This is a genomic window from Modestobacter versicolor (assembly GCF_041028285.1).
GTDB classification, from domain to species: domain Bacteria; phylum Actinomycetota; class Actinomycetes; order Mycobacteriales; family Geodermatophilaceae; genus Modestobacter; species Modestobacter versicolor_A.
The window spans coordinates 115,344-172,295 of record NZ_JABGDB010000006.1; the positions used below are offsets into that span (position 1 = coordinate 115,344).

Below are 56,952 nucleotides of genomic sequence, written 5' to 3' on the forward strand. Positions count from 1 at the left end.
CACCGTCTGGTCCAACGTGTTCATGCTCGCCGGCCTGCGCGCCGGCGAGGTCTTCCTGGTGCACGGCGGGGGCAGCGGGATCGGCACCATGGCCATCCAGCTGGCCGCCCGGGCCGGCGCCCGGGTGGCCACCACCGCCGGCAGCGCCGCGAAGCTGGCGTTCTGCCGCGAGCTGGGCGCGGAGATCCTGGTCAACCACCGGGACGAGGACTTCGTCGAGGTGGTCCGGGACGCGACCGACGGGCACGGCGCCGACGTCGTCCTGGACATCATCGGGGCCAGGTACCTGGACCGGAACGTCGAGGTGCTGGCCACCGGTGGCCGGCTCGTCGGCATCGGCATGCAGGGCGGTACGAAGGCCGAGCTGGACCTCGGGAAGCTGATGCGCAAGCGCGCCTCGGTGGCGGCCACGACGCTGCGCTCCCGGCCGGCCACCGGCCCCGGCGGCAAGGCCGCGATCGTCGCCGCGGTGCGGCACGACGTGTGGCCCGACGTCGAGCGCGGGACGGTCCGCCCGATCGTCGACCGGCGGCTGCCGATGTCCCGCGCCGCCGAGGCGCACACCCTCATCGAGGCCAGCGACCACATCGGCAAGGTCCTGCTGCTCCCCGGGTGACGGCCTGGCTGCAGGGGCGCGCGACGAGCCTGCGAGTCGTGGGGGGCAGTCGGATCCTCCCTCAGCGCAGGGCGGAGACGTGGTCGATGAGGTGACCGACCTCCTCGGGCGTGTTGTAGTGCATCAGCCCGAGCCGCACCGCGCCGCCTGCCTCGTTGGCGCCGATCGCGTCGAACAGCTCCCGGGAGTAGAAGTCGCCGTCCCAGGCGCACACGCCCCGGCGGGCGAGCTCGCGGGCCACCTGCCGCGGCCGCATCCGCGACACGGTGATCGACATGGTCGGCGTCCGGTACTGCGGGGAGCCGAGCACCTGCACGTGCGCCATCGACCGCAGCGCGTCGTCCAGCCAGTCGAACAGCCGCGCCTCGTACCGGGCGACCGCCTCCATCGACACGGCCAACCGGTTGCGCCGGGTCCCGGGGACGTCGGCGCACAGCGCGGCCAGGTGGTCGACCGACGCGGCCACCCCGGCGTAGAGCTCGAACGGCGGGGTGCCCTGCTCGAACCGGTCGGGCACCCGGTCGGGGGCCGGCACCAGCTTGTCCGGGCGGAGCTCCTCCAGCAGACCCGGGTGCGCGATCACCGCGCCGACGTGCGGACCACCCCACTTGTAGGCGCTCAGCGCCAGGAAGTCGGCCTCCAGGTCGATCACGTCCAGCGGCATGTGGGCGGCCGCGTGGGCCGCGTCCACGTAGACCAGCGCGCCGACCCGGTGCGCCCGCTGGGCGATGGCGGCGACGTCCGGGCAGGTGCCGATGGCGCTGCTGGCCGCGGTCACCGCCACCAGCCGGGTCCGGTCGGTGAGCAGGTCGTCGTACTGCCAGTCCGGCAGCTCACCGGTCTCGATGTCCACCTCGGCCCACTTGACGACCATCCCCAGCTCGGCGGCGATCTGCAGCCAGGGCCGCACGTTCGCGTCGTGGTCCAGCCGGCTGACCACGATCTCGTCACCGGCCCGCCAGTGCTTCCCCAGGGCGCGGGCGAAGGTGTAGGTCAGCGTGGTCAGGTTCGGCCCGAGCACCACCCCGGCCGGCGAGGCGCCCACCAGGTCCGCGATGGCCGACCGCGCGCCGGAGACCAGCTGCTCGGCCCGGGCGGAGGAGGCGAACACCCCGCCGCGGTTCGCGATGGGCACCCGCATCGCCTGGGACACCGCACGGACGACGCTCTCCGGCATCAGCGCCCCACCGGGCCCGTCGGCGTGCAGCAGCCCGTCGGACAGCCCGGGGAACAGGCCGCGGACGCGGGCGACGTCCAGCAGACGCGCCCCCGACGACATGCGGGGAGCGTAGTTCGTCGTCCAGCCCGACCCCGGTGCGCGGGCTCCCCACCGGCACACCCCGGCGGCAGGTGGCGCGCGCGGGGCAGGATGGGGGGCATGACTGCACCAGGCCCCGGTGAGCCGCACGCCCAGCAGGTCCTCGTCGTCGGCCCCGACGGCCAGCCGGTCGGGGCGATGGCCATGCCCCATGACGGCGACGACGGCGCGGGCATGGGCGGTGTCGGCGACCTCGTCGAGCAGCCCGCGAAGGTGATGCGGATCGGCACGATGATCAAGCAGCTGCTGGAGGAGGTCCGGGCGGCGCCGCTGGACGACGCCAGCCGCAACCGGCTGCGCGACATCCACGCCTCGTCGATCCGGGAGCTCGAGCAGGGCCTCGCCCCGGAGCTGCGGGAGGAGCTCGAGCGGATCACGCTGCCGTTCAACGAGGACGAGACGCCGTCGGACGCCGAACTGCGGATCGCGCAGGCCCAGCTGGTCGGCTGGCTGGAGGGCGTCTTCCACGGCATCCAGACCGCGCTGTTCGCCCAGCAGATGGCCGCCCGCGCCCAGCTCGAGGAGATGCGGCGCAAGGCCCTGCCCCCCGGCGCCCCGGCGCAGGACCACCGCCCCGGCGGCGGCCAGTACCTCTGACACCGCCGTCCGCTGTCCGCTTTGCGCTTTCGATCAGGTCCCCTGATCGACGGCCGTCCTCCCGCACCGGCGTTGGTGCGGGAGGACGGCGTTTGATCAGGGGACCTGATCCAAGACCAGGGCGGCGGCGGGCCTCAGACGGTGAAGCGGCTGACGGCGTGCTGCAGCTCGTCGCTCATCCGGGCGAGCTCGGCGGCGGACCGCTGGGCGTCGTCGACCCGCTCGTTGGTCTCCGCGGTGCCGGCCGCCAGCCCGGTGATCGCGGTGGCGATGCTGCGGGAGCTGCCGGCCGCCTCGGCGACGTTGCGGTTCATCTCGTTGGTGGTCGCGGTCTGCTCCTCGACCGCCGCGGCGATCGTCGCCTGGTAGTCGTTGATCTGGCCGATCACCGAGCTGATCTCCCCGATCGCGTCCACCGCACCGGCGGTGTCGGCCTGGATCGCCTCCACCCGCCGCGAGATGTCCTCGGTCGCCCGCGCCGTCTCCTGCGCCAGCTCCTTGACCTCGCTGGCCACCACGGCGAAGCCCTTGCCCGCCTCGCCGGCCCGCGCCGCCTCGATCGTGGCGTTGAGCGCCAGCAGGTTGGTCTGCTCGGCGATGCCGTTGATCAGCTTCACCACCGTCGCGATCTCCTGCGAGGAGTCGCCGAGCTTGCCGACGGTCCGCGTCGTGTTCTCCGCGACCGCCACCGCCTGCCCGGCCACCCGCGAGGCCTCGCTGGCGTTCTGCGAGATCTCCCGGATCGCCGCCTCCATCTGCTGCGAGCCGGTCGCCACGGTGTCCACGCTCGACGCGACCTCACCGGCCGAGGCGACGACGACGTCGGACTGGCCGGCCGCCGTCCGCGCGTTCGCCGACATCGACTGCGCACCCGCGCTGAGCTGCGAGGAGGCGGCGGCCAGCCGGCCGGCCGAGTCGTTGACCAGGGTCAGCACGCCGCTGAGCGCGTCGAGGGTCTCGTCGAGGGAGACGGCCACCTGCTCCAGCTCGGCGCCGCCGGTCCGGCCGGCACGCGCCCGCAGGTCACCGGCGGTCACCTGGGCCAGCACCTCGCGGATCCGCTGCACCGGCCGGGTGACGCTGCGAGCGACCACCACGGCGAGGACGACGGAGACCGCCAGCCCGAGCAGCACCACCAGGACGGTGAGCGTGCGGGCGGAGGTGTACGCGGCCGCGGCCTCGTCGGCGGTGGCGCTGGCGACGGCGGACTGCGCGTCGCTGGCGGTGTTGAGCGCCTCGATGGCGTCGATCTCGGCCTGCTGCAGGTCCGGCAGCAGCCGCACCAGGGCCGAGGCGTCACCGGCGGCGATCTCCGCGCCGAGCCGGGCGGAGGTGTCGTCGAAGCGCTGCACGGCGTCCTGGAAGGCGACGAACGCCGCGGTCACCTCGGGCTGCAGCTGCTCGCCCTCCAGCGACTCGGCGTACTCGGCCATCCGGGTGCGGGCGGCGGCGGCCTGCTCCACGACGGTGCTGACGGCCTCGGGGGTCAGGCCGGCCGAGCGCCCGCGCGCGTCGTTCGCCTGGTACTCCCACCAGGACGAGCGCAGCATCAGCAGCTCGCGGAGCGGGACGGTGCCCTCCTGGTAGACCTCCTCGGCCTGCTGGCTGAGCACCGACATCCGCTGGACGCCGAACGCGCCGACCACCAGGGTGGCCAGGGCGACGGTCAGGAAGGCGGCCAGCAGGCGGCTGCGCAGTCCGAACCGGGATCCCAGCGGACGGTCGGTCGGGGTGGCCTCGTCGTCGGCCCGGACGTCGGTCATGGCGTGCCTCTCTGCCGGGCGCTGCTCTGCGCCGTCTCGAGAGCTGTGATCGGCAGGCCCGGTACCGATTCCAGGCGAGTGCGGGAAACGGTACGAGGTCGCCCGGTTCCGCCGGTCAGTGCGGCAGGCTGGCCAGGAAGGCCGCGACCCCGTCGGCGTCGTTGAGCTCGGTGACGTCGGTGGCCGCGGCCAGCACGTCCGCGTGGGCGTTCGCCATCGCCACCGCGCGCCCGCCGCCCTCCCGCACCCAGTCGAAGGCGGCCAGGTCGTTGGGCATGTCGCCGAAGTAGACGACGTCACCGGCGTCCAGCCCGCGCTCAGCGGCGAGCCGGGCCAGGCCGCTGGCCTTGGTGACGCCCCGGGCGGAGATCTCGGCGAGGGCGTCGGTGGAGGAGTTGGTGACGGTGGCCGTCGCCCCGACCACGTCGCTGACCAGGTCGACGAACTCGTCCCGGGGCAGGTCCTCGTGCCGCGCGAGCAGCTTGGCCACCGGCTGGGACACCATCTCGGCCAGCGTCGCGACCGCCACGCCGGGGGCGTTCACGTCCCACCGCGGCTGGTACACCGGCTCGTGGCGGAACTGGTCGCCGTACTCGACGGCGAACCAGGTGCCCGGCTGCCGGCGGCGCAGCTCGCCGGTGATCGCGGACAGCACGTCGGGGGTCAGCGGGTCCTCGTCGAGCACGGTGAACGGGGCCAGGTCCAGCAGCACGGCGCCGTTGCAGCAGATGGCGATGCCGCCGCCCAACCGCTCGCGGACGCCGAGCATCCACCGCGGCGGCCGGCCGGTGGCGATGACCAGCGGGACGCCGGCGTCCGACCAGCGCCGCAGCTCGGCCAGGGTGGCGTCGCTGATCGTCTCGTCGCTGCGCAGCAGCGTGCCGTCGAGGTCGCTGACGATGAGCTTGGGTCGCCAGTCAGACACCGGCGCTCCCCAGGGCCAGCACGGCCTCGACGTACCGGGCGACCCCGTCGGCGTCCGAGCCGCTGGTCCGGTCGGCCGCGGCCGCCAGCACCTCGGGGTGCGCGTTGGCCATCGCCACCGAGCGCCCGCCGGCCGCGGTGACGGCCCGGATCATCGGCAGGTCGTTGGGCATGTCGCCGAACACCAGGACGTCGCCGAAGCCGAGCCCGTGGTGGTCGAGGGCCACCGCCAGCCCGGTGGCCTTGGTGACGCCCGGGGGCAGCACCTCGATGAAGCCGAGGCCGGCGTGGGTCAGCTCGGCGACGGCCGGGTCGACCACCCCGCGGGCGAGCCGGAGCAGCTCGTCCTCCCCGAGCCGGGGGGAACGCAGGAAGACCTTGAGCACCGCGCCCACCGGCAGCACCTCGTGCCGGGGCAGCAGGTGCGCCGGCTCCGGGTAGGGCCAGTCGAAGCCGTGCTGCACGCGCAGCGGGCGCAGGGCCTCGGACTGCTCGGCGGCGTCCTCGACGGCCACGACCAGCTCACCGGCCGCGGCCTCGATCGCACCGATCACCGCGGTGGCGTCCTCGTTGGACATCCCCACGGTGCGCAGCACCTCGGTCCGTCCCCCGTCGCCGAAGTCGACGACGTACCCGCCCTGTGCGAGCACCGCGATGCCGGTGCCGCCCATCGCGGCCCGGACGCTGTCCAGCAGCCGCGGGCCCCGGCCGGTGACCCCGACGAACGGGATCCCGACGGCGCGGCAGGCGTCGATCGCGGCGCGGGTGCGGGGGCTGACCTCACCGGCGGAGCTCAGCAGCGTGCCGTCCAGGTCGCTGGCGACCAGCCGCGGCCGCCAGCCGTCCAGGGCCGCGGCCAGGTCGCCGAGCTCGACGACGGTGCCGGCCCCCGACTCCGGCACGAACGCCGGCCGGACCGGGTGGGACGCCGTCATGCCGGGGGCCCGGCCACCGCGGCCAGCGACATGCCGGGGGTCAGCTCGGCGTGGCCCCCCAGCCACGGGCGCAGGGCCACCGGCACGTGCACCGAGCCGTCGGCCCGCTGGTGCACCTCGAGCAGGCAGGCGATGGTCCGGGCGATCGCGCACAGCGTGCCGTTGAGCGTGGCGGCCGGCTGCGGCTTGCCGTCGGCGTCCCGGGTGCGGATCTGCAGCCGGCGGGCCTGGAAGGTGGTGCAGTCCGAGGTGCTGGTCAGCTCGCGGTAGGTGCCCTGGCTCGGGAACCACGCCTCGATGTCGAACTTGCGGGCGGCGCTGGTGCCCAGGTCGCCGGCGGCGATGTCGACCACCCGGTAGGGGAGCTCCAGGGCCTGCAGGAACTCCTCCTCCCACTGCAGCAGGCGGAGGTGCTCGGCGGCGGCCTCCTCGGGGGCGCAGAAGCTGAACATCTCGACCTTGTCGAACCAGTGCACCCGGATGATGCCGCGGGTGTCCTTGCCGTAGGAGCCGGCCTCGCGGCGGAAGCAGGAGGACCAGCCGGCGTAACGCCGCGGTCCGGCGGACAGGTCGAGCACCTCGCGGGCGTGCATCCCGGCGAGCGCGACCTCCGACGTCCCCACGAGGTAGAGGTCGTCCCGCTCGATCCGGTACACCTCCTCGTCGTGCTCGCCGAGGAAGCCGGTGCCCTCCATCGCCTCGGGCTTGACCAGCGCCGGCGCGACCACCGGGGTGAAGCCGGCCGCCACCGCGCGGGTGATCGCCAGCTGGGCGAGGGCGAACTCCAGCATCGCGCCGGGCCCGGTGAGGAAGTAGAAGCGGGCACCGGAGACCTTGGCGCCGCGCTCCATGTCGATGGCGCCGAGCGCCTCGCCGATCTGCAGGTGGTCCCTGACCTCGAAGTCGTAGGCGGGCACCTCGCCCACGGTGCGCAGGGTGACCGCGTCGTCCTCGCCGCCCGGGGGCACGTCGGGGTGGACGACGTTGGGGATGCGCAGGTGGACGGCGTGCAGCGCGGCGTCCGCGGTGCGCTCGGCCTCCTCGGCCTCCTTCACCTGCGCGGCCAGCGCCTTGGCCTTCTCCAGCAGGGCGGGGCGTTCCTCGGCCGACGCGCCGCGGACCGCCTGGGAGGCCGCCTTCTGCTCCGCCCGCAGGTCGTCGGCGGCCTTGACCCCGGCGCGCCGGTCGGCGTCCGCGGCGAGCAGGGCGTCGACCAGGGACTCGTCGGCGCCCCGGGCACGCTGGCTGGCGCGGACGAGGTCGGGGTTCTCGCGGACGAGGCGCAGGTCGATCACGCCCTGATCGTAGGTGTCCCCGGGAGGACGCCCCGTGGTCCCACCGGAGTCCGGGTGTGGCACACGGTGACCCCGGACCCGGCCTACGCGACAATGGGGGCATGCGGTTCCTCGGTGACGCCCGTCCGGCCCACGACCTGACCTACGCCGACGTCTTCATGGTGCCGGCGCACTCCACGGTCGGCTCCCGGCTGGAGGTGGACCTGACCACCCCCGACCGGGTCGGGACGACGATCCCGGTCGTGGTCGCCAACATGACCGCGATCTCCGGACGGCGGATGGCCGAGACCATCGCCCGCCGCGGTGGGCTGGCCGTGCTGCCGCAGGACATCCCGATCGACGTCGTCGGCGAGGTCGTGTCCTGGGTCAAGGCCCGGCACACCGTCTACGACACCCCGATCACCCTGGGCCCCACCTCGACCGTCGCCGAGGCGCTGTCGCTGATGGGCAAGCGGGCGCACGGCGTCGTCGTGGTCGTCCAGGGCGGCCGGCCGGTCGGCATCGTCACCGACGGGTCCTGCGCCGGCGTCGACCGGTTCACCCAGCTGTCCGAGGTCATGACCCCCGACCCGCTGACCATCCCGGCCGGCACCGACCTGCCCAAGGTCTTCGACGTGCTGTCCGACGAGCGGGTCAACGCCGCGCCGGTCGTGGAGGGCGACCAGCTGGTCGGGCTGATCACCCGCAAGGGCGCGCTGCGCTCGGCGATCTACGCCCCCGCGCTCGACGCCGGCGGCCGGCTGCTCACCTCCGCCGCGGTCGGCATCAACGGCGACGTCGCGGGCAAGGCGGCGGCGCTGATGGCGCACGGGGTCGACGTCCTGGTCGTGGACACCGCGCACGGGCACCAGGAGAAGGCGCTCGAGGCGGTCGCGGCCGTGCGCTCGGTGGCCGGCAGCACCCCGGTCGTGGCCGGCAACGTGGTCACCGCGCAGGGCACCCGCGACCTGGTCGAGGCCGGGGCGGACGTCGTCAAGGTCGGCGTCGGCCCGGGCGCCATGTGCACCACCCGGATGATGACCGGGGTCGGTCGCCCGCAGTTCTCCGCGGTCGAGGAGTGCGCCGCCGCGGCCCGCGAGCTGGGGAAGCACGTCTGGGCCGACGGCGGGGTGCGGCACCCCCGCGACGTCGCGCTGGCGCTGGCCGCCGGTGCCGCCAACGTGATGGTCGGCTCCTGGTTCGCCGGCACCTACGAGAGCGCCGGCGACCTGTACGACGACGGCGCCGGCCGCCGGTACAAGGAGAGCTTCGGGATGGCCTCGGCCCGCGCGGTCAGAGCGCGCACGTCGGGGGCCTCGGGCTTCGAGCGGGCCCGCGCCGGGATGTTCGAGGAGGGCATCAGCTCCTCGCGGATGTACCTGGACCCGGCCCGCCCGGGCGTCGAGGACCTGGTCGACGGGATCGTCGCCGGCGTCCGGTCGTCGTGCACCTACGCCGGCGCCCGCACCGTCGACGAGCTGCACGAGCGCGCGGTGCTGGGGGTGCAGAGCGCGGCCGGCTACGAGGAGGGCCGCCCCATGCCGACCAGCTGGTGAACGCCGTCCCGCTGGCCCGGTTCGAGGAGCTGGTGGCCGACGCGCTCGACGAGGTGCCGGCGGAGCTGCTCGGCCTGCTGGACAACGTCGTCGTCCTGGTGGAGGACCGGCACCCCGACGAGCCGGACCTGCTCGGGCTCTACGACGGGTACGCGCTCACCGAGCGGGGCGCCGACTACGGCGGCGCGCTGCCGGACCGGATCATGATCTACCGCGAGGCGATCTGCGACATCTGCGAGGACGAGGAGCAGGTGGCCGAGGAGGTCACCGTCACCGTCGTACACGAGATCGCGCACCACTTCGGCATCGACGACGAGAAGCTGCACGCCCTCGGCTGGGGCTGACCGCACTCCCCCACGCCGCGCTTTCGCGCGCCTTCCCACGCGCGGTTTCGCGCGCCTTCCCACGCGCGCCTTCCCACGCGCGGTTTCGCGCGCCTTCCCACGCGCGGTTTCGCGCGCCTTCCCACGGGGGGCTTGCGCGGGACCGCGCGTGTGCGGGCCGGGTAGCGTTGCCGGACGTGCCCGAGGACGTCGACCGGACCGCCGGCTCGCTGCCGATCAAGATGCTGCACGACCGCCTGCTGGTCTCCCTCCGCAAGGAGGACGGAGACCGCCGGTCCAGCGGCGGCATCCTGATCCCTGCCACCGCGCAGGTCGCCAAGCGGCTGGTGTGGGGCGAGGCCCGGGGCGTCGGGCCGAACGTGCGGCAGGTCAAGGTGGGCGACCGGGTGCTGTTCTCCCCCGAGGACCAGCACGAGGTCGAGGTGCACGGCGAGGACCTGGTGATCCTGCGCGAGCGCGACGTGCACGCCGTCGCCGCCGAGCGGATCGAGGAGTCGACCGGGCTCTACCTGTAGGTCACGACCCCCGCGACGTGCGCCAGTCGGCGTCCTCCGGCGGCTGGTCCTCGCAGTCCAGCCCCGCGGCCACCAGCTCCCGGTACACCGCGATCTTGTCCCGGACGACCTCGCGGTCGACCGCCAGCTGGCGGACCTGCTCCTCGATCAGCCGCTCCTGCCGCTCCAGCAGGGCGAGCCGCTCGGTGTGGTGGCGCAGCTGCCCGCCGCCGAGCTGGACGAAGGCCCGCACGTCGGCGACCGGCATGCCGGTGCGCCGCAGCGCCTGCACGAGGGCGATGAACCGGACGACGGAGGGCGGGTAGCGGCGCTGCCCGGTCGCCGTCCGCTCGACCAGCGGGATCAGCCCCTGGCGCTCGTACCAGCGGAGCGTGTCGATGCTCAGGCCGGTCCGCTCGGCCACCTGGCCGATCGCCAGGCTCTCCGCCACTCCGGTCGTGCCCGCCACGTCAGGCCGTCACTGCCAGCACGAAGCGCCAGCGGACGTCGTTGCGGGCCAGCCGCTGCAGCGCCGTGTTCACCTCGGCCAGCGGCAGCACCTCGACGTCTGCGGTGAGCCCGTGCTCGCCGCAGAAGTCGAGCATCTCCTGGGTCTCCGCGGTGCCGGCGGAGCCGGAGACGGTCAGGGTGCGACCGAGCAGCGCCATTGGTGGCACCACGTACTGCGCCGGGAGGCCGAGCACGCAGAGCGTCCCGTCCAGCCGCAGGGCGCCGAGGTAGGGGGCGAGGTCGTGCGCGCTGGAGGCGGTGTCGAGCACGAAGTCCAGCGTGCCGGCGACCGCGGCCACCGCCGCGGCGTCGGTGGACACGACGACGTCGTGCGCGCCGAGAGCCCGGGCGTCGTCGGCCTTGGCCGCGGAGGTGGTGAAGACGGTGACCCGCGCACCGAGGGCGACGGCGAACCTGACCGCGAGGTGGCCCAGCCCGCCCAGTCCGACGACGCCGACCTGCGCCCCGGGCCCGACGCCGGCTCGGCGCAGCGGCGACCAGGTGGTGGCGCCGGCGCACATCAGCGGCGCGACGGCGGCCGGGTCGAGGCCGGCGGGCAGGGCGTAGGCGAAGGCGTCGCGGACGACGTACTCCGTCGCGTACGCCCCCTGCGTGGGGGTGCCGTCGCGCAGGTCGCGGCCGCCGTACGTGGTCGCGGGGAACTCCGTGCAGTAGGGCTCCCGGTGCGCGAGGCAGTTCACGCAGACGCCGCACGAGTCGACGATGTTGCCCACGGCCACCGCGTCGCCGACCCGGAAGCGGGTGACGTCCCGGCCGACCGCGGTCACCTCGCCGGTGAACTCGTGGCCGGGCACGAGCGGCGGGTCACCGGCGGCCCGGCTCTCGACGGCGTGCAGGTCGCTGTGGCAGACGCCGACGTGGGTCACCCGCACCGCGACGTCGTCGTCCCGGAGGTCGCGGCGGGCGAACTCGATCGGGCGGAGGTCCTCGTGCGGCTCGTACGCCGCGTACCCGGCCACTGGTCTCATGCCGCAGACGCTAGGAGCTGGAGTGCACTCCAGCGCAACCGCGGCGGACGGGCCGCCCGACGCGGGTGTGACGGACCGGTCCTCGGCGGGGCTTTGCGCCCAGTGCTCGAGGCAGCACACTGGGTCACCGTGACGGGCAGATCGAGGGGGGCGACGGTGTCAGACCGCTGCGCCCCCGCGCACCCGTCCCAGCCACGCCTGCGCCGCGGCGAAGGCCTCGTCGCCCACCCGCTCCTCCACCGGCTTGCCCGCACCGGCGTCCGCCCGGGGGTAGGAGCCCAGGAACCGGACGTCGGCGCACAGCCGGTGCAGCGCGGCCAGCGCGTCGCCGACCCGCGCGTCGAGGACGTGGCCCTCGCAGTCGAGGGAGAAGGAGTAGACGCCCAGCCGCTCCCGGGTGGGCCGGGACTCGATCCGGGTCAGGCTGATGCCGCGCACGGCGAACTCGGCCAGCAGGTCCAGCAGCGCACCGGTCCGGTCGCGGACGACGGCGGTGATCGTGGTCTTGTCCGCGCCCGTGGGGCCGGGCAGCGGCCCGGGCCGCTGGACCAGCACGAACCGGGTGACCGCGCCGGGGTGGTCGGCCAGGTCGGTGGCGACGGCGGTCAGCCCGTAGCGCTCCGCGGCGATCGCGGCGCAGACGGCGGCGTCGTACTCGCCGTCGGCGACCCGGCGGGCGGCGTCCGCGGTGGAGGCGGTCGGCACCACGTCGGCGTCGGGCAGCAGCCCGGCGACCCGGCCGCGGCACTGGGCCAGCGCGTGCGGGTGGCTGGCCACGCTGCGCACGTCGGCCGTCGTGGTGCCGGGCCGGACGGCGAGCACGAAGCCCACCTCCAGGAAGACCTCCCGGGTGATCACCAGCGGGTCGCCGTCGACGAGCCCGTCCATGGTGGCCGGCACGGAGCCCTCGACCGAGTTCTCCAGCGGCACCAGCGCCGCCGCGCAGTCCCCGGCCCGGACGGCGGCCAGCGCGGCGGGGATGCTGGCCTCCGGGCGGGCGTAGACCTCGGCCGCGGGGCCCATCGACCGGACGAGGCTGACGAGCGCAGCCTCGGCGAAGGTACCCTCGGGCCCCAGATAGGCGAACCTCGTCGGCGCTGCGCTGTGTCCTGCACTCGGCATCCGGTGAGGGTAGTGCGGCCGTCCCGGGGACCCGCTCCAGTCGGGTGCCCGGTGCGGGGGGAGCTGCCTCGTCACCAGCCGGGAACGCGCACCGCGCGGACCCCGACAGTTGACAGGAGGGACGCGTGACCCCGGGGCCCGCAACGGTCGAGGAGGACCTCCTCGACGCCGTCCGCTGGCGGCTGCTGGCCGCCAGCGACGCCGACGCCCGGGTGTTCGCCGCCGAGCTGGCCCTGGCCGCGGACGCGCTGGCCGCCACCGGCGACGCCTGCTGGGACGCCTGGGCCGCCGCCTTCGCCGCCCGGGCCGCGCTGCTGGACGGCGACGTGGACCGCTCGGCGGCCCAGGTCGCGGTCGCCCGGGCCGCCCTGGAGCAGTGCCGGGTCTCGGCCGAGCGCGCGCTGACCCTGGCGTACCTGGCGAACGTCGAGATCGCCGCCGACCGGTTCGACGCCGCCCTGCACCTGGCCGTGGACGCCAGCCTGCTGGCCGACCAGGTGGCCACCGAGCCGCCGAGCCGGTCGCTGCACCAGGCCCACCACTGGCTGTCCCTGGCGCTGACCCGGCTCGACCTCGAGGAGCTGGCCGTCGCCCAGGCGATGCGCGGCGTGCAGGTGGCGGCGGCGCTGCCCGACCTCGGCGACCACTGGCAGCTGCTCCGGCTGTGCGCCCAGCAGCACGCGGAGCTGGCCCAGACCGTGCACCGCCGCGGCGACCAGGACCGGTGCGCCGAGCTCGCCGCGGTGGCGGTCCGCAGCGCCACCGCGGCGCGCGAGCTGCCGTGGGAGCCCACCGACGCCGACAGCGACCTGCTCGACGTCGTCCAGGCGTGGGCGATGACGCTGCGCGGCGAGCTGGACGACGCGCTGCCGCCGCTGCGCCGGGTGCGCCGGCACCTCGCCGCCGGGGCCGCCGACGGCGCCGCCCTGTGGCTGGCCGGGTACGCCGACCTCGTGCTGGCCCGGCTGCTGGGCCGGCTGAGCGCCCGCGACGGCGGCAGCCGCCTGGGCGGGGAGGCCGTCGAGCTGCTGGTCACCGCCTCGGGCGCGTTCGCCGCGGCCGGTGACCGCCGGCGGTACCGCCAGTGCCTGCTGGAGCTGGGGCAGGCGGCGGCCGCGGTCGGCCTGACCACCGAGGCGCTGCACTGGCTGGAGGCCTACCGCGCGGAGACCTCGTCGGACCACCTGCGGCACCGCGAGCTGTGGGCGGAGATGTTCGTCCGCCGGAGCCGGCTGCGCGAGGCCGAACGGCAGACCGCGGTGCTCCGCCGGCACGCCCTGGAGGACACCCTGACCGGCCTGGGCAACCGGCGGTCCGCCGAGCGGCGGATGGCCGACCTGCGGGCCGACCGCGAGCCGGTGTCCCTCGGCATCGTCGACGTCGACGGCTTCAAGTCGGTCAACGACGCCAACTCCCACCTGCACGGGGACGCGGTGCTCCGCCGGGTCGCCGAGCTGCTGCGCCAGCACAGCCGCGTCGGCGACGAGGTGTTCCGCTGGGCCGGCGACGAGTTCGTCGTGGTGCTCCCCAACACCGGCGAGGCGCAGGCCCTCGTCGTGATGGAGCGGCTGCGCAGCGCCGTGGCCGACGCCGACTGGGCCGCCCTCGACGTCCCGGTGCCGGTCACCGTGAGCATCGGGCTGGCCACCACCGGCCCCGCGGGGACGCCGGGGCCGCGCAGCTGGCGCGAGCTGTTCGACGACGCCGACCTGCAGCTGTTCGGCGCCAAGCGCAGCGGCCGCAACCGGGTCCGCGCCGCCGGCAGCCAGCTGCCCCTGCCGCCGAACCGGACGGCGGTGCTGCCGGCGGCCTCGGTCGACGAGCTGGTCGCCGAGGTGCTGGGCGGCGCGCCCCGCCGTCCGGGCTGGGCGTTCGACGAGGGCGGGATGGCCTCGTGAGCCGGCGGTCCCGACCGCGCAGGACCAGCTCGTGAACGCCCGGCGGGCCCGCCGGGCGGGCGAGCCGCCGGCGCTGCTGCGCCGTGCCCACCCCCCGGTGCGTGACACGCCCGGCCCCACCGGGCAGAGTGCCCTCGTGCCGCCCGGGGTCCTGCACCAGCAGGTGAGCACCGCGCTGACGAACTGGCAGCTGGACGCCGCCGAGGCGCTGCTGCGCCAGGTCGACGACGACGCGGCCGCCGACCGCGGCCCGGCACCCCTGACCTCGCTGGCCCGCGCCTGGGCCGACACGCTGCGGGCCGAGCTGCTGGTCCGCCGGCTGCGGCTGGCCGGCTACTCGCTGCTCGGCGACCCGCTGGTCGAGGGCGGCCCCGAGCAGGACGGCCCGCTCGACCTCAACCCGGCCCCCAGGGCCACCGGCGACGCCACCGGCCCCGGGGCCCCCGGCGACCGGGGCTCGCGGACCGAGTCCGCGACCCACGCCGCGCACGCCATCGCGCTGGTCCGCTCGGCCCGGGCGGCCTTCGACGCCCAGGACGACGACCTGCAGCGCGCCGCGGGGCTGGCCCGGCACGCCCGGATCGAGCTGCTGTCCCGCCGGGTCGACGCGGCGATGGACGAGGCGGTCGAGGCCGCCAGCCTGCTCGACCCGGGGCTGCCGGCCGGCCCGCTGCTGGTGCACACGCTCGGCGCGCTGGCCACGGTGCTCGCCGACCTGGAGCTGATGCCGCTGGCGCTGGACTACCAGCACCGGGCCGCCGACGCCGCCGAGCAGCTGGCCGCGGTCCCCGGCGAGCGGGCCACCGACGTCGACCGGCAGTCCGCCCGCCGGCTCGCCGCCGAGGCCGGCACCCGGCTGGCCGCGCTCTGCGCCGAGCTGGGCGAGGGGCTGCTGGACGACGGCAGCGCGGAGGCCGCCGCCCCGCACTTCGCCCAGGCGCGGGAGCTGGCCGAGCGGGCGCTGGCGCAGTTCCCCGCCGAGGACCGCGGCGTGCTCGACGCCCAGGCGGTGCGCGGGTGGGCGCTGGTCGGCACCGGTGAGCACCGGCTGGCCGCCGACCTGCTGCGCCGCGTCGTCCCGGCGGCCACCGCTGCCGAGGACCGCGCGCTGACCGCCTCCGCGGAGCTGGCCCTGGGCCGGGCGCTGCGCCGCTCCGGTGACCCCCGGGCCGCCGACGACCACCTGGCCGCCGGGCTGGCGCTGGCCACCGAGCACGGGCTGGCGCGGCTGCGCCGGGCCGCGCTGCGCGAGCTGTGCACGCTGCACGCCGAGCTGGACGACGCCGCCCGCGCCCTGCCGTACCTGCAGGCCTACCTCGCCGACGAGCTGGACCGGGTCGACGAGCGGCGGACCCGCTGGGTGGAGCTGTTCGGCCGGCGCAAGAGCCTGCTGGAGACCGAGCGGGCCGCCGGGCAGCTGCGCCGGCAGGCCTACGAGGACCCGCTCACCCACCTGCCCAACCGCCGGTACGCCGAGGCACGGCTGGACGGGCTGCTGTCCGCCGGTGCGGTGCCGGCGCTGGCCGTGGTCGACATCGACCGGTTCAAGGCGATCAACGACGCCGCCGGGCACCCGGGCGGCGACGCCGTGCTGCGCGCGGTCGGGCAGCTGCTCGTCGACGGCTGCCGGGACACCGACGAGGTCTGCCGCTGGGCCGGCGACGAGTTCGTCATCCTGCTGCCCGACACCACCGCCGAGCAGGCCGAGCGGGCGATGGAGCGGATCCGCCGCTCGATCGCCGCCCACGACTGGTCGGCCCTCGGCGTCGAGGTGCCGGTGCGGATCAGCGTCGGCATCGCCCAGGCCGCCCGCGGCGACGACCGCCGGACGCTGTTCGCCGCCGCCGACGGGGTGCTCTACGACGCCAAGCGGGCCGGTCGCGACCGCGTCGTCCGGCTGTCCGGGGTGACCCAGACCCGGGACGCCGACACGGCGCCGGCCGGCGTCCCGGAGACGGCCGCGACGACGGCCATCATGGGGACCATGAGCTCCTCCCCGCTGGACGACCTGACCGACGACCAGCAGGCGACGGACCCGGCGGACGCGGCCGGCGGCTTCGCCCCGCTGCTCGTGGAGCCCGCCGACCAGCCGTTCGTCGTGGACTCCGTCGTCGTGGAGCCCGGCGACGACGAGGCCGCGGACGACGAGCCCGCGGACGACGAGCTCGAGGACCGGGCCGAGGACGAGCCGGCGGACGAGGTCGACGAGGAGCCGGTGCGGCCGCGCAGCCCGCTCGACGAGCTGTTCGGCGGCCCGGTGCGCCGGCCCGGCGGCCGCCGGATCGGCCCGGTCGACCCCGCCCCCGAGCCGGCCCCTGAGCTGCCCCCGGAACCGGCCCTCCCGCCGGCCCCGCCCGCTCCCCCGGCCGCTCCGCCCGTCGCGCCGGCGGCTGCGGTCGGCACCCCGGCGTCCCGGGGACCCGTCCCGGTGTCCGGGCCCGACGTCATCTGGGGCACCGGCCGCAGCACCGAGCAGGTGCTCGCCCTGGTCCGCGAGGCCCGCCGCGAGCACCCCGACCACCCCGCGGTGGTGGTCCGGGCCAGCGCCGACACCCTGGTCGCGCTGGCCAGCGAGCACGACGCCTACACCACCATGGACCACGCCGCGATGGCCGCGGCGGTCGGCCCGATCCCCGAGCCGGTCGGCCAGGTCGGCGTGCTGTGCGCCAGCAGCGGCGACACCCCGATCGCCGCCGAGGCGGCCTTCGTCGCCCGGGTCACCGGCACGGGGGTGGTCCGCGTCGACGACGTCGGCGGCAGCCGGCTCCGCCCGCTGGTCTCCGACACCTCGCTGCTCACCGACGTCGACTGCCTGGTCGTGGTCGCCGGGCTGGACGCCGCCCTGGCCAGCGTGGTCAGCGGGCTGACCGAGGTGCCGGTGGTCGCCGTCCCGACGTCGGCCGGGCAGGGCGCGAGCTCCTTCGGCGGGTTCAGCGCGCTGCTGACCATGCTGAACTCGGCCGCGCCGGGCGTGGTCGTCAGCAACATCGACAACGGCTGGTCGGCCGGCGTCTTCGCCGCGCGGATCGCGAGGAGAACCGCGAGGTGACCACGCGGCCGGAGGCTCCGCGGGGGCGTCGCGGGGCCGGAGGCTCCCGACGCACGCGCGGCCAACGGCTCAGCGCAGATCGGGACCGGCACCTGGCCGCGTTGTCGTCCGCCAGGACGACGATGTCACGGTGATCGGCTGGCTGGACCTCGCGGCGGGGGCGAGCGGCGACATGCTGCTCGGCGCCCTCGTCGACGCCGGGGTGCCGCTGGAGGTGCCGGCCGCCGCGGTCGCCGCGCTGCCGGTGGAGGCGGTCACGCTGACCGTCGAGCCGGTCACTCGGCACGGGCTCGGCGCCGCCCGGGTGCACGTGCACGCCCCGCCCAGCGACGTCCACCGCACCTGGGCCGACGTCCGCGGCATCCTGGCGGCGGCTGCGCTGCCGGACGCCGTCCGGGCCGGGGCGCTGGCGGTGTTCGAACGGCTGGCCGTCGCCGAGGGCCGGGTGCACCGGGTGCCCGCCGACGAGGTGCACTTCCACGAGGTCGGCGCCCTGGACGCCCTCGCCGACGTGGTGGGCGTGGTCGCCGGCTTCGAGCACCTCCGCCTCGACCGGCTGACCGCCTCGCCGGTGGCGCTGGGCAGCGGCTCGGCGCGGGGGGCGCACGGCGTGGTGCCGGTGCCGGGCCCGGCGGTGCTGGAGCTGCTGGCCGGCGTCCCGGTCCTCGCCGGGCCGGTGCCCGCGGAGACCTGCACCCCGACCGGTGCGGCGCTGCTGGCCGCCCGGGTGCAGCAGTGGACGACGCTGCCGCCGCTGCGCGTCCGGCGGGTGGGCAGCGGGGCGGGTGGCCGCGACCCGGTGGAGCTGCCCAACGTCGTCCGGCTGGTGCTCGGCGACCCGGTGGAGACCGACCCGGTGTCGCCCGAGCCGGCCGCCGGGCTGCTGCTGGAGACCAACGTGGACGACCTGGACCCGCGGCTGTGGCCCGGTGTGCTGACCGCGCTGCTGGCCGCCGGGGCCTCCGACGCCTGGCTGACCCCGATCCTGATGAAGAAGGGCCGGCCCGCGCACACGCTGTCCGTGCTGTGCCCGCCGGCGGTGCGGGCCGCCGTCGAGTCGGTCGTGCTGACCACGACGTCGACGATCGGCCTGCGGGTGCAGCCGGTGCACAAGGTGGCCCTCGACCGCCGCCAGGACGAGGTCGCGGTGCTCGGCGGCCGGGTCGGGGTGAAGGTCGCCAGCTCCGGCGGGCGGGTGCTGAACGTGAGCGTCGAGTTCGACGACGTCGCGGCGCTGGCCGGCGCCCTGCAGCTGCCGGTCAAGGAGGTGCTCCGGGCCGCCACCGCCGCGGCGCACCGGGCGCACCCGGGGGCGTCGGCTACCCTGGCCCCCGTAGAAGGGGAGTAGCCCCCCGACCGCTGGTCGACATGCTGGCGCGCTCGCGCGCCCGGTCAGCGGGCCCGCGCCGCCGCGGGTGGGCGAGACCTTCCGCCCGCAGTCCACCCGTCGGTGCGCTGCCGGTCGGAGGCGTCTGCGCACCCGGCCGGTCTGCGCGAGTGAGAAAGAGAACCCGTGGTCCTCTCCGTCGTCCTGGCCGCCTTCGTGCTGATCCTGCCCGTCGAGCTGCCGGACAAGACCCTGTTCGCGACCCTGGTGCTGGCCACCCGCTTCCCGCCGCTGCCGGTGTTCGTCGGCGTCGGCGCGGCGTTCGGACTGCAGGTGGCGATCGCGGTCACCGCCGGCTCGCTGCTGTCGCTGCTGCCCGAGGCGGTGGTCAGCGCCGTGGTCGCGGTGCTGTTCCTGACCGGTGCCGTGCTGCTGTGGCGGGAGTCCCGCAAGGGCGGGGACGACGAGGAGGCCGCCGCCGCGAGGCGGGAGGACACCTCCTTCGTGCGGGCGGCGGCGATCTCGTTCGGCGTGCTGTTCGCCGCCGAGTGGGGCGACCTGTCGCAGCTGGCCACGGCCGGGCTGGCGGCCCGCTACGCCGAGCCGCTGTCGGTGTTCGTCGGCGCCTGGGCGGCCCTGCTGGTGATCTCCGCGCTGGCGGCCTTCCTCGGCCGGAAGCTGGCCGACCGGCTGCCGATCGCGCTGCTGCACCGGATCGCCGCGGGGCTGTTCCTGGTCTTCGCCGTCGTCGCGATCGTGGAGACCGTGCGCGCCCTCACCGGCTGACCCGTCGGGGTGACCCGGCGGGGTGAACTGGCGCGGCACCGGTCAAGCACGTGCCCGCGGCGGCCGTCCCTCCTCGTGACGGCCCGGTCCTGGGCCGGCGCCACGGGGGACACGGACGGGGACGAGCAGATGACGGTGTCGAGTGGCCGGTCGCCGGCCGACGCACCACGCGGAGCCGCGTCCGGCACCTCCTCCGGCACCACCGGCGCGCCCGACGACGACCCGGACCCGCGCGCCCCTGCGGCCACCGACGCCGAGCTCGAGGCGGTCGTTCGGGTGGCGTCCGCCGTCACCGGCATGCCGATGGCGACCGTCAACCTCCTCGACGACGTCGCGCAGGTGCAGCTGGCGACCCTGGGGTTCCCGCAGCTGGTGACCCCCCGCGACGAGTCGCTCTGCGACCGGGCGCTCCGCACCGGCAGCGTCTTCGCCTCGGCAGACCTGCGCGCCGACCCCCGCTTCGCCGGCAGCCCCTGGGTCGACGGCCGCCGGGACCGGGTGCGGGGCTACGCGATGGTGCCGCTCCCGCTCGACGGCGAGGTCGTCGGCACGCTGTGCGTCCAGTCCCGCGAAGTCCACCCCCTCGACCAGGACCAGCTGGACCGGCTGGTCGACCTCGGTGCGGTCGTGTCCGCCCTCCTGCAGCGGCACCGGGACAGCCGGCAGACCGCCGAGCTCGCCCGCGCCAGCGAGGCGGCCCGCGCCGAGCTGGCCGCGGCGCACGCCGAGCTGACCGCGGCCCGCGCCTTCGACACCGCGCTGCTGGACTCGCTCCCCGTCGCGGTGGCCGCTGTGGACGCCGACGGCCGGATGACCGCCTTCAACCGGGTCAGCCGGCTCTGGCACGGCACCGACGGCGACCCGTCGCTCACCCCGGAGCGGCTGGCCCAGCGCTACGACCTCCGCTCGGCCGAGGGCGAACCGCTGCAGCCCGACGAGGTCCCGCTGCTGCGGCTGCTCCGGGAGGGCCGGCTCGAGGACGTCCGGATCACGATCGCCCCCGCGGGCCGCCCGCCCCGGCTGGTCTCCTGCAACGGCGACGCGGTCCGCGACCCCGCCGGCCGGCTGCTCGGCGCCGTGGTCACGATGGCCGACATCACTGCCCAGCTGGAGCTGGAGAGCCGGCTGCGCGCCGCCGCGATGCACGACCCGCTCACCGGCCTGCCCAACCGCAGCCTGCTGGTCGACCGCCTGCAGCTCGCGCTCGCCACCGCGACCCGCGGCGGCGGCGGGCTCGCCGTCCTCTACTGCGACCTGGACGGCTTCAAGGGCATCAACGACCGCTGGGGGCACACCGCCGGGGACGCCGTCCTGGTCGGCGCCGCCGGGCGGCTCTCCGCCGCGGTGCGGCCCGGGGACACCGTGGCCCGCATCGGCGGGGACGAGTTCGTGCTGGTGTGCCCGGACGTCGACGGCCCCGCGGTCGCCGAGCAGCTGGCCGCGCGGGTCACCGCCGCCCTGGCCGAGCCGCTGCGCTCGGGCACCGGGACGACGCACGCCGTGGGCATCAGCGTCGGGTACGCCCTCGCCGCCCCCGGTGCCACCCCGGAGACCCTGCTGACCGCCGCCGACGAAGCGATGTACCGGGTCAAGCAGGGCCGGCGGGCCGCGGCCCGGCCCCTCTGACCCCTCCGGGGGACCACCCTCAAGCCCGTCCGCCGCGCTGCCGACCTCCTCGGTGGGCCGGCACGCGGCCATGACGCAGACCGGGAGACAGACATGGACACCATCAGGCTCGAGGAGTCCCAGGACGTCCTGGTGCAGACGGCGGCGGTCGTCGCCGCCCAGCGCCAGTTCGCCCAGCGGCTGCGCCAGCGAACGGTGCCCGACCCGCTCACCGGGCTGCCGGTGCGGAGCCTGCTGATCGACCGGCTGGAGCTGGCCCTCGCGGCCGCCGGCCCGGACAGCGGGCGGCTGGCGGTCGTGTGCTGCAACCTCGACGGCATCACCACGCTGGAGGACCTGCACGGCGACGCCGTCGCCGACGCCGCCCGCGCCGAGGCGGCCGGCCGGCTGGTCACCGCGGTGCGCCAGGGCGACGTCGTGGCCCGGATCAGCGCCCAGACCTTCGTGCTGCTCTGCCCCGGGATGCACACCGACGACGACGCCCACGGCATCGCGCTGCGGATCAGCGCGGCCTTCGACGAGCCGCTGCACCCCCACCCGGACGTCGAGCACCGGGTGCGGCTCAGCGCCGGGGTCGCGCTGTCGGGCCGGGCGTCCACCCCCGAGTCGCTCATCGCGTCGGCCAACGAGGCGATGACCCGGATCCGGCACGAGCGCCAGGGCAGCGGCCGGCACGGCTGAGCCCGCTCAGCGCAGCGTCGGCAGCCACCCCGCCAGGGCCCGGCCCAGCTCGTCGGGCGCGTCCTCGGGCACGAAGTGCGCGGCGGGGACGGTGACCTCGGTCAGCGCCGGCCAGCGCCGCACCACCTGCCGCTGCCGGCCGACCAGGATCGACCCCGGCTCGGCGTTGACGAACAGCTTGGGCACCGGCGTGCGCGCCAGCCACTGGCCGTACCGGGCCACCACGTCGTGCACGTCCGGCGGCACGTGCTCGATCGGGATCTGCCGCGGCCACTCCAGCGTCGGCCAGCGGTCCTCGCGCTCCCGGAACGGCGCCCGGTACCGCTCGTGCGCCTCGGCCGACAGCCCGCGCAGCACCGACGCCGGCAGCACCTTCTCGACGAAGACGTTCTCGTCCAGCACCCGGCGCTCGCCGTCCGGTCCGCGCATCGCCTGGAACACCCGCTTCGCGGCGCGCGGCCAGTCCGCCCAGATCAGCGGGCTGACGATCGCCTCGGTGAAGGCGAGGCCGCGGACCGCGTCGGGGTGCCGCGCCGCCCAGTCGAAGCCCAGCGCCGAGCCCCAGTCGTGCAGCACGAAGGTGACCCGCCGGTCGGCGCCCACGGCGCTGAGGAAGCGGGACAGCAGCTCGGCGTGGGTGGCGAAGGAGTAGGTGCCGCGCCCCGGGTCGGGCAGCTTCGAGGACTCCCCCATGCCGACCAGGTCCGGGGCGAGGCAGCGGCCCAGGTGCTGCACGTGCGGCAGGACGTTGCGCCACAGGTAGGACGACGTCGGGTTGCCGTGCAGGAAGACGACCGGGTCGCCGCTGCCGACGTCGACGTAGGCCAGCTCCGCCTCGCCGAGCCGGACGCGCTGACGGGGGAAGGGGTCCGCGGCGGGCACGGGACTGCGGTCGGCCATGCCCGGGAGGTGCCCGCTCGCGTCGTCGTCCGAAACTGCGCTTGACCCTGACGCGGCGTCAGGCTGTTCCGTGGACCGCGTCGAGAGGAGGAGGGGCGATGAGCTGGACGGTGGGCGAGCTGGCCCGGCTGGCCGGCGTCACGGTGCGCACGCTGCACCACTACGACCGGATCGGTCTGGTGCAGCCCGGCGGGCGGACGGCGGCGGGCTACCGCAGCTACGGCGTCGGCGACCTGGACCGGCTGCAGCAGGTGCTGGTCTACCGCGAGCTCGGGTTCCCCCTCGAGGAGGTCGCGACCCTGCTGGACGACCCCGACGCCGACCCCGCGGCGCACCTGCGCCGGCAGCACCGGCTGCTCCGGGAGCGGCTCGAGCGCACGGCGGCCATGGTCGCGGCCGTGGAGAAGGAGATGGAGGCACGGCAGATGGGGATCTCCCTGACCCCGGAGGAGAGGTTCGAGCTGTTCGGCGGCGGGTTCTCCGACGAGTACCAGGCCGAGGCCGAGGAGCGGTGGGGCGACACCGAGGCCTGGGCGCAGTCCCAGCGGCGGACGTCGGCGTACACGAAGGACGACTGGGTGCGGATCAAGGACGAGGTCACCGACGTCGAGCGGCGCTTCGCCGAGGCACTGCGCTCCGGCGTCCCGGCCGGGTCCGAGCACGCGATGGGGCTCGCCGAGGAGCACCGGCAGCACATCACCCGGTGGTTCTACGACTGCCCGGCACAGATGCACGCCGGGATCGGCCGGATGTACGTCGAGGACCCCCGGTTCGCGGCGCACTACGAGGAGGTCGCACCCGGCCTGGCGCAGTACGTGAGCACCGCCGTCCAGGCCAACGCCGCCCGCCAGGGCTGAGCCGCCGCACCGGCCGGTGGGCCGCGCCGTGACGCGGCCCACCGGTCGGCCGGGGGGCTCCACCCCGACGCCGACCGCGCTCCTGCTGCCCGCATGCTGGTGGGGTGCGACGGGGGGTCCAGGTGCTGCAGCTGCCGTGGGTGCAGCGCGGCATCCGGGCGGCGCTGGCCGCGGGGCTCGCCTGGCAGGTGGCGCTGCTGCTGCCGCCGGTGCTGTCGGACTACGCGTACTACGCGCCGCTGGGCGCGATCATCGCCGTCTCCCCCACCGTCGCCGACTCCGCGTCGGCCGCCTGGCGCACGGTGCTCGCGATCGTGCTCGGCTTCGCGCTGGCCGTCGGGGTCTTCGAGCTCACCCGGGCGGTGCCGAACGCGCTGACGATCGCGCTGATCGTGGCGCTGGCCATCGGCGTGGAGCAGTGGCGGCTGCTGCGCGAGCAGGCCAGCTGGGTGAGCTTCGCCGCCGTCCTGATGATCACCGTCGGTACCTCGGACCCGGCCGAGTACGCGCTGCGCTACGCCGGGCTCACCCTGCTCGGGGCGGCCGTCGGCGTGCTCGTCACCACGCTGCTGTTCCCGCCGCTGCAGCTGACCACCGCGGTGCGCCGGGTCGCCCGGGCGCGCGAGCTGCTGGCCGAGCACCTGGACCGGATCGCCGGGGGCCTGCGCACCGGGCAGGTGCCCGAGCCCGGCGAGTGGGCGGCCCGCACCGAGCTGCTGGGCCGGGCGCTGGACCGGATGCGCAGCGCCGAGGCGCAGGTCGAGCGGGCGCGGCGGGCGAACCCGCGGGCGCACCGGTGGCAGGGCACCGCGGGCAGCATCCGGGAGCAGTCCCGGGCCCTGGACCGGGTCGCCGTCCTGGTCGACGACCTCACCACGCTGGTGGTCGAGTTCCAGCCGCACCGCCACGGCCTGGACCGCGTCGACGGGGCGACCGGCTGGGTGCTCGCCGACGCCCTCGAGGGGCTGGCCGGCGTCGTGCGCATCCCGTACCACGCCACGGACGCCGAGCCGGACGAGCGGGACGCCGCCATCGACGCCGCGGTGTCCGCGCTGGAGCGGCTGACCACGCTGCTGCGCACCTCGCAGATCGCCGACGACGAGGGCTTCTTCGCCCTGGGCGCGGTCACGGTCGGGATGCACCGCTCGCTGCGCACCCTGGAGGCGCACGTCCGGTTCCCGGCCGAGGCCTGACGTTGCACGTGGGACCACGCCGGCTGACCGCCGCCGGCACTGAGCCCGGCTAAGGTCCTCTCCTCGTGGGCCGCATCGGGGACGTCGTCGCGCCGGCCCGCCTCGGCACGGGCTTCCGCTGGCTGCTGGCGTCGTCCTGGACGTCGAACCTGGGCGACGGCATCGCGCTGGCCGCGGGGCCGCTGCTGGTCGCGTCGATGACCGGTGACGCCTTCCTGGTGGCCCTGGCCGCGACGGTGCAGTGGCTGCCGCCGCTGCTGTTCGGGCTGCTCGCCGGCGCGCTGACCGACCGGCTGGACCGGCGGCTCATCGTCGCCACCGTCGACCTGGCGCGGGCCGCCGTCCTGACCGTGCTGACCGTGGCCGTGGCGACCGACCGGGTCTCGATCACCGCGGTGCTGGCGGCGCTGTTCGTGCTGGCCACCGCGGAGGTGTTCGCCGACAACAGCTCGCAGACGCTGCTGCCCATGCTGGTGGCGCGGGAGGACCTCGCCGTCGCCAACTCCCGGCTGCAGACCGGGTTCGTCACGGTGAACCAGCTCGCCGGCCCGCCGCTGGGCGCCGCGCTGTTCACCGTCGGCGCCGCGTGGGCCCTCGGCGTCCAGGCGGTGGTGGTCCTGCTCGGGGCAGTGCTGGTGACCCGGGTCGCGCTGCCCCCGGCGGCGCCGCGCGAGGGCCCGCCGCCGGCGCTGCGCCGCGACATCGCCGAGGGGCTGCGCTGGGTGGTGCACCACGCCGCCGTCCGGACGCTGGTGCTGACCATCGCGATCTTCAACGTCACCTTCGGGGCGGCGTGGTCGGTGCTGGTGCTCTACGCGACCGAGCGGCTCGGGCTCGGCGAGATCGGCTTCGGCCTGGTGACCACGGTGAGCGCGGCCGGCGGGATCGCGGGCACGGTGGCCTACGGCTGGATCACCCGGCGGGTCAGCCTCGGCAACCTGATGCGGATCGGCCTGGTCATCGAGACCCTCACCCACCTGGCGCTGGCCCTCACCCGCAGCCCCTGGGTCGCGCTGCCGGTGTTCTTCGTGTTCGGCGCGCACGCCTTCGTGTGGGGGACGACGTCGATCACCGTGCGGCAGCGGGCGGTGCCGCAGCCGCTGCAGGGCCGGGTGGGCAGCGTGAACCTGGTGGGCGTGTTCGGCGGCCTGGTGGTCGGCTCGGCGATCGGCGGGCTGCTGGCCCAGCACGGCGGGGTGACCGCGCCGTTCTGGTTCGCCTTCGCCGGGTCGGCGGTGTTCGTCGTGCTGATCTGGCGCCCGCTGCGGCACGTCGCGCACGCCGACGAGCAGCCGGCGCCCTGACCCCTTGCCGACGGCGGGCGGTCGGCGGGACGCTGCGGCATGGCCTACGACACCGAGCTCGCCGACCGGCTGCGCGCCGCCCTGTCCACCGAGCGGGGCGTGACCGAGAAGCGGATGTTCGGCAGCCTGGCGTTCCTGGTCGACGGCGCCCTGGCGGTGGCGGTGAGCGGCGCGGGCGGGCTGATGGTGCGCTGCGAACGCGAGGACACCGAGGAGCTGGTCGCCGCCGACGGGGTGGAGCGGATGGTCATGCGCGGCCGGGAGATGGACGGCTGGCTGCGGGTCTCCGCCGACGTGGTGGACGACGAGGACGCGCTGCGCCGCTGGGTCGCCACCGGCCGCGACGTCGCCCGCCGCCAGCCCGCCCGCCGCTGACCGCGCGCCCGGCGCGCGCGCCGTCCGCCGTCCGCCGTCCGCCGTCCGCCGTCCGCAGTGCACGCCCTTCGTGCGCATCGCACGTGCTGGAGCGCGAGCGACGCGCAGCAGGAGCGTGCAACGCGGTCAGCAGACGCGGATGAGCAGTTCGCCGTGCAGCATGCCGAGCCAGCCGTCGTCCGCGGCGGCCCAGTCCAGCCAGGCCGCCGCGATGGCGTCCAGCTCCTCGGCCGTGGCCAGCCCGTAGGCCATCGCCTGCTCGGCGAACGCCGACGCGGTCGCCCGCCCGGCCCACGACCGGCCCCACCACTCGCGCTCGGCCGGCGTGGAATAGCACCAGGCGGTGGTCGAGGCGGTCAGGTCGCGCAGCCCCGCGGCGTGCGCCCAGGACACCAGCCGGCGGCCGGCGTCGGGCTCGGCGGAGTTGTGCCGGGCGACCCGGCCGTACAGCTCGAGCCAGCGGTCCAGCCCGGGAGAGGCCGGGAACCAGGTCAGCGCCGCGTAGTCGACGTCCCGGACGGCGACCACGCCGCCGGGGCGGCACACCCGGGCCATCTCGCGCAGCGCGGCGACCGGGTCGGTGAGGTGCTGCAGCACCTGGTGGGCGTGCACGACGTCGAAGGAGTCGTCGGCGGCCTCCAGCGCGTAGACGTCACCGACGCCGAAGTCGACCTCGACGCCGGAGCGCCCGGCCAGCTCCCGGGCCTCGGCCAGCGGGGCCGGCGAGACGTCCAGCCCGACGACGCGGCCGGGCGCGACCCGGGCCGCCAGGTCGACGGTGATCGTGCCCGGACCGCAGCCCACGTCGAGCAGGTCGAGCCCGGCGCGCAGGTGCGGGACCAGGTACCCGGCGGAGTTCTCCACCGTGCGCCACCGGTGCGACTGCAGGACGGGGTCGGCGTGCCCGTGCGTGTAGGTGTCCACGCCGGTGATCATGGCGAACCAGACCACTGTGTGGGAAGTCAGTCCCAGTCAATGGGATCGGCTGGGTCCTCGGCGCCGCGCACGATGTGCCCCGAGGTGTCCCCGAACGGCTCGACCAGGAAGCCGAAGGCGGTCAGCACCCCGGCCACCGCGGTGTTCATCACCTGCTGCGCGGCGAGGTCGGCGGCGTGGCCGCGCACCCGGCCCAGCGCCATCCGGTCGTGCTGGGTCCAGGTGACCAGCACGCCCTGCTCACCGGGCGCCGGCGTCAGGCAGACCCCGCCCAGCTGACGGCTGGCCGTGCGCCCGCCGCAGTCGTGCAGCGGCAGCCCTGCCTCGGCCACCGCGGCGGCGACCTCGCAGACCAGCCCGGTGAGCGGGTCGGCGTCGTCGATCAGCGCGTCCCAGTCGTCGGCCAGCCGGTCCAGCTGCTCGGACAGGTGGGCGAGCCAGGCCCGGTCGTCGGGCGAGAACCGGGGCACCAGCACGCCGTCGTCGCGGCGGATGCCGTGGGCCGGCACCAGCGCGTCCCACTCGTCCCGGGGCCCGGAGGAGAACTCGGCCAGGGCGGCGTCCACCCGGCTGTCGAAGGGCCCGGACACCACCCGGGAGTCGAGGTCGACCAGCCACCAGCCGGTGCCGGACGACGCCGTCACCGGGGCCGGCCCGTGCCCGCTGGGCAGGCTCATGCCCACCACCCCCGTCCTCGTCCGGCTGCGGTGCGACCGTTCGTCCCGCTGCCCACCTGTCATCGGCACCGCCGGCCCGAGGTCAACCCGGAACGCTCACGCTCCGTCAGCGAGGACGGCCGCGGCAGCACCCGCCGCCACGGTCCGCTCGCCGCCCACCAGCCCGATCCTGGTCCGCCGGTCCAGCAGGTCGGCCACCGATCGCGCACCCTCGGCCAGCACCGCGAACCTCAGCTCCCCCACCGTCTCCGGGCGGCCCTCCACCACCGGCTCTCCCCCGAGCCCCGCGACCACCGGCGCCTCCGTCCCGTACCGGCGCACCAGCCGCGCGGGCGCGTCGACCCGGGACAGCACCGCGGCCGGCGCCGCACCCACCAGCGGCAGCCGGGCGGTGGGCGAGCGGCGGGCACCGCGGCCCAGCCGGACGACGACGGCGTCCACGGCCTCGGCGGCCATCGCCCGGTAGGTGGTCAGCTTGCCGCCGACCACGGTGAGCACCGGCCCATCCCAGCTGAGCAGGTGCTGACGCGACAGGTCGGCGGTGGCCGCGTCGGTGGCTGCGGCGGTGGCCCCGGGCCCGCTGGCCCCGTCCCCGGCCGACGCCGGCAGCACCAGCGGCCGCAGCCCGGCGTAGGCGCCCACCACGTCCCCGCGCGTCACCGGGACGTCGAGCACCCGGTTGACCGTGGCGAGCAGCTGGTCCACCTCCGCCGGGCTGGGCTGCGGGTCGTCGTCGGGCACCGGACCGGTCACCGGCTCGTCGGTGATGCCCAGGTAGACCAGCCCGCGGCCCTGCGGCAGCGCGAAGACGTACCGCGACCGCGACCCCGGCAGCGGCACGGTGAGCGCGGCGGCGGGCGAGCCGAGCCGGTCGGCGGGCAGCACCAGGTGCGAGCCGCGGGAGGGCACGAGCCGGATGCCGGGCGCCAGCCGCTGGGCCCACACCCCGGCCGCGTTCACCACCGCGCCCGCCCGCACGGTGAGCGCCTCGCCGTCCACGGTGAGCGACACCCGGTCGCCGTCCACGCCGGTGACCGTCGCCCCGGTGAGCACCCGGGCGCCGAAGGCGGCGGCGGTGCGGGCCAGGGCCACCACCAGCCGGGCGTCGTCGGTCAGCTGCCCGTCCCAGAAGACCACCCCGCCCCGCCCGGGGCGCACCGCCGGCACCAGCCGGGACACGGTCTGCGCGGAGACCCGCGCCGTGGCCGGCAGCGAGCCGCGCCCACCCGGCACCGACAGCCGGACAGCGTCACCCAGCCGGCCGCCGAGCCCGGCCAGCGCGGACACGTCCCGGCCGGCGACGTCGGGGACCAGGAACGGCAGCCGGTGGACCAGGTGCGGCGCGGTGACGCCCATCAGCACGGCGCGCTCGCGGGCGCTCTCCCGGGCCAGGCCCACCTCGCCGTGCGCCAGGTACCGGAGGCCGCCGTGCACCAGCTTCGACGACCAGCGGCTGGTGCCGGCCGCGAGGTCGGTCCGCTCGCACAGCGCCACGCTGAGGCCGCGGGCGGCGGCGTCCAGCGCGACCCCGGCGCCGGTGACACCCCCGCCGACGACCAGCACGTCGACGCCGTCCGCGGCCAGTCCGGCCAGGTCGCGGGACCGCCGGGCCGCGTCGAGCACCCCGGGGAGGCGGTCCGTCGAGCGGGGCCCGGGCACCGGCAGACTGTAGCCGTGGCAGACCTCCCCGAACTGACCGTGCAGGGCTGGGGCCCCTCGTCCTCCCGGGTCGCGACCGTGGCGGACCGGGAGGACGGCGCCGGTCCGGACGACGGCGTGCTGGAGCTGGTCCCCGACAGCGGCGACGTGCTCCCCCGGGCCGCCCGCCGCCACCTGTCGCGGGAGCTGGGCTGGACGCCGCGGTCGACCCCGCCGGTGCCGGTCCGGGACATCGCCCTGGCGCCGCCGCGGCTGCCCGGCCTGATGCGCGCGCGGTTCGTGGCGCTGCTCGGCGAGGACGCCGTCGCCGACGACCGGCTGACCCGGCTCACCCATGCCGGCGGCAAGAGCTACCTGGACCTGCTGCGCCGGCGCAGCGGCGACGCCAGCGACGCACCGGACGCCGTGCTGTTCCCCGGGAGCACCGAGGACGTCGCCGCCGTGCTGCGCACCTGCAGCGAGCACGGCGTGGTCGTCGTCCCGTTCGGCGGTGGCACCAGCGTGGTCGGCGGGCTGGCCGGCACCGACGCCGACGACCGCCCGGTGGTCGCGCTGGACCTGCGCCGGATGGCCTCTGTGCGGTCGGTCGACGTGCCCTCCTCGCTGGTGACCGTGGGCGCCGGGATGCGCGGTCCGGCCCTGGAGGAGGCACTGTCGTCGGAGGGGCTGACCTTCGGGCACCTGCCGCAGAGCTGGGAGTTCGCCAGCCTGGGCGGCTACGCGGCCACCCGCTCGGCCGGGCAGTCCTCGACCGGCGTCGGCCGCTTCAGCGACCTCGTCGCCGGGCTCACCCTCGCCACGCCGTCCGGGGTGCTGGAGCTCGGCTCGGCCCCGGCGTCGGCGGCCGGGCCGGACCTGCTCGGCCTGGCGCTGGGCTCGGAGGGCACGCTCGGCGTGATCACCGACCTGCGGCTGCGGGTGCGCCCGAAGCCGCGCAGCACCCGCTACGAGGGCTGGTCGTTCCGCAGCTGGGCCGCCGGCCTGGCCGCGCTGCAGCGGCTCGCGCGGCACGACCTGCTGCCCGACGTCGTCCGGCTGTCCGACCCTGACGAGACCCGGGCCAACCTGCGCAACGCCGCCGGGGTCGGCGCCCGGGCGCTGCGCGGCACGCTGCGGGCCCGCCGGCGCGGCGACGGCTGCCTGCTGGTCGTCGGCTGGGAGGGGCTGCCCACGATCGTGCGCGCCCGCCGGTCCGCGGCCTCCTCGGTGCTCCGGGACGGCGGCGCGGTGCGGCTGGGCCGCCGGGTCGGCGAGTCCTGGGCCCGCCACCGGTTCGCCGCCCCGTACCTCCGCGACCGGCTGCTGGACACCGGGCTGCTGGTGGAGACGCTGGAGACCGCGGCCACCTGGACGGCGCTGCCCACGGTGTACGACGCCGTCCGGCGGGCGCTGCGGGACGCGCTCACCACCCCGGGACGCCGTCCGCTGGTGATGACCCACGTCTCGCACGGCTACCCGACCGGCGCCTCGCTGTACGTCACGGTGCTCGCCGACCGGGACGACGACCTGCCGCTCCAGCAGTGGCTGACGGCGAAGCGGGCGGCCACCGACGCGCTGCTCGCCGCCGGCGGCACGCTGACCCACCACCACGCCGTCGGGGTGGACCACCGGCCGTGGCTGGCGCAGGAGATCGGCCCGCTGGGCGTGGACGTGCTGCGCACCGTCAAGCAGCGGCTGGACCCGCAGGGCATCTGCAACCCCGGGGTGCTGCTGCCGGACTGAGCGCGTTTCGGCAGCTCAACTCGGGTACCGGAGTACCCATGTCCCCCGGCACCGACCCCGCGGCCGCGGGCGAGATCGCCTGGGAAGAGGACGGGACCGGGCCGGTGCTGCGGTTCAGCGGCGTCATCGGCCGGGAGGCCGTCCGGCGCTTCCGGCGGCTGGTGCCCCCGGCGTCCTGGCCGGCTCGCGCCGACCTCGGGGCGGTCACCACGCTGGACGCCGCGGGGATCGAGCTGCTGGTGCACCTGGCCCGCAAGCCTCGCCGGCGCGGCGGGGAGCTCGAGCTGGTGGCGCTGCCGACCCACCTCGGGCCGGTCCTGGCGCGCGCCGGGCTCTCCCGGCTGGTGCCCCGGCCCGACGGGACCCCGACCAGCGCCTGACTCAGGCCCGCGGTGGCCGGCGGACCGCCGGCAGCCGCGGCGCCACCAGGCGCACCAGCCAGCCGCCGACGAACGCGGCCACGACCAGGACGACGACGAACACCACCGGGCCGATGCGGTCGACGCCGGCGGCGCCGAGCAGCAGCACCAGCACGGCGGCGAGCAGCAGGGACACCCCGGCGGCCAGCATCACCAGCAGCCAGCGCGGCGGCCCGGCCGGGACGTCGGGGGTCGGGTCGGATCGGCTCACCGCGGTAGTGGACCACGTCGGGGCAGCCCGGCCCCCGTGCCCGGACATGATCACTTCCGGGCCGATCCGTGCTACAACAACGGTCCGCCCATCGAATCCCCAGGTCACCGGCCCGCTGCCGACCGCGGGGCGACGATGCCCCGAGCCCCTGGAGACCCGCTCGTGACGCAGCCGCCCCACCCCGGCCCGCCGATGCCCCCCGACGGCCCGTGGTCCGGCACCGACCACCTGCACGACGGGCAGCCGTGGGCGCCGCCCGAGCCGGACGCCGGCAAGCGGCGCCTCCGGCGCGGCCTGGTCGTCGCCGGCGTCACCACGGGCGTGCTCGTGCTGGGCGGCACCGGCTACGCCGTCGCCTCCTACGTCTCCGGTGGCGGCGCGCAGCCCGAGGAGGTGCTGCCGGCCGACACCCTCGCCTTCGTCAAGCTCGACCTCGACCCGGCCGCCGGTCAGAAGATGGCGGTCTCGTCACTGCTGGACCGCTTCCCCGACCTGGTTGACGGCGGGGACGACGACCTGCGGAGCACGCTGGTCGAGCCGCTGCTGCAGGACAACCCGTGGGGCCTGACCTACGACGACGACGTGGAGCCCTGGCTGGGCAACCGGATGGCCGTGGCCGCCGTGCCCGACCCGGACGCCGCCTCCGGGGTGGCCGGCGTCGTCGTCCTGGCGGTGACCGACGAGGACGCGATGACCGACCGGCTCGAGGCCGTGCCGGACGCGGACTTCGCGTTCACCGTGCGGGACGACTTCGTCGTGATCGGCCAGACCCAGGCGGTCGTCGACCGGGTGGCGGCCACCGAGACCCCGCTCGCCGAGGACGAGGACTACACCGGCGACCTCGAGGCGCTCGACGGCGACCAGGTGGCCGTGGCGTGGGCGGACCTGGCCGGCCTGCAGGGCGTGCTCGGCCAGGCCCTCTCCCCGGTCGGCGCCGACCTCGGTGCCGACCTCGGCGGCGAGGCGCTCACCGGCCGCATGGTGCTCGGCCTGCACGCCGAGGACGACGCGCTCGAGGTCGAGGGGCTGGCCCGCGGGACGGCGCCCACGGGGTCGACCGCGGGCACCGAGCCCACCCGCCTGGTGCTGGACCTGCCGGAGGACACGGTGGCCGCACTGTCGGTCAGCGGCCTCGGGGACGCCATCGAGACGGCGTGGGCCTCGGCCGGCGGGGCGGGCCTCCCGCCCGAGCTCACCGAGCAGGCCGCCGCACTCGGCGTCGAGCTGCCCGGGGACCTCGGCGCCGTGCTGGGCAGCGACCTGGCCCTGGCGGTGCTCGGCGACCTGGCCGCCCCGCAGTTCGGCGTCCGCGCCGTGACCGACGACCCGCAGCGCGCGACCGAGGTGCTCGGCCAGGTGCTCGGGAGCCCCGAGCTCGGCCTGCCGGTGGTCACGGTGCCGTCGGAGGACGGCTACGTGCTGGCCACCGACCAGGGCCTCGCCGACGCGCTCGCCGACGACGGCGGGCTCGGTGGCACCGAGGCGTTCCAGGCCGCGGTCGCCGACCCCGACGACGCCGGGGCCATCGGCTTCGTCGACCTGGGCACCGTGATCGACCAGGTGGTCGCGGAAGGCGGCGAGAGCGCCGCGGACGCGGAGCGGTTCGCCGCGCTCGGTGCGGTCGGGTTCAGCGCGACCACCACCGACGACGGTGGCCGCTTCGTCCTGCGGATCACCACCCGCTGACCCGGGGCGGCCGGGCCGGCGCACCCGCCTGCCCGGCCCCCCGCCGGGGCTCAGTCCCGTCGCCGCCCGGCCCGCTCGTCCAGGTCCCCGACCAGGTCGGTCCAGAGCCGGGCGACGAGGAGCCGCTGACGGCCGCCCGGCGCGACGAGGTCGAAGGCGCGGTACCCGAGCGCGCCGCGCCGCCGCACGACGTCGACCGTCCCCGCGGGGAACGTCACCGACGGGGCGTCCGGCAGGCGGCGGACCGGGAGCACCGGCCGGACGGGGACGAGGACCAGGGAGCCCTCGAGCGCGGCGACCACGTACGTGCGGCGACCGACGAGACCGATCCCGATGCGGGCGCCGCCGGGATCGCGCCCCGTCTCCTCCGCGACCAGTCCGCGCGCGGCGGCCAGCCGCCTCCTCGACCTCATCGCGCTCCTCCGCCCGTGATCATCTCGTGCACCCCGAGCCGCCGGACCCGGGTCAGGCCGGGGCGTCGCCGGCGAGGACGTGGTGCGGGTGCGCCCGGCCGCGGTCCAGCCGACGCGCCCGGACGCCGACCAGCCCGGCGCCCTGCATCCACCGCGCCCGCTCGTCCGGGTCGACGAACGCGAACTGCGTCGACCCCTCGGTGATCCGGAGCACCCGCACCGACACCGTCTCCTGCAGCTGGTTCAGCCGGGCCTTCCACCGCGGCCGGGTGGCCATGTCCTTGACCACCAGCACCCCGCCGGGGGCCAGCACCGCCGCGCACGACTCGAGCAGCGCCCGCTGCCCCGCCTCGTCGAGCAGGTACAGCACGTCGACCAGCACGACGCCGTCCCACGGCCCGGCGGGCAGCACCCCGGACTCCGCGACCGCGAAGTCCAGCCGCGCGGACCCGGCGGCCGACCGCGCGGCCACGGCCACCTTGTCCGCGTCGATGTCCACGCCGTGCACCGTCAGGCCGGGCCGCACCCTCGCCAGGTAGCTGCTGAACAGCCCGTGCCCGCAGCCGACCTCCAGCACCCGGCCGCTGGCCGGCAGCGCGTCGACGAACCGCGGGAACGGGCAGGTCAGCCAGCGGACCAGCACGTGCAGCCGGTCGCCACGCGGCGCCCCGCGGTAGCCGGCCAGCGCGTCCCGGGCGGTCCGGTCCGGCCAGCGGCTCACCGGGCGCCGGCCAGGTCGGCGAAGGAGCCCAGCCGGTAACCGAGGTCCTCGACCAGCTCGCGGGTGACCGGCGAGGTCAGCATCGCCAGCTCGTCGGCCCACCGGAAACCCCAGCCGAACCGCGCGAGCGCGGCCTCGCCGGCCTCGCCGGGGTGGGTGTTCAGCTCGGCGGACGCCGCACCGGCCGCGGCCAGCCGGCGCAGGGTGCCGGCGACGCGCGCCTGGTCCAGCGCGCCGGACTCGTCCAGCCCGGCGTAGTCCGCCGTGCTGCGCAGCCCCGCGCGCTCCAGCCGGGCGTGCAGCCGGCGGGACAGCAGCCGGACGCCGACCCCGACCGGGCCGCGGCTGCGGCTGGTGGGCAGCCGCACGCTCGGGACGCCCGCCGCCGTGGCCAGCTCGACGACCACCGCGGCCACGGCCGGCCACAGGTGGGTGTGCTGGTGGGTGTCCAGGTGCGTGACCGGGACGCCGATGCCGGCCACCCGCTCCAGCTGGGCGGCGAACTCACGGCGGACGTCGTCCGGGTCGATCCGCCCGGCGGCACCACGGGCCACCACGGTGCGGTAGCCGAGCGGGAAGTGGCCGGTCCGGTCCACCAGGGTCGGCACCTCGGCGGCCGACAGCAGCGGCCGGTCCTCCCCCACGATCGCCAGGTGGGCGCCCACGGCCAGACCGGGGGCGTCCCGCAGCCGGGCGGCCGCCTCGTCGAACGCCGTCCCGACCGCCAGCACCGAGGTGGAGGTGACCACGCCGTCGGTGTGGGCGCGGTGCACCGCCCGGCACACGCCGGGGGTCAACCCCATGTCGTCGGCGTTGACCACCAGCAGCCGGCTCACCCGGCGACCCGTTCGACGGCGTGCAGCCGCTCCACCCCCGGCGCGGCGGCCGGCCGCGGGATCACCGGGACCGCCGCCGCGGGGCGCGCGGCGGCCGGCTGGAGGGCGGCGAGGTCGGCGCGCAGCTCGCGCATCTCGGTGAGCATCCGGCGGATGACCGCCGGGGAGGACAGCGTGGAGATGCCGCGGGTGCGCGGGAAGTAGTCCACTCCGATCTGCACGATGTGGAAGCCCAGCTTCTGCGCGCGGATGACCAGCTCGGCGTCGATGAACGAGCCCTCGCTGACCGGCCGGGCGGCGTCGAGCACGTGCCGCCGGACCAGCTTGAAGGCGAAGTTGATGTCCCGCACCCGAGTGCCGAACACGGCCTGGACCAGGGAGTTGTAGACGAAGGAGTAGACCGCGCGGCGCGGGCCCTCCCCGGTCCGGTCCAGCCGGTAGGCGCTGACCATGTCGGCCTCGTAGTGCCGCAGCACCCGCAGCGCCCGGCCCAGCTCCAGCATCTCGAAGGGCAGGTCGGCGTCGGTGTAGAGCACGACGTCGCCGCGCACCGAGTCGAACCCGGTCTTGATGCTGCCGCCGAGCCCGCGGTTCACCGGGTGGTGCACCACCCGGACGTGCGGGTCGGCCGCGGCGATCGCGTCGGCGATCTCCGGCGTCCGGTCGGTGGAGCAGTCGTCGACGATCACCAGCTCGTAGTCGGCGATCTCGCCGAGGCCGACCAGCCGCTGGCACTCGTCCTCGGCGGCCCGGACGGCGCGCTCGACGTAGTCCTCCTCGTTCCACATCGGGAAGAAGACGGACAACAGCTGGACCTGCGTGGACACGTTCACGAGACCTCCACTCCGTGGGCGAAGGCGACCGTCGCTCCGCACAGACCGACCAACAACACGACGAGCACCGCGGGCAGGAGCCAGCGGGGACGGCGTCCCTCGACCAGCACCACGGCCGCGGCCGCGAACACCGGGTACGCCGACAGCACGTACCGTCCGGCGCCCATGAAGTCCTTGGTCCCGATGATCGGGATCGCCAGCGTCACGAAGGCGAACGCGGCGTAGCCCCAGCCGAACCGGCGCCACACGGTGGGCAGCAGCAGCACGGCCACCAGGCAGGCGAGCGCCTGCGGCACCAGCAGCGCGATGTTGGCCCAGATGCCCTTCACCAGCGTGCCGATGAACACGACCTTGAACCAGGTGTAGGGGCCGCTGCCCTGGTTCCAGCCGGGCGCCTCCTGCACGGCCAGGAACGCCAGCGGGTCGCCGAACCGGACGCCGAGGAACACCATCCAGCCGGCCAGGCCGGCGCCCGACAGCAGCAGCACCAGCTGCCGCCAGCGCACGAGCGGCACGGCGGCCACCAGGTCGCGCCACGGCAGCGGCCGGTCACCGCGCGCCGAGCGCTCCTCGGCGATCAGCTCCAGCGCCCGGACGACCAGCCCGACCAGCACCGCGATGCCGACCGGGCGGCCGCCGGTGGCGATGACACCCACCAGCGCGGCCAGCACGTAGTGCCGGCGCTCCAGCAGCGCGAACGAGCCCAGCGCGCTCAGCATGAAGAACGCGTCGCTGTAGCCGCTGCCGTAGAGGAAGAAGCTGTAGGGGTAGACCAGCAGCAGGACGACGGCGACCACGGCCGTGCGCGGCGACACCCGGGTGCGCACCCAGTCGGCGAACAGCGCGACCGTGCCGGCGGCGGAGACCAGCGTGACCAGCCCGGCGGCGGTCGACCAGTCCCCGCCCAGCAGCAGGCCCACGCCGTAGACGGCCAGCGGGTAGGCCGGGAAGAACGCGACCGACGACTGCGACCCCGGGACGTAGAAGTAGCCCTGGTCGGCGATGCCGTAGTACCAGCCCGAGTCGCCGTGGAACCAGGCGTCCAGCCAGCCCGGGCCGTCGAGGAAGGTGAAGCCGTCCTCGGGTCCGGCCGCGGCGAACGCGAGCACGGCGACCACCGTGGTGAGCACCCCCACCACGACGAACGCACCGACGGCGACCACGGGCAGGCGCCGCTGCAGGTCGTCCCGCCGCTCGGCGGTCACGGAGATCACAGCAGCGCACCCTAGGGCCCTGAGGTGGCCGTTCGGCAGGGTTCGGCCGCGTTCCGCTTCTCCCGGGACTGGTGGGACGAAAGAGGTACCGGACACCCCGACCGGCTCGTCGGCGCCCCCACCGGGAGCCCAGCTGGTGCACGATCGCCCCCGACTGACCGGCTGCCGGAGGGGGACGACGTGGTGCTCGCAGTGCTGGCCGTGGCGGGGGCCGCCCTCTGCTACGGCGCGGCCGCGGTCCTGCAGGCCGCCGCGGTGGCCCGGAGCACCGGCCCCGGCGTGCCGGGCCTGCTCGGTGGGCTTGCCCGCGACCCCCGCTACGTCGGCGGCCTGGCGCTGGTCGCTGCCGGCTTCCTGTTCTCGCTGGTCGCCGTCCGCGCGCTGCCGCTGTTCGTCGTGCAGGCCGGCCGGGCCTCCAGCCTCGGCGTCACCGCGGTGCTGGCCACCGTCGTGCTCGGCACCCGGCTCCGGCGCCTGGAGGTCGGCGCGCTGGCGGGGGTGGCCGGCGGGCTGGTGGCGGTCGCCCTGGCCGCCACGCCGCAGGGCCCGGCCGCCGTCCCGGCCGGTGTGCGGTGGGCGGTGCTGGTCGCCGCCGGGGTGCTCGCCGCGCTCACCCTCTCCGTCGTCCGGACCGGGACGGCGCGGGTCAGCAGCACCGCGCTCGCCGTCCTCGCCGGCGCCGGCTTCGGGCTGCTGTCGCTCGCGGCCCGCGTGCTCGGCCCGATCACCGTCCCGGGGGTGCTGTCGGACCCGAGCGCCTGGGCGGTCGCGCTGGCCGGCGCCGTCGGGCTGGTGGCCGGGGCGCTGGCGCTGCAGCACGGCACCGTCGTCACGGTCACCACCACGATGGTCGCGACCGAGGCGGTGCTCGGCTCGCTGCTGGGGGTCGCCGTCGGCGACCGCCCGGCGGCCGGGCTGGGCGGGCTCGCGGTCGCCGGCTTCGTGGTGACCGTGGGCAGCGCGCTGCTGCTCGCCCGGTTCGCCGCGCCGGCGTCCGCAGCCGCCGTCGCCGAGCCGGAGACCGTGCTGCGCCGCTGACCGGGCTGGCCCTCGCCGCGGTCGTCCAGCAGGCTCGGGGCCATGACGACACCGACCGCCTGCGGCGTGACCAGCGAGGTCGGCCGGCTGCGCACCGTGCTGCTGCACCGCCCCGGCGCCGAGCTGCGCCGCCTCACCCCGCGCAACAACGACGAGCTGCTCTTCGACGGCGTGCCCTGGGTGGCCCGCGCGCAGGAGGAGCACGACGCGTTCGCCGCCGCGCTCACCGACCGGGGCGTCGAGGTGCTGCACCTGGACCGGCTGCTGGCCGACGTCATGGCGGTGCCGGCCGCCCGCGCGGAGGTGATCGCCGCGGCCGTCGACGACCCGCGGCTGGGCGCCACCCTGCAGCACGCCACCACCGCCCACCTCGAGGGCCTGGCACCGGCCGACCTCGCCGCGGCGCTGATCGCCGGGGTCGCCCACGACGAGCTGCGCGGCGGCCGCGGGCTGGCCTACGAGCTGATGAGCCGCGGCGACTTCGTGGTCCCGCCGCTGCCCAACCTGATGTTCACCCGCGACTCGTCGGTGTGGGTCGGCGACCAGGTCGCGGTCACCTCGCTGGCGATGCCGGCCCGCGACCGGGAGAGCGCGCTGACCGCGGCGCTCTACGCCCACCACCCGCGCTTCGACGGCGTCCAGCAGCTCTACGGCGCGCACCTGGAGCACCTCGAGGGCGGCGACGTCCTGCTGCTGGCCCCGGGGGTGCTGGCCGTCGGCGTCGGCGAGCGGACCACGCCCGGCGGTGCCGAGCGGCTGGCCCGCCGGGTGTTCGCCCGCGGCCTGGCGCGCACCGTGCTCGTCGTCCCGATCGCGCAGGAGCGGGCGACCATGCACCTGGACACGATCGCCACGATGGTCGACGCCGACGCGATGGTGATGTACCCCGCGGTCGCCGACCACCTGCAGGCCTGGACCGTCACGGCCGGCCCGGAGCTGCCCGACGACGCCGACACAACCGAGCTGTCGGTGACCGGCCCCCAGCCGTTCCTCATCGCGGCCGCCGCGGCGATGGGCATCGACCGGCTGCGGGTGATCGACACCGGCCTGGACCCGGTCACCGCCGAGCGCGAGCAGTGGGACGACGGCAACAACACCCTCGCCCTGGCGCCCCGGCTGGCGGTCGCCTACGAGCGGAACACCGTCACCAACGCAGCGCTGGAGGCCGCCGGGATCGAGGTCGTCGCGATCGCCGGATCGGAGCTGGGCAGCGGCCGCGGCGGCCCGCGGTGCATGTCCTGCCCCGTCCTCCGGGACCCGCTGCCGGAGGTGTGACGGACCGGTTCAGGCCGCCGCCCGCTGCTCCCCGGCGTCCAGCACGGCCCCGCCGGGCACGGGGCCCTGCAGCACGGCGGGCGCGGCAGCGCGCAGCTGGTGGCCGGCTGCGGCCGGGCCGGCGCTGGTGCGGGCCCGCGCCGCGGCCCACCAGTCCCCGGCCGCCTGCAGCCGGCCCCGGGCCGGGCCGGTGCGGGGCGTGCGGTTGCGCAGCGCCAGCACGCTGACCAGCAGCGCACCGCCGAGCAGCAGCAGGTGGCCGGCGGCCCGGTCGCCGTGCACGTGCCCGGCCCCCAGGTCGCTCAACGTCACCCAGCTGAGCACCGCGGTGAACGACAGCAGGAAGGGCAGCGCCCCGGCGGCCAGCCGCGGCAGCACCGCCACGACCAGGAAGCACGCGGCCAGCCCCAGGTTCCAGGCGCCGGTCTCGTGCGCGAGGTGCACCGGGGCGGCGGAGCTGAACGCCGGCAGGCTCACCGCCAGCTGGCCCGCGCCGACGGCGAGCAGCGCCGTCCGCAGCACGGCGTCCACCCAGTGCCGCCGGCCGCGCACCGGGGTGGGCGCGGGCAGCCGGCTCAGCACGGCGGCGGTGACGTCGGGCACCGGCGGCGCGGGCACCAGCCGGGCCCGCCGGGTCACCTCCGCGGCCGCCTCGGCCCACCCGCGGCAGGCCGCGCACCCGTCGAGGTGCTCGTCGACCCAGCGCTGCGGCACCCCCGGCGACTCACCGTCCAGGGTCGCCGACACGGCCTCACGACATGTTGCACAGCCCACGCTGGCATAGTCGCCCCCGACGGATGTCTAGTTCCCGGAGGGTCGGACGTGGGACAGCTGGAACGTCTCGCGGCGCGGGCAGCCGGGGGCGACACGGCGGCGCAGGCTGCGCTGATCCGGGAGACGCAGGCCGACGTGTGGCGGCTGTGCGCCCACCTCGCCGACCGCCAGGTGGCCGAGGACCTCACCCAGGAGACCTACCTGCGCGCGCTGCCGGCGCTCGCCGGCTTCGAGGGCCGCTCCTCGCTGCGCACCTGGCTGCTCTCCATCGCCCGCCGGGTGTGCGCCGACCACCTGCGGGCGAAGAAGCGCCGTGGCCTGGTGCTGGTGGGCGAGGACACCGACCTCGGCGCGCTGGTCCGCGACCTGCCGGCCGACGAGGTGGGCGGCACCGTCGCCGCGCAGGACGTGCTGGACCGGCTGGAGCCCGAGCGCCGGGAGGCCTTCGTGCTCACCCAGCTGATGGGGCTGCCCTACGCCGAGGCCGCCGAGGTCGTGGGCTGCCCGATCGGCACCATCCGCTCGCGGGTCGCCCGCGCCCGGGCCGACCTGGTCGACGCCCTGGTGGCCGCCGACCACCCCCGCTCCCGCCGCCCCTCCGGCTGACCTCCCGCCGTCCCGCCCCACCCGAAGACGGCCATCTCCGGCGTCCGTCACCGGCCGAAGACGGCCATGTCCGGGGCCCGCGGCAGGCCGAAGATGGCCATCTTCGGGGCCCGAGACGGGGCGAAGATGGCCATCTTCGGGGGCCCGGGACGGGGCGAAGGTGGCCGTGTTCGGCCTCGCGGGTCAGGAGTTCTGGGCCGCCAGGCGGCGGAGCCGCTCGTTGTAGGCGGTCAGCTCCGGGTCCTCGCCGCTCTCGCCCCGGGCCACGGCGCGGTCGCGCGCGCGGTCAGCGGCGCGGTTGGCGCGGTCCTCCGAGCGGGTCCAGGAGAAGAAGACGACGGCGAGCACCAGCACGGTCGGCAGCTCGCCGAAGGACCAGGCGATGCCGCCGGCCGCGCCCTGGTCGTAGAGCGGGTCGATGCCCCAGGACGCCGGCGGGTCGACGTAGCTGGTCAGCAGCACGGTGTTGCTCATCATCACGATCACGCCGAAGAACGCGTGGAACGGCGCGGGGAGCAGCAGCTCGAGCATCCGGCCGCCGTGCGTGGACCGCCGCGGCCACGGGTCGACGGCCAGGATCGGGCCGAAGAACAGCAGCCCGGTGACCAGGAAGTGCAGCAGCATGAACGTGTGCCCGGCCGTCGTCGCCATCAGGTCGTCGAACAGCGGGGTGAAGTAGACGCCGTAGAGGCTGGCGATGAACAGCGGCACGGTGAACAGCGGCGAGGCCACCGCCTGGGCCAGCCGGCTGTGCAGCGCGCCGAGCAGCAGCCGGCGCGGCATGCCGGCCACCCCGGGGTCCGCGGGCAGCCCGCGCAGGGCCAGCGTCACCGGCGCGCCCATCAGCAGCAGCAGCGGGGTGATCATCGACAGCACCATGTGCTGGACCATGTGCAGGCTGAACAGCGCCATGCCGTAGCTCTGCAGGCCGCTGGCGGTGACGTAGAACAGGCTCGCGCAGCCGGTCAGCCAGGCGGTGGTGCGGCCGACCGACCAGCGCACGCCGCGCCGGTGCAGCCGCCAGAGGCCCAGGCCGTAGCCGACGGCCATCGCGACGGCGAGCCAGGCGACCGGCGAGGCCGCCCCCAGGTCCAGGCCCAGCACCCGCCCGAGGGTCGGCGGCAGGTCCGGGACGTGGTGCATCGTGCCCATGCCGCCGTGCTCGTGGTCCACCCGTCGTCCTCCCTCAGGCCTGCCGTGCGTCGTCCACGGTAGGCCGCTTGCCGCTCGCGGTCAGCGCAGCGTGACTTGGCGGGACAGCAGCCCCGCGCGCGCCCGGCGCGCGTCGGCGGTCAGCGGGTCGGTGACGGCCAGCGCCGACTCCAGCCGGGACTGCAGCCCGGCCGCCGGGCCGGCCCACTCCTCGCCCGGCGTCCCGGCCGGCACGTCCCACACCGGGACGACGAGGCCGTGCGCGCGGAAGGCGCCGGCGTAGCGGGTGCCCTCGCCCAGGGTGAGCTGCTCGGCGGCCGAGAGCCGGGCCAGCGCGTCGAGCAGCGGCTCCTCCGGCTCGGGGCGCACCCAGCGGACGTGCGCCCGGTCCGGGCTGGGCCGGCACCAGTAGGCGGCCTCGAGCCCGGCCAGCCGGACCGTAGGCATCACCATCTCGTTGGCGTGCGCCAGCCCGGCCCGCGCGGTCGCGTCGACCGTGGCGCCCTCCAGCCAGAAGTCGAAGTCGTCGTGCACGGTGACGTCGAAGGGCGCGTCGGTGTCCAGCAGCTCCTGCAGCCGCGGGCCCGCCGAGCCGGCGCCGCCGATGGGGCCCGGGTCGACCGGCGCGCCGGTCGGCGCCTCGAGCGCGGCGGCCAGCGCCGTCCCGAGGTCGCGGCTGACGTCGTCGGAGGAGGTGGCCAGCTGGAGCCCGAGCAGGATCTCGCCGTTGGCGCGCACCAGGGCCGGGGTGCCGCCGGGCAGCACGCTGGCCAGCGTGACGTCGCGGCCGTCCGTCGTCCGGAGCGGGACGGTGGCCGCGGGGACGAGCTCGCGCAGCGCGACCCAGTCGGCCTCGCCGGCCAGGCCCTCGAACGGGCGGCGCACCGGCACGGCGTAGCCCGAGCCGTGGCAGTGCTTGTAGCGGCGACCGGAGCCGCAGGGGCACGGCGCCTTGGGGTTGACCTCCCCGGCGGCGGTGGCGACGGCGGAGGAGCGCTTGCGGGAGGCCATGCGGTCCAGCGTATGTGGCGCCCCGACCGCGGCCGTCCGCGAGGGGCCAGGGGTGGTGGGCCGTTGTCTAGGCTGCGGCGGTGACGGCTGCTGCCCCGCTCGACCTGACCGACCCCGCGGTGGTCGCCGACCCCTACCCGGCCTTCGCCGCCGCCCGCGCCCAGGCGCCGGTGCAGTGGCACGAGGGGCTGGGGCTGTGGCTGGCCTTCACCCACGCGGAGTCCAACGCGGTGCTGCGCGACCGCCGGCTCGGCCGGATCTGGTCGGACAAGGCCCCGGCGGAGCGGTTCGAGAGCTTCAACCTGGTCCACCGCAACGCGATCCTGGAGATGGAGCCGCCGGAGCACACCCGGCTGCGCCGGCTGGTCAGCGCCGCCTTCGCCCGCGGCCACGTCGAGCGGCTGCGGCCCTGGGTGCAGCAGCTCGCCGACTCGCTCGTCGACGGGCTGGTCGAGCGTTCGGCGGGGTCGACGCCGGTCGACGTGCTGTCCGGGATGGCCGAGGAGCTGCCGGTCGCGGTGATCGCCGAGCTGCTGGGGGTGCCGGCCGCGGACCGGCCGCTGCTGCGGCCCTGGTCGAACGCGATCGTCAAGATGTACGAGTACGGCCGGACGACGCAGGTCGAGGACGCCGCCGAGCAGGCCGCCGCCGAGTTCGTGGCCTACCTGCGCGCGTTGGCGGCCGAGCGCCGCCGGGCGCCGGGCGAGGACCTGCTGACCCACCTGGTGACCGTGCGGGACGCCGAGGGCGACCGGCTCACCGAGGACGAGCTGGTCACCACCTGTGTGCTGCTGCTCAACGCCGGCCACGAGGCGACGGTCAACGTCAGCGGCAACGGGCTGCTGGCGCTGCTCGAGCACCCCGACCAGCTCGCCCGGCTGCGCGCGGACCCGACCCTGCTGCCCACCGCGATCGAGGAGCTGATGCGGTTCGACTCACCGCTGCAGCTCTTCGAGCGCACCGCCACCGAGGACGTGGCGCTCGGCGGGGTCACCGTGGCGCGCGGGCAGAAGGTCGCCGCCCTGCTGGGCAGCGCCAACCGGGACCCGGCGGTCTTCGCCGACGCCGACACCCTGGACGTCGGCCGCACGGAGAACCCGCACATCTCCTTCGGGGCCGGCGTGCACTTCTGCATCGGCGCGCCGCTGGCCCGGGTGGAGCTGCAGGCCTCCTTCGGGGCGCTGCTGTCCCGGACGACGACGCTGGAGCTCGGCGCACCGGCGCGGCGCCGTCCGGAGTTCGTGATCCGCGGCCTGCACGACCTGCCGGTGGTGCTGGGCCGCTAGCCGACCGGCACCGGGGAGTCCGCCGGCAGGTCCGTCCCGAGGTAGGCGCCCGCGGCGACCAGCCGCCGCTGCAGCTCGTCCACCGGCACCCCGGCCGCCGTCGTGCCGTGCTGCAGCGCGAGGTCCGCGGCCGTCCCGGCGGCCTGGCCCATGACGAAGCAGGGACCGGTGACCCGCCCGGAGGACTGCCCCAGCTGGGTCATCGACGCGCACCGCCCGGTGACCAGCAGGTTGCCCACCGTCTGCGGCACCAGCATCCGGTAGGGCAGCTGGTTGTAGCCGCGGGAGTCCTCGGCGCGCGGGAAGCGGAACTCGACGTCGCCCTGCACGTGCGCCTCGACCGGCCAGCCGTTGACGCCGATCGTGTCCGGGAAGTCGACGCAGTCCAGGACGTCGTCCTCGGTCAGCTGGTAGGGCCCGACGATGCGCCGGGTCTCCCGGATGCCGATCTGCGGGGCGATGTCGACGACGTAGGAGTCCTGGAAGCCCGGGGTGCGCTCGCGGATGAAGGCGAACGTGTCGCGCACCTGGCGGCGGCCCTGGATCTCGCCGTGGGTGAGCTGGCGGACGTCGGTGCCGTCGACCGCCGAGCCGTCGGCGTTGCTGAGCTGGGTCAGGTTCGACCGCCACTCCAGCGGGTTGCGCTGCGGCCGGACGATCGGCTTCTTGCGCGGGAAGCTGTGGGTGCCCGCGGCCTCGGCGTCCTCCATGAGGGTGCGGATGGTGCGCCACGCCTCGCCGGCCTCGACCGGGTCGACGCCGTTGATCCGGAACATCAGCGAGGGGTAGAGCAGGTGCGCGGACCGCTCGAACGGGACGCCGGCCCCGACCGCGACGTCGGCGTCACCGGAGCCGTCGACGAAGAACCGGCCGCGGACGACGCCCGGCCCGGACTTGGACTCCACGACGACGCCGTCGATGCGGTCCTCGCCGTCCATCACGACGCCGGTCACGGTGGTGTGGAAGAGCAGCTCGGCGCCGCCGGCCAGGACGAGCTCGTCGGCGGCGATCTTGTACGCCGAGATGTCGAAGGCCAGCGCCATGATCCGGTTCTCGACCGTGAGGTGCGGGGTGTTCAGCCCGTCGAGGGCGGTCAGCCGGTCCAGCAGCTCGTCGCTGTAGCCGTGCACGACCAGCTGGTCCTCGCCGTGCACCCGGGCGTGCAGGCCGCAGAAGGTGCTCAGCCCGCCCATCGTGCCGGCGCCACCGAGGAAGCCGTAGCGCTCGATGAGCAGGGTCGACCGGCCGGCCCGCGAGGCGGCCGTGGCCGCCATGATCCCGGCGGGTCCGCCGCCGATCACCACGACGTCGTACTCGCCCAGGACCGGCACGCTGCGGGCGGGCAGGGTCAGTGCATCGGTCATCGGGACTCCTGGACGCTGGAGGAGGACGGGGACGCCGGCGCGCACAGGGACTGCTCCGGGCGGGCGCACAGCACGGCACCGCAGGCGAGGGGCTGGACGAGGTCGCGGTACTGGTCGAGGTAGCCGCCCCCGGTGTCGGCGTCGGCGGGGGGCTCGTACGGCGGCCGGGCCGCCAGCTCCTCGGCGGGGACGAGCAGGTCCAGCCGGCCGGTGGCGAGGTCGATGTCGATGACGTCGTCGTCCTGCACCAGGCCCAGCGGCCCGCCGGCCGCGGCCTCCGGCGAGACCTCGCCCACCGTCACGCCCTGGTTGACCAGGCCGCTGAACTGGCCGTCGGTGACCAGCGCGACGGAGTCGGCCAGACCCCGCGCGTGCAGGGCGAAGATGAACGCCGACGTCATGCCCATCCCCGGGCCGCCCACCACGCCGATGCCGCGGATGACGGCCACGTCACCGGGCCGGATCCGGCCGCTGGCGATCCCGGCGATGGCCTCCTCGCGGTTGGCGAAGACGCGGGCCGGGCCGGTGAACCGCGGCGGGTCGGGGTCGGGCACCGGGCGCTTGGCGACCGCGCCGTCGGCGGCGAGCGTGCCGCGCAGCACCGTGATGGCGGGGGTGCGGCCGAACGGGTCCGACAGCGGGCGGATGACCTCGCCGTCGGCCGGCCGGGCGGAGGCCAGGTCGTCGGCCAGCGTGCCGCCGCTCACCGTGCGCTGCTCGCCGTCCAGCAGCGGCAGCAGCTCGCGCAGCACCGTGGCGCCGCCACCGGCGTCCTCGAACTGCTCGATGAGGAACGGCCCGTTGGGGCGCACGGAGCACAGCAGCGGTGTCTCGGCACCGAGCTCCCGGTAGGTGGACCAGACGTCGATCTCCACCCCGGACTCGATGGCGACCGCCTGCAGGTGCTTGATGGTGTTCATCGACCCGCCGATGGCGAGCATGGCGCGCACCGCGTTGCGGACGGAGCCGGCGGTGATGACGTCCCGCGGCCGGATGTCCCGCTCGATCAGGTCGACCAGCGCGGCCGCCGACCGGCGGACGTTGTCCCACATCGGCTCGCTGTTGGCCCGCACCGGGGCCGAGCCGGGCACCGCCATGCCGAGCGCGAGGGCGGCGATGTGCATCGAGTTGGCCGTCGCCATGCCCGAGCAGACCCCCGGACCGAGGATCGCGTCGTCGGCGAGCTCCTCGAGGTGGTCGGTCGGCTGACCGAGCACGGCCGCCTGGGCGGCGCGGAGGAAGACCTCCTCCACGTCGGCGTGACGCCCCTCGGCCAGCCCGCTGTGCTGGTACCCGCACGGGACGACGACGGTCGGGACGTTCATCCGGCCGGCCGCCATGAGGTGCGCGGGGGTGGTCTTGTCGCAGGAGCTCAGGCAGATCATGGCGTCCAGCCGCGCGCCCTCCACGACGGCCTCGACGTCGTTCACGATCAGGTCGCGGCTGGGCAGGATGTACCGGCCGCCGCGGCCGACGCTGGTGACGAAGTCCGACGGCGCGGTCGTGCGGATCTCGAACGGCAGCACGCCCAGGGCGCGCAGCTCCTCCTTGAGGACCACCACGATGTCGTCGAGGTGGGCGTAGCACGCAGCCAGGTCCGACGACGTGTTCACGATCGCGACCTTGGGCTTGTGCAGCTCGTCGGCGGAGATGCCCAGCGGGCGCCACTGGGCCCGCCTCGCCAGGCCCAGGGCCGAGGAGGCCGGGAAGTTGCTGCGGAGTTCGGGCACGGGTGGTCCTCACCGTCGGGGAGCCGGAGGAGGCCGTCGTCGCGGTCGACGCGACGGCCCCACGGTCAGGAATGTACGCAATGCGGACAACGTGTCGCAATGCGTTGCCAACGAGGCGGCTGTCTGGCTAGCCTCCCGACTGTGTCCCAGCCCACACCCGTATCAGGTGTGGGGACAGGTCACCCCGGTCGTCCCGGTCCACCCCGCTCGTCGTGGGAGGGCCCCTCCTCCCGCCCGCCCCGTCAGCTCCACCCCGCGGTCGAGCACCGGCGCTCGCGGACCGGCACGACCACGACCCCCGACAACGGCGTCACCGGGTCGGTGCGCCCACCCTCAGGAGGAAACCCATGGCTCGAGCACTGACCCGGTCCGGAGCCGTCGTCCTCACGACGTTCCTGGCCGCGGGACTCGTCGCGTGCGGCGGATCGGACTCCGACGACGACGCGGCCGCCGCCACCGACGGTGGCCCCCGGGCCGTCACCGCGGGCGTCATCCCGGTCACCGACGCCGGCCCCATCGCGATGGGGCTGGAGAACGGCGTCTGGGAGGACGCCGGGCTGGACCTGACGCTCGAGACGGCGAACTCCTCCCCGAACATCATCTCCGCGGTGATGTCCGGCGACTACCAGATCGGCTACGGCGGGGTGACCTCGGTCTTCCAGGCCGTCGAGAACGGCATCGACCTGGTGCTCATCGCGCCGGCCAGCGCCACCGCGGACGACCCGGCCAACGGCATCAACGACATCCTCGTGCTCCCCGACAGCGGGTTCACCTCCGCCGCGGACCTGGAGGGCAAGAAGGTCGCCGTCAACGCCCTCGGCGGGTACGTCCAGCTGCTCGCCCAGATCGCCATCGAGGCCGAGGGCGGCGACCCCGACGCGGTGCAGTGGGTCGAGCTGCCCGTGCCCGACCAGCCGGCGGCGCTGACCAGCGGCGCCGTCGACGCCTTCGTCGCCGGTGAGCCGTTCGGCACCCTGGGCCGGGAGCAGGGCTTCACCACCCTCGCCAACCCGCACGCGCTGCTCAGCGACGGCGCCGTCGTCGCGGGGGTCTGGTACGCCAGCCGGGCGGCGGTCGAGGAGGACCCCGACTACTACTCCTCCATCGTCACCGCGATCGAGGAGTCCAACGCCCTCGCCCTCTCCGACGACGCCGGCCTGCGGGCCACGATCGCCGAGTTCACCGGCATCGACGCGGCGCTCGCCGAGAAGATCCGGCTCGGCTCCTACGGGAAGCTCCCGCTGACCGCGGAGAACATGCAGCCCCTCGCCGACGCCTCGCTGGAGTTCGGCCTGGTGCGCGAGGAGGTCGACCTGGACGCCCTCATCTGGGAGCCGTGACCCACCGGTGCGGGGCCCCGTCCGGGGCCCCGCACCGCCCGCGCCCCGTCTGCCCCCCTCCGAGCCCCCCGTCCGCGCCCCCGTCCGGGGGACCGCACCGACCGCAGGAAGGAGCACCGCCGGATGACGCAGACCCACCGGACCGCGATGGAGCTGCCCACCGAGCTCCCGTCGCCCGTCGCCCCGATCACCTCGTTCCAGCACAGCTCGCGGTCGACGGTGGTCCTCGGCATCGCCGGCGTCCTGGGCTTCGTCGCGCTGTGGGAGGCCGTCTCCCGGCTCGGCGTCGTCGACAGCACCTACCTCCCCCCGTTCAGCCGGGTGGCCGTCGAGGTGGTCGAGCTGCTCGGCACCGGCCCGTTCTGGTCGGCGCTGGGCTCGACGATGAGCTCCTGGGCGATCGGCCTGGCCATCTCCCTGGTCGCCGGGGTCGTCCTGGGGATCGCGATCGGCTCCAGCCGGTTCCTGCGCACCTGGACGTCCTCGACGATCGAGTTCCTCCGCCCGATCCCGTCGGTGGCGCTGATCCCGATCGCCATCGTCGTCTTCAGCATCACGCCGTCGGCGACGGTCTTCATCGTGGTCTGGGCCTGCTTCTGGGTGATCCTGGTGCACGTCACCAGCGGCGTCGCCGACGTCGACCCGGTGGGCAGGGCGACCGCCCGCAGCTACGGGCTCAGCCGCTGGTGGCAGGCCCGGTTCGTCACCTGGCCCACCACGCTCCCCTACCTGATGACCGGCGTGCGGATGTCGGGCACCATCGCCCTGGTCGTGGCCATCACGATCGAGCTGGTCGTGGGCACGCCCGGCCTGGGCAACCTGCTGGCACGCAACCAGAGCGCCGGCAACGTGGACACCGTCTACGCCCTGGCCCTGCTCACCGGGTTCCTCGGCCTCGCGCTGAACACCGTCATGCAGGCGGTGGAGCGGGCCGTGCTCAGCTGGCACCCCTCGGTCCGCGCGGACGTGCCGGCATGAGGGCCGGCCGGTCGCTGGCGGCGGCGCTCGCCCTGCCGCTGCTGCTCATCGCGGTGTGGTGGGTGACCACGCTGGACAACACCAACCCGTTCGTCCCGAAGCCCGGCCGGCTGGTCGACGACTTCGTGGAGGTGTGGCTCGGCTCGCTGCTGTGGGACCAGGTCGTGCCCTCGCTCACCCGGCTGGCGATCGGCCTGGTCTCGGCGATCGTCGGCGGCATCGCCCTCGGCGTCGTCATCGGGTCGAACCGGATCGTGCGCAAGCTCGTCAGCCCGCTGCTGGAGTTCATCCGCGCCGTCCCGCCGCCGGTCCTGCTGCCGGTGCTCCTGCTGCTGCTGGGCATCGACGACAGCTCCAAGGTCTTCCTGATCGCGCTGGGCTGCCTGTGGCCGATCCTGCTCAACACCGTCGACGGGGTGCGCTCGGTGGACGAGGTCCTCTCCGACACCACCCGCACGTACGGGATCACCGGGTGGGACCGGATGCGCTTCTTCGTGCTCCCGGCGGCGCTGCCGCGGATCGCGACCGGCATCCGCCTGGCGCTGCCGATCAGCATCATCCTGATGGTCGTCTCGGAGATGTACGCGGTCACCGGCGGCGGCCTGGGGTCGCAGATCATCCTGTTCCAGCGCACCTTCCAGAACGGCCCGATGTGGGCCGGCATCCTCGTGCTCGGCCTCCTCGGGGTCGCGCTGGCATTCCTCTTCCGGGTCTTCGAACGATCGATGCTCGGCTGGTACCACGGGCAACGAGAGGCTGAGTTCAGTGACCGGTGACATCTCGACGGCGCGGGGCGGGGACCGCCCGCTCCTCTCCGTCCAGCAGTTGCAGAAGATCTACCCGACGTCGGCCGGGCCGGTGGAGGCCGTCCGCGACCTGACCTTCGACCTGCACGCCGGTGAGTTCGTCTGCCTGGTGGGTCCCTCGGGCTCGGGCAAGACGACCCTGCTCAAGTGCATCTCCGGGCTGATGGCGCCGACGTCGGGCCGGGTGCTCGTCGACGGCCAGCTCGTCGACGGCCCGCCGCGCAACATGGCCCTGGTCTTCCAGGAGTACGGCCGGTCGCTCTACCCGTGGCTGCGCGTGCAGGCCAACGTCGAGCTGCCGCTGCGCGCGGCCGGGGTGCCCAAGGCGGAGCGGGCCGAGCGGGTGACCGAGGCGCTGGAGGCCGTCGGCCTGGACCACGTGCCGCAGTCCTACCCCTGGCAGCTCTCCGGCGGCATGCAGCAGCGCGTCGCGATCGCCCGCGCGGTGGCGTACCGGCCCGAGGTGCTGCTGATGGACGAGCCGTTCGCCGCGGTGGACGCGCAGACCCGCGCCGACCTCGAGGACCTGGTGCGGTCGGTCTGGCGGAAGCTCGGCCTCACCGTGCTGTTCGTGACCCACGACATCGACGAGTCGGTCTACCTGGGCGAGCGCGTCGTCGTGCTGTCCTCGTCGCCGACGATCGTGCAGGAGGACCTCAGCATCGACCTGCCCCGGGACCGCGACCAGCTGGAGACCCGCTCCCTGCCGCGGTTCGTGGAGCTTCGGCACCACGTCTACGAGCAGATCCAGCGCGCCAAGCGCGGGTTCAACGCGGACGCCGCCGCACCGACGGTGTGACGCTCCCCGCCGGCCCGGTGCACGCCGGCGGCCTGCGTAGGGTTGCCCGCGACCGTGGACGGGGGGAGGACGGATGACCGACGCCGGCACCCGTGACCGGGACCGGGTCCAGAGCATCGAGCGTGGCGTGGCGGTGCTCCGGGTGTTCGCCGGCCGCGAGGGCCAGCTCTCCATGGCCGACGTCGCCGCGCGCGCCGACCTCCCCCGCCCGGTGGTCCGCCGCATCCTGATCACCTTCGAGCACCTCGGCTACGCCCGGCTGCACAAGGGCCTGTGGAGCCTCACCCCGCGCATCCTGGAGCTCGGGGCCGGTTACTTCGCCGCCTCGTCGCTGCCGGAGGTGTCCTACCCGGTGATGAACGAGGTCGTCGAGCGGACCGGGGAGACCTGCAGCCTCGGGGTGCTCGACGGCTTCCAGGTCGTCCACGTGGGCCGGGTCGAGGACCACCGCCCCATGCCCGGCGCCATCCGGATCGGCATGCAGCTGCCCGCCTACGCCACCGCGATCGGCAAGGCACTGCTGGCCCACCTGCCGGCCGAGGAGGTCGAGGAGTTCCTCGGCTCCGTCGAACTGGCCGCGGTGACCCCGAGCACGGTCACCGACCCGGACCGGCTGCGCGAGCGGCTGGCGCTGGTCCGCGAGCGGGGCTTCGACCTGTCGGTGGAGGAGTACACCCCCGGCCGGCTCTCCGCGGCCGTGCCGATCGTGCTGGACGACGGCGCGGTGGGGGCGATCGCGGTGTCGGCGACGACGGCGCGGGAGACCGTGGAGACCATGGAGCAGACGATCGTCCCGGTGCTGCTCGAGGCCGCCGAGGACATCGGCCGCACCTACCGGGCGGCCAACCCCCAGCTGTACCGGTCCGCCGGCGCCTGGACCACGCCGGGCGAGGGACACACGCCGGGCGAGGGGCACACGCCGGGCGAGGGGCACACCGGCCCGCGGTAGCCCGGCTCGCCACGCGGCACCCCACCGGCCGCGGGGGATCCGGAACCGGATGTGGTCGCCGTCACGCAGGCGTGCCAGACTCCCAGCCGACGCACAGGGAGCGCCCCGCGGGGTGCACCGGTCAGGCACACGAGCGTCCCAGGACGAGCGCGCGAGGGGTGGCACAGGACATGCACCGACGCCGGACGGCACGGGCACTGACGGTCATGGCGGCCCTGGCGCTGGGCGCGGGCCTGCTGGCGGTGCCCTCGGCGGAGGCACGACCGCCCGAGGGCACGCCCCCGGCCACGCCGCCGCCAGCAGCACCGGTGCAACCGGTCCTCGCCTGCGCCGACCTGACCACCGGGGCGCTGGCGCTGGCCGACACCACCGTCGACTCCGCCGTCGAGGACCCCGGTGACGCGACCACCCCGGCGTCGTGCCGGGTCCAGCTGACCGTCACCCACCCGCCGGCCGGGGACGCCGTGACGGTCTGGGTGCACCTGCCCAGCACGACCTGGAACGGCCGGTTCCAGGCGGTGGGCGGCGGCGGGTTCAGCGGCGGGTCCCCGGAGTCGCTGCTGGCGCCGCTGCGCGCCGGCTACGCCACGGCGGCCACCGACGCCGGGCACCCCGGCGCGACGGCTGACTTCGCGCTCCGCCCCGACCGCACCCTGGACTGGCAGCGGATCCGGGACTTCGGCCACGTCGGCGTGCACGACATGACCGTCACCGCCAAGGCCGTCGTGACCGCCTTCTACGGCCGGGGCCCGGAGTACTCGTACTGGAACGGCTGCTCGACCGGCGGCCGGCAGGGCCTGATGGAGGCCCAGCGGTACCCCGACGACTACGACGGCGTGCTGGCCGGCGCCCCGGTGATCAACTACCCGCAGATGCAGACCGGCCAGATGTGGGGCCAGGTGGTGATGCTGGAGGAGCAGAACCCGGTGGCGCCGTGCAAGTTCGCCGCGGCGCTGGCGGCGACCGTCGCCGCCTGCGACGAGGTCGGGGACGGCGTGGTCGACGGGGTCGTCGGTGACCCGCTGGGCTGCGACTTCGACCTCGGTCAGCTGGTCGGCACCCGGACGGACTGCGGGGAGATCACCGCGGCCGACGTCGAGGTGATGCGCCGCATCGGGGAGGGGCCGCGCGGGCAGGACGGCGAGTTCCTCTGGTACGGCCTGGCGCCCGGCACCCCCTACGCCGGCCTCAACGACGTCGTGGAGGTCGACGGCCGGCTGGTCGGCAAGCCGTTCCAGTACGACCTGTGGTGGTTCGGGCTGTTCCTCGCCCAGGACCCGGCCTGGGACTGGCAGACGCTGACCTACGCGGGGTTCGAGGCCTTCTTCGCCCAGGCCGTCGAGATGTACGGGGACGTGTTCGGCGCCGACGACCCGGACCTGTCGGAGTTCGCGGAGCACGGCGGCCGGGCCCTGGTGTGGCACGGCGCGGCCGACTTCGGTGTGCCGTTCCAGGGCACCGTCGACTGGTACGAGCGGGTCCGGGAGCTGTCCGGGCCCGGGCGCACCGACGAGTTCCTCCGGCTGTTCCTGGCCCCGGGCGTCGGCCACTGCGGCGGCGGCGGCGGCCCGCAGCCGACCGGCCAGTTCGAGGCGCTGGTCGCCTGGGTCGAGCGCGGCGAGGCACCCCGGACCCTCGACGCCCAGCGGGTCGACGAGCAGGGCACGGTCGTGCAGACCCGGCCGCTGTGCCCCTACCCGGAGGTGGCCCGGCTGACCGGCGACCGCGACCCGGCCGACGCCGGCAGCTTCCGCTGCGCGAAGGCCACGGAGCTGGAGCCGGCCCCCCGCTGACGCGACGCCGCCCCCACCCGGCAGCACCGGGTGGGGGTCAGGCCCCCTCGCAAGGCCCCGCCACGAGTTCGCGGGCGGTGGGGGGCGAGGGAATCCTTCGTCAGAGGCGCTGGTCCAGCCGGTGGTACGCCGCGCTCCAGCGCAGCTCCTTGGCCAGGCTGCGCCGGGTGGTGTCGGCGTCGATGACCACCAGCTCGGTGCCGAAGACCTCGGCCAGGTCGGTGAGCTCCGCGGTGCCCAGCTGGGTGGACAGCACCGTGTGGTGCGGTCCGCCGGCGGTCAGCCAGCCCTCGGTGGAGGTCGAGAAGTCCGGCCGGGGCTCCCAGACCGCCCGGGCGACGGGCAGGTTGGGCAGCGCCTCGGTGGGCTCGACGACGTCGATCTCGTTGGCGACCCAGCGGAACCGGTCGCCCAGGTCGGACCAGCCGACGACCACGCCGGCGCCCGGCGCGGCGGTGAACACCAGCCGGGCGGGGTCCTCCCGGCCGCCGATGCCCAACGGGTGCACCTCCAGCCGCGGCTTCCCGCCGGCGATCGTCGGGCACACCTCGAGCATGTGGGCACCCAGGACCTTCGGGGTCTCCGCGGCCAGGTCGTAGGTGTAGTCCTCCATGAAGGAGGTGCCACCGGGCAGCCCGCGACCGGCGACCTTGAGCACGTGCAGCAGCGCCGAGGTCTTCCAGTCGCCCTCGCCACCGAAGCCGTAACCGTCGGCCATCAGCCGCTGGACGGCGAGGCCGGGCAGCTGGCGCAGGCCGCCGAGGTCCTCGAAGTTGGTGGTGAACGCGCCGAAGCCGCCCTCGGTGAGGAACTGGCGCAGGGCGACCTCGACCCGGGCCTGGTAGCGCACGCTGTGGTGCCGGTCGCCGCCCGGGCGCAGGTCGTCGTCCATGTCGTAGAGGTCGCCGTACTCGGCGACCACCGCGTCGACCGCCTGGTCGGCCACCTGGTCGACCACGGCCACCAGGTCGTTGACGCCCCAGGTGTTCACCGAGATGCCGAAGCGGATCTCCGCCTCGACCTTGTCGCTCTCGGTCACCGCGACGTTCCGCATGTTGTCGCCGAACCGGGCGAGCTTCAGCCCCCGGGCGGCCGCGGCACCGGCCGCGGCCCGGGCCCACGAGCCGACCCGGGCCTGGACCCGCGGGTTCGTCGCGTGGCCGGCCACCGTCGTCCGGGGGTGCCGCATCCGGGTGAGGACGAAGCCGTACTCCCGGTCGCCGTGCGCGGCCTGGTTGAGGTTCATGAAGTCCATGTCGATCGTCGCCCAGGGCAGGGCGGCGTCGGCCTGGGTGTGCAGGTGCAGCAGCGGCTTGCGCAGGGCGTCCAGCCCGGAGATCCACATCTTCGCCGGGGAGAAGGTGTGCATCCAGGTGACCACGCCGAGGCAGGCCGGGTCCTCGTTCGCCTCGCCCATCACCCGCCGGATGGCGCCGGAGTCGGTGAGCACCGGCTTCCACACGATCCGCACCGGCACGTCCGCGGCGTCGTCCAGCGTGGCCGCGACCCGCTGGGACTGCTCGGCCACCTGCTGCAGGGTCTCCTCGCCGTACAGCCCCTGGCTGCCGGTGAGGAACCAGATCTCCTGACCTTCGAACGACACTGACTGGTCCTCTCTCACCGCTGGCCGTAGACGTTCTGGTAGCGCGCGTACAACGAGTCGATGTCCGCCTGCGCGATGGGGACGGGCTCTCCCAGCTGGCGGGAGAGGTGGACGGTGCGGGCGACGTCCTCGGTCATCACCGCGGCCTTGACCGCGGCCTTCGCCGAGGGCCCGACGGTGAAGACGCCGTGGTTCTGCATGAGGACCGCCGGCGAGCGGGAGCCCTGCAGGGTCGCCACGACGCCCTGGCCGATGGAGTCGTCACCGATCAGCGCGAACGGGCCGACCGGGATCGGCCCGCCGAACTCGTCGGCCATCGCGGTGAGCACGCAGGGCACCTCCTCCCCGCGCGCGGCCCAGGCCGCGGCGTACGGGCTGTGGGTGTGCACCTGGCCGTTGACCTGCGGCATCGCCCGGTAGACGTAGGCGTGCGCGGCGGTGTCCGACGACGGCGCCTTGACCCCGTCGACGACCTCGCCGTCCAGCGTGCAGACGGTGATGCCCTCCCAGGTCAGCTCGTCGTAGGAGACGCCGCTGCCCTTGATGACGAACAGGTCCTCGCCGGGCACCCGCTCGGACACGTTGCCCGCGGTCCAGGTCACCAGCGCGTAGCGGGTGAGCTCGGCGTGCAGTGCGGCGACGTGCTCGCGCTGGGCGCGGTGGGTGCCGTGCTCGGCGGCGGT

General features: G+C 75.7%; 53 protein-coding genes (2 of these 53 running past the window's edge). 28 read left to right on the plus strand and 25 right to left on the minus strand.

Going from position 1 to position 56,952, the window contains the following annotated elements:
* On the plus strand, positions 1–616 hold the 3' portion of the coding sequence (locus HL054_RS18135) for an NAD(P)H-quinone oxidoreductase (protein WP_369140463.1). 374 nt of this gene lie to the left of the window's left edge; only the last 616 of its 990 coding nucleotides appear in the window; its start codon lies off the left edge, out of view; the stop codon is at positions 614–616.
* Positions 617–677: 61 nt separating this feature from the next.
* Here HL054_RS18135 and HL054_RS18140 read toward each other — a convergent pair whose 3' ends face one another.
* A complete protein-coding gene (locus tag HL054_RS18140; protein WP_369140464.1) occupies positions 678–1,895 on the minus strand; it encodes a cysteine desulfurase-like protein in 1,218 nt (405 codons plus the stop codon).
* A gap of 99 nt (positions 1,896–1,994) precedes the next feature.
* Between HL054_RS18140 and HL054_RS18145 the strand changes: the two genes are divergently transcribed.
* Positions 1,995–2,531, plus strand: a complete 537-nt coding sequence (locus HL054_RS18145; protein ID WP_369140465.1) for a bacterial proteasome activator family protein — start codon at positions 1,995–1,997, stop codon at positions 2,529–2,531.
* Between the two features lie 134 nt (positions 2,532–2,665).
* Here the strand turns inward: HL054_RS18145 and HL054_RS18150 are convergent, their stop codons facing one another.
* The 4 genes from HL054_RS18150 to serS form a co-directional block, all read right to left on the minus strand.
* A complete protein-coding gene (locus HL054_RS18150) occupies positions 2,666–4,294 on the minus strand; it encodes a methyl-accepting chemotaxis protein (RefSeq protein WP_369140466.1) in 1,629 nt (542 codons plus the stop codon).
* A 115-nt stretch (positions 4,295–4,409) separates the two neighbouring features.
* The gene (locus HL054_RS18155; protein ID WP_369140467.1) at positions 4,410–5,219 is read right to left on the minus strand and encodes an HAD family hydrolase; all 810 of its coding nucleotides are present in this window, start codon (positions 5,217–5,219) and stop codon (positions 4,410–4,412) included.
* Positions 5,212–6,153, minus strand: coding sequence for an HAD family hydrolase (locus tag HL054_RS18160; RefSeq protein WP_369140468.1), 942 nt, complete (start codon positions 6,151–6,153; stop codon positions 5,212–5,214). The genes HL054_RS18155 and HL054_RS18160 overlap by 8 nt, the downstream gene beginning before the upstream one ends.
* Complete coding sequence (serS, locus tag HL054_RS18165; RefSeq protein ID WP_369140469.1) at positions 6,150–7,448, minus strand: serine--tRNA ligase; 1,299 nt, start codon at positions 7,446–7,448, stop codon at positions 6,150–6,152. Before serS ends, HL054_RS18160 begins: the two co-directional genes overlap by 4 nt.
* A gap of 101 nt (positions 7,449–7,549) precedes the next feature.
* Between serS and HL054_RS18170 the strand changes: the two genes are divergently transcribed.
* The 3 genes from HL054_RS18170 to HL054_RS18180 all read left to right on the plus strand — a co-directional run bounded on the left by HL054_RS18170 (position 7,550) and on the right by HL054_RS18180 (position 9,842).
* Positions 7,550–8,983: a GuaB1 family IMP dehydrogenase-related protein gene (locus tag HL054_RS18170; protein WP_369140470.1), complete on the plus strand. Its 1,434-nt coding sequence runs from the start codon at positions 7,550–7,552 to the stop codon at positions 8,981–8,983.
* A complete protein-coding gene (locus tag HL054_RS18175; protein ID WP_369140471.1) occupies positions 8,980–9,327 on the plus strand; it encodes a metallopeptidase family protein in 348 nt (115 codons plus the stop codon). The genes HL054_RS18170 and HL054_RS18175 overlap by 4 nt, the downstream gene beginning before the upstream one ends.
* Before the next feature lie 176 nt (positions 9,328–9,503).
* Entirely contained in the window at positions 9,504–9,842 is a 339-nt protein-coding gene (locus tag HL054_RS18180; RefSeq protein ID WP_369140472.1) for a GroES family chaperonin, read from the plus strand.
* A gap of 1 nt (position 9,843) precedes the next feature.
* Here HL054_RS18180 and HL054_RS18185 read toward each other — a convergent pair whose 3' ends face one another.
* The 3 genes from HL054_RS18185 to pheA form a co-directional block, all read right to left on the minus strand.
* Entirely contained in the window at positions 9,844–10,290 is a 447-nt protein-coding gene (locus HL054_RS18185) for a MerR family transcriptional regulator (RefSeq protein ID WP_369140473.1), read from the minus strand.
* 1 nt (position 10,291) lies between these two features.
* A complete protein-coding gene (locus HL054_RS18190) occupies positions 10,292–11,320 on the minus strand; it encodes an NAD(P)-dependent alcohol dehydrogenase (protein ID WP_369140474.1) in 1,029 nt (342 codons plus the stop codon).
* Positions 11,321–11,479: 159 nt separating this feature from the next.
* Positions 11,480–12,442: a prephenate dehydratase gene (pheA, locus tag HL054_RS18195; RefSeq protein ID WP_369140475.1), complete on the minus strand. Its 963-nt coding sequence runs from the start codon at positions 12,440–12,442 to the stop codon at positions 11,480–11,482.
* Between the two features lie 125 nt (positions 12,443–12,567).
* Between pheA and HL054_RS18200 the strand changes: the two genes are divergently transcribed.
* From HL054_RS18200 to HL054_RS18225, 6 genes are all read left to right on the plus strand, one after another.
* Positions 12,568–14,340 (plus strand): diguanylate cyclase, encoded by a 1,773-nt coding sequence (locus HL054_RS18200; RefSeq protein ID WP_369140476.1) that lies wholly within the window; start codon positions 12,568–12,570, stop codon positions 14,338–14,340.
* 136 nt (positions 14,341–14,476) lie between these two features.
* Positions 14,477–17,389, plus strand: coding sequence for a diguanylate cyclase domain-containing protein (locus tag HL054_RS18205; RefSeq protein ID WP_369140477.1), 2,913 nt, complete (start codon positions 14,477–14,479; stop codon positions 17,387–17,389).
* 130 nt (positions 17,390–17,519) lie between these two features.
* Positions 17,520–18,737, plus strand: a complete 1,218-nt coding sequence (gene larC / locus HL054_RS18210; RefSeq protein WP_369140478.1) for a nickel pincer cofactor biosynthesis protein LarC — start codon at positions 17,520–17,522, stop codon at positions 18,735–18,737.
* Between the two features lie 165 nt (positions 18,738–18,902).
* Complete coding sequence (locus HL054_RS18215; protein ID WP_369140479.1) at positions 18,903–19,502, plus strand: TMEM165/GDT1 family protein; 600 nt, start codon at positions 18,903–18,905, stop codon at positions 19,500–19,502.
* A gap of 129 nt (positions 19,503–19,631) precedes the next feature.
* On the plus strand, positions 19,632–21,128 hold the full coding sequence (locus tag HL054_RS18220; RefSeq protein ID WP_369140480.1) for a diguanylate cyclase domain-containing protein: 1,497 nt from the start codon (positions 19,632–19,634) through the stop codon (positions 21,126–21,128).
* A 93-nt stretch (positions 21,129–21,221) separates the two neighbouring features.
* A complete protein-coding gene (locus HL054_RS18225) occupies positions 21,222–21,809 on the plus strand; it encodes a GGDEF domain-containing protein (RefSeq protein WP_369140481.1) in 588 nt (195 codons plus the stop codon).
* Positions 21,810–21,815: 6 nt separating this feature from the next.
* On the opposite strand, the gene HL054_RS18230 is transcribed toward HL054_RS18225, so the two are convergent.
* On the minus strand, positions 21,816–22,709 hold the full coding sequence (locus HL054_RS18230) for a haloalkane dehalogenase (RefSeq protein WP_369140482.1): 894 nt from the start codon (positions 22,707–22,709) through the stop codon (positions 21,816–21,818).
* A 98-nt stretch (positions 22,710–22,807) separates the two neighbouring features.
* Here HL054_RS18230 and HL054_RS18235 point away from each other — a divergent pair, with 98 nt between their 5' ends.
* The 4 genes from HL054_RS18235 (at position 22,808) to HL054_RS18250 (ending at position 26,438) form a co-directional block, all read left to right on the plus strand.
* A complete protein-coding gene (locus tag HL054_RS18235) occupies positions 22,808–23,566 on the plus strand; it encodes a MerR family transcriptional regulator (RefSeq protein ID WP_369140483.1) in 759 nt (252 codons plus the stop codon).
* 104 nt (positions 23,567–23,670) lie between these two features.
* Positions 23,671–24,759 (plus strand): FUSC family protein, encoded by a 1,089-nt coding sequence (locus tag HL054_RS18240; RefSeq protein WP_369140484.1) that lies wholly within the window; start codon positions 23,671–23,673, stop codon positions 24,757–24,759.
* Positions 24,760–24,824: 65 nt separating this feature from the next.
* The gene (locus HL054_RS18245; protein ID WP_369140485.1) at positions 24,825–26,063 is read left to right on the plus strand and encodes an MFS transporter; all 1,239 of its coding nucleotides are present in this window, start codon (positions 24,825–24,827) and stop codon (positions 26,061–26,063) included.
* Between the two features lie 39 nt (positions 26,064–26,102).
* Positions 26,103–26,438 carry a TfoX/Sxy family protein gene (locus HL054_RS18250; protein ID WP_369140486.1) on the plus strand — a complete coding sequence of 112 codons (336 nt, stop codon included), beginning with the start codon at positions 26,103–26,105 and terminating at the stop codon, positions 26,436–26,438.
* A 126-nt stretch (positions 26,439–26,564) separates the two neighbouring features.
* Here HL054_RS18250 and HL054_RS18255 read toward each other — a convergent pair whose 3' ends face one another.
* The 3 genes from HL054_RS18255 to HL054_RS18265 form a co-directional block, all read right to left on the minus strand.
* The gene (locus HL054_RS18255) at positions 26,565–27,374 is read right to left on the minus strand and encodes a methyltransferase domain-containing protein (protein WP_369140488.1); all 810 of its coding nucleotides are present in this window, start codon (positions 27,372–27,374) and stop codon (positions 26,565–26,567) included.
* A 26-nt stretch (positions 27,375–27,400) separates the two neighbouring features.
* Positions 27,401–28,051 (minus strand): hypothetical protein, encoded by a 651-nt coding sequence (locus HL054_RS18260; RefSeq protein ID WP_369140489.1) that lies wholly within the window; start codon positions 28,049–28,051, stop codon positions 27,401–27,403.
* Between the two features lie 96 nt (positions 28,052–28,147).
* The gene (locus tag HL054_RS18265) at positions 28,148–29,710 is read right to left on the minus strand and encodes a glycerol-3-phosphate dehydrogenase/oxidase (protein ID WP_369140490.1); all 1,563 of its coding nucleotides are present in this window, start codon (positions 29,708–29,710) and stop codon (positions 28,148–28,150) included.
* A gap of 15 nt (positions 29,711–29,725) precedes the next feature.
* On the opposite strand from HL054_RS18265, the gene HL054_RS18270 reads away from it, so the two are divergent.
* Positions 29,726–31,432, plus strand: a complete 1,707-nt coding sequence (locus tag HL054_RS18270; protein ID WP_369140491.1) for an FAD-binding oxidoreductase — start codon at positions 29,726–29,728, stop codon at positions 31,430–31,432.
* A gap of 38 nt (positions 31,433–31,470) precedes the next feature.
* The gene (locus tag HL054_RS18275) at positions 31,471–31,812 is read left to right on the plus strand and encodes an STAS domain-containing protein (protein WP_369140492.1); all 342 of its coding nucleotides are present in this window, start codon (positions 31,471–31,473) and stop codon (positions 31,810–31,812) included.
* A 1-nt stretch (position 31,813) separates the two neighbouring features.
* Here the strand turns inward: HL054_RS18275 and HL054_RS18280 are convergent, their stop codons facing one another.
* Complete coding sequence (locus HL054_RS18280) at positions 31,814–32,062, minus strand: hypothetical protein (RefSeq protein ID WP_369140493.1); 249 nt, start codon at positions 32,060–32,062, stop codon at positions 31,814–31,816.
* A gap of 162 nt (positions 32,063–32,224) precedes the next feature.
* Here HL054_RS18280 and HL054_RS18285 point away from each other — a divergent pair, with 162 nt between their 5' ends.
* Positions 32,225–33,748 (plus strand): hypothetical protein, encoded by a 1,524-nt coding sequence (locus HL054_RS18285; protein ID WP_369140494.1) that lies wholly within the window; start codon positions 32,225–32,227, stop codon positions 33,746–33,748.
* A 50-nt stretch (positions 33,749–33,798) separates the two neighbouring features.
* On the opposite strand, the gene HL054_RS18290 is transcribed toward HL054_RS18285, so the two are convergent.
* The 5 genes from HL054_RS18290 to HL054_RS18310 are packed head-to-tail and all read right to left on the minus strand — an operon-like array spanning position 33,799 to position 37,765.
* Complete coding sequence (locus tag HL054_RS18290; RefSeq protein ID WP_369140495.1) at positions 33,799–34,161, minus strand: hypothetical protein; 363 nt, start codon at positions 34,159–34,161, stop codon at positions 33,799–33,801.
* Positions 34,162–34,213: 52 nt separating this feature from the next.
* Positions 34,214–34,882, minus strand: a complete 669-nt coding sequence (locus tag HL054_RS18295; protein WP_369140496.1) for a methyltransferase domain-containing protein — start codon at positions 34,880–34,882, stop codon at positions 34,214–34,216.
* Positions 34,879–35,718, minus strand: a complete 840-nt coding sequence (locus HL054_RS18300) for a ChbG/HpnK family deacetylase (RefSeq protein WP_369140497.1) — start codon at positions 35,716–35,718, stop codon at positions 34,879–34,881. Before HL054_RS18300 ends, HL054_RS18295 begins: the two co-directional genes overlap by 4 nt.
* A complete protein-coding gene (locus tag HL054_RS18305; protein ID WP_369140498.1) occupies positions 35,715–36,551 on the minus strand; it encodes a glycosyltransferase family 2 protein in 837 nt (278 codons plus the stop codon). Before HL054_RS18305 ends, HL054_RS18300 begins: the two co-directional genes overlap by 4 nt.
* Positions 36,548–37,765 (minus strand): hypothetical protein, encoded by a 1,218-nt coding sequence (locus HL054_RS18310; RefSeq protein WP_369140499.1) that lies wholly within the window; start codon positions 37,763–37,765, stop codon positions 36,548–36,550. The genes HL054_RS18305 and HL054_RS18310 overlap by 4 nt, the downstream gene beginning before the upstream one ends.
* A 183-nt stretch (positions 37,766–37,948) precedes the next feature.
* Here HL054_RS18310 and HL054_RS18315 point away from each other — a divergent pair, with 183 nt between their 5' ends.
* A complete protein-coding gene (locus HL054_RS18315; RefSeq protein ID WP_369140500.1) occupies positions 37,949–38,803 on the plus strand; it encodes a hypothetical protein in 855 nt (284 codons plus the stop codon).
* Positions 38,804–38,845: 42 nt separating this feature from the next.
* A complete protein-coding gene (locus tag HL054_RS18320; protein WP_369140501.1) occupies positions 38,846–40,078 on the plus strand; it encodes an arginine deiminase in 1,233 nt (410 codons plus the stop codon).
* A gap of 9 nt (positions 40,079–40,087) precedes the next feature.
* On the opposite strand, the gene HL054_RS18325 is transcribed toward HL054_RS18320, so the two are convergent.
* Positions 40,088–40,852: a zf-HC2 domain-containing protein gene (locus tag HL054_RS18325; protein ID WP_369140502.1), complete on the minus strand. Its 765-nt coding sequence runs from the start codon at positions 40,850–40,852 to the stop codon at positions 40,088–40,090.
* 48 nt (positions 40,853–40,900) lie between these two features.
* Between HL054_RS18325 and HL054_RS18330 the strand changes: the two genes are divergently transcribed.
* The gene (locus HL054_RS18330; RefSeq protein WP_369140503.1) at positions 40,901–41,458 is read left to right on the plus strand and encodes a sigma-70 family RNA polymerase sigma factor; all 558 of its coding nucleotides are present in this window, start codon (positions 40,901–40,903) and stop codon (positions 41,456–41,458) included.
* Positions 41,459–41,641: 183 nt separating this feature from the next.
* On the opposite strand, the gene HL054_RS18335 is transcribed toward HL054_RS18330, so the two are convergent.
* Together HL054_RS18335 and HL054_RS18340 are read right to left on the minus strand one after the other, a co-directional pair.
* Positions 41,642–42,631 (minus strand): cytochrome c oxidase assembly protein, encoded by a 990-nt coding sequence (locus HL054_RS18335; protein ID WP_369140504.1) that lies wholly within the window; start codon positions 42,629–42,631, stop codon positions 41,642–41,644.
* Between the two features lie 60 nt (positions 42,632–42,691).
* Positions 42,692–43,621: a DUF5926 family protein gene (locus HL054_RS18340; RefSeq protein WP_369140505.1), complete on the minus strand. Its 930-nt coding sequence runs from the start codon at positions 43,619–43,621 to the stop codon at positions 42,692–42,694.
* A gap of 80 nt (positions 43,622–43,701) precedes the next feature.
* Here HL054_RS18340 and HL054_RS18345 point away from each other — a divergent pair, with 80 nt between their 5' ends.
* The gene (locus HL054_RS18345) at positions 43,702–44,907 is read left to right on the plus strand and encodes a cytochrome P450 (protein ID WP_369140506.1); all 1,206 of its coding nucleotides are present in this window, start codon (positions 43,702–43,704) and stop codon (positions 44,905–44,907) included.
* Here the strand turns inward: HL054_RS18345 and HL054_RS18350 are convergent.
* Positions 44,904–46,271 carry an FAD-dependent oxidoreductase gene (locus HL054_RS18350; protein WP_369140507.1) on the minus strand — a complete coding sequence of 456 codons (1,368 nt, stop codon included), beginning with the start codon at positions 46,269–46,271 and terminating at the stop codon, positions 44,904–44,906. The two genes, HL054_RS18345 and HL054_RS18350, sit on opposite strands and share 4 nt — an antisense overlap.
* Complete coding sequence (locus tag HL054_RS18355) at positions 46,268–48,001, minus strand: dihydroxy-acid dehydratase domain-containing protein (RefSeq protein WP_369140508.1); 1,734 nt, start codon at positions 47,999–48,001, stop codon at positions 46,268–46,270. The genes HL054_RS18350 and HL054_RS18355 overlap by 4 nt, the downstream gene beginning before the upstream one ends.
* A gap of 347 nt (positions 48,002–48,348) precedes the next feature.
* On the opposite strand from HL054_RS18355, the gene HL054_RS18360 reads away from it, so the two are divergent.
* The 6 genes from HL054_RS18360 to HL054_RS18385 all read left to right on the plus strand — a co-directional run bounded on the left by HL054_RS18360 (position 48,349) and on the right by HL054_RS18385 (position 54,666).
* Positions 48,349–49,341 carry an ABC transporter substrate-binding protein gene (locus HL054_RS18360; RefSeq protein ID WP_369140509.1) on the plus strand — a complete coding sequence of 331 codons (993 nt, stop codon included), beginning with the start codon at positions 48,349–48,351 and terminating at the stop codon, positions 49,339–49,341.
* 123 nt (positions 49,342–49,464) lie between these two features.
* Entirely contained in the window at positions 49,465–50,319 is an 855-nt protein-coding gene (locus HL054_RS18365) for an ABC transporter permease (RefSeq protein WP_369140510.1), read from the plus strand.
* Positions 50,316–51,095 carry an ABC transporter permease gene (locus HL054_RS18370; protein WP_369140512.1) on the plus strand — a complete coding sequence of 260 codons (780 nt, stop codon included), beginning with the start codon at positions 50,316–50,318 and terminating at the stop codon, positions 51,093–51,095. The genes HL054_RS18365 and HL054_RS18370 overlap by 4 nt, the downstream gene beginning before the upstream one ends.
* Positions 51,085–51,924 (plus strand): ABC transporter ATP-binding protein, encoded by an 840-nt coding sequence (locus HL054_RS18375; protein WP_369140513.1) that lies wholly within the window; start codon positions 51,085–51,087, stop codon positions 51,922–51,924. Before HL054_RS18370 ends, HL054_RS18375 begins: the two co-directional genes overlap by 11 nt.
* A gap of 73 nt (positions 51,925–51,997) precedes the next feature.
* Complete coding sequence (locus HL054_RS18380) at positions 51,998–52,873, plus strand: IclR family transcriptional regulator domain-containing protein (protein ID WP_369140515.1); 876 nt, start codon at positions 51,998–52,000, stop codon at positions 52,871–52,873.
* Between the two features lie 308 nt (positions 52,874–53,181).
* On the plus strand, positions 53,182–54,666 hold the full coding sequence (locus HL054_RS18385) for a tannase/feruloyl esterase family alpha/beta hydrolase (RefSeq protein ID WP_369140516.1): 1,485 nt from the start codon (positions 53,182–53,184) through the stop codon (positions 54,664–54,666).
* Between the two features lie 100 nt (positions 54,667–54,766).
* On the opposite strand, the gene araA is transcribed toward HL054_RS18385, so the two are convergent.
* On the minus strand, positions 54,767–56,269 hold the full coding sequence (gene araA / locus HL054_RS18390) for an L-arabinose isomerase (RefSeq protein ID WP_369140517.1): 1,503 nt from the start codon (positions 56,267–56,269) through the stop codon (positions 54,767–54,769).
* Positions 56,270–56,283: 14 nt separating this feature from the next.
* Positions 56,284–56,952: the 3' portion of an L-ribulose-5-phosphate 4-epimerase gene (locus HL054_RS18395; protein WP_369140518.1), read on the minus strand. The gene runs 6 nt beyond the window's last position; the window shows 669 of its 675 coding nt (coding positions 7–675); the start codon falls outside the window, past its right edge — the gene reads right to left on this strand; its stop codon occupies positions 56,284–56,286.

Excerpts from the sequence above, each read along its gene's own strand:
- HL054_RS18170 (WP_369140470.1), top strand. The coding sequence starts at position 7,550 with ATGCGGTTCCTCGGTGACGCCCGTCCGGCCCACGACCTGACCTACGCC.
- HL054_RS18230 (WP_369140482.1), bottom strand. The coding sequence starts at position 22,709 with ATGGCCGACCGCAGTCCCGTGCCCGCCGCGGACCCCTTCCCCCGTCAG.
- HL054_RS18350 (WP_369140507.1), bottom strand. The coding sequence starts at position 46,271 with ATGACCGATGCACTGACCCTGCCCGCCCGCAGCGTGCCGGTCCTGGGC.
- HL054_RS18145 (WP_369140465.1), top strand. The coding sequence starts at position 1,995 with ATGACTGCACCAGGCCCCGGTGAGCCGCACGCCCAGCAGGTCCTCGTC.
- pheA (WP_369140475.1), bottom strand. The coding sequence starts at position 12,442 with ATGCCGAGTGCAGGACACAGCGCAGCGCCGACGAGGTTCGCCTATCTG.
- HL054_RS18250 (WP_369140486.1), top strand. The coding sequence starts at position 26,103 with ATGGCCTACGACACCGAGCTCGCCGACCGGCTGCGCGCCGCCCTGTCC.
- HL054_RS18380 (WP_369140515.1), top strand. The coding sequence starts at position 51,998 with ATGACCGACGCCGGCACCCGTGACCGGGACCGGGTCCAGAGCATCGAG.
- HL054_RS18140 (WP_369140464.1), bottom strand. The coding sequence starts at position 1,895 with ATGTCGTCGGGGGCGCGTCTGCTGGACGTCGCCCGCGTCCGCGGCCTG.
- HL054_RS18260 (WP_369140489.1), bottom strand. The coding sequence starts at position 28,051 with ATGAGCCTGCCCAGCGGGCACGGGCCGGCCCCGGTGACGGCGTCGTCC.
- HL054_RS18235 (WP_369140483.1), top strand. The coding sequence starts at position 22,808 with ATGAGCTGGACGGTGGGCGAGCTGGCCCGGCTGGCCGGCGTCACGGTG.
- HL054_RS18340 (WP_369140505.1), bottom strand. The coding sequence starts at position 43,621 with ATGGCCTCCCGCAAGCGCTCCTCCGCCGTCGCCACCGCCGCCGGGGAG.
- HL054_RS18290 (WP_369140495.1), bottom strand. The coding sequence starts at position 34,161 with ATGAGGTCGAGGAGGCGGCTGGCCGCCGCGCGCGGACTGGTCGCGGAG.
- HL054_RS18160 (WP_369140468.1), bottom strand. The coding sequence starts at position 6,153 with ATGACGGCGTCCCACCCGGTCCGGCCGGCGTTCGTGCCGGAGTCGGGG.
- HL054_RS18370 (WP_369140512.1), top strand. The coding sequence starts at position 50,316 with ATGAGGGCCGGCCGGTCGCTGGCGGCGGCGCTCGCCCTGCCGCTGCTG.
- HL054_RS18220 (WP_369140480.1), top strand. The coding sequence starts at position 19,632 with ATGACGGTGTCGAGTGGCCGGTCGCCGGCCGACGCACCACGCGGAGCC.
- HL054_RS18365 (WP_369140510.1), top strand. The coding sequence starts at position 49,465 with ATGACGCAGACCCACCGGACCGCGATGGAGCTGCCCACCGAGCTCCCG.
- HL054_RS18360 (WP_369140509.1), top strand. The coding sequence starts at position 48,349 with ATGGCTCGAGCACTGACCCGGTCCGGAGCCGTCGTCCTCACGACGTTC.
- HL054_RS18190 (WP_369140474.1), bottom strand. The coding sequence starts at position 11,320 with ATGAGACCAGTGGCCGGGTACGCGGCGTACGAGCCGCACGAGGACCTC.
- HL054_RS18255 (WP_369140488.1), bottom strand. The coding sequence starts at position 27,374 with ATGATCACCGGCGTGGACACCTACACGCACGGGCACGCCGACCCCGTC.
- HL054_RS18150 (WP_369140466.1), bottom strand. The coding sequence starts at position 4,294 with ATGACCGACGTCCGGGCCGACGACGAGGCCACCCCGACCGACCGTCCG.
- HL054_RS18320 (WP_369140501.1), top strand. The coding sequence starts at position 38,846 with ATGACGACACCGACCGCCTGCGGCGTGACCAGCGAGGTCGGCCGGCTG.
- HL054_RS18275 (WP_369140492.1), top strand. The coding sequence starts at position 31,471 with ATGTCCCCCGGCACCGACCCCGCGGCCGCGGGCGAGATCGCCTGGGAA.
- HL054_RS18225 (WP_369140481.1), top strand. The coding sequence starts at position 21,222 with ATGGACACCATCAGGCTCGAGGAGTCCCAGGACGTCCTGGTGCAGACG.